53 protein-coding genes and 1 tRNA gene (1 of these 54 cut by a window edge) are annotated in these 56,391 nt (G+C 73.8%); 16 read left to right on the forward strand and 38 right to left on the reverse strand.

Annotation, left to right across the window (positions count from 1 at the left end):
* Positions 1-10: 10 nt before the first annotated feature.
* The gene (locus ABD234_RS01275) at positions 11-829 is read right to left on the reverse strand and encodes a TrmH family RNA methyltransferase (RefSeq protein ID WP_038370210.1); all 819 of its coding nucleotides are present in this window, start codon (positions 827-829) and stop codon (positions 11-13) included.
* A 7-nt stretch (positions 830-836) separates the two neighbouring features.
* A complete protein-coding gene (locus ABD234_RS01280; RefSeq protein ID WP_038370209.1) occupies positions 837-1,631 on the reverse strand; it encodes an ABC transporter ATP-binding protein in 795 nt (264 codons plus the stop codon).
* Between the two features lie 96 nt (positions 1,632-1,727).
* On the opposite strand from ABD234_RS01280, the gene ABD234_RS01285 reads away from it, so the two are divergent.
* Both ABD234_RS01285 and ABD234_RS01290 read left to right on the forward strand, forming a co-directional pair.
* Complete coding sequence (locus tag ABD234_RS01285; RefSeq protein WP_051486393.1) at positions 1,728-3,200, forward strand: ribonuclease catalytic domain-containing protein; 1,473 nt, start codon at positions 1,728-1,730, stop codon at positions 3,198-3,200.
* Entirely contained in the window at positions 3,197-3,994 is a 798-nt protein-coding gene (locus ABD234_RS01290; RefSeq protein ID WP_344353491.1) for a hypothetical protein, read from the forward strand. Before ABD234_RS01285 ends, ABD234_RS01290 begins: the two co-directional genes overlap by 4 nt.
* A gap of 233 nt (positions 3,995-4,227) precedes the next feature.
* Here the strand turns inward: ABD234_RS01290 and glgA are convergent, their stop codons facing one another.
* On the reverse strand, positions 4,228-5,415 hold the full coding sequence (gene glgA, locus ABD234_RS01295; protein WP_344353494.1) for a glycogen synthase: 1,188 nt from the start codon (positions 5,413-5,415) through the stop codon (positions 4,228-4,230).
* A 114-nt stretch (positions 5,416-5,529) separates the two neighbouring features.
* On the opposite strand from glgA, the gene glgC reads away from it, so the two are divergent.
* Positions 5,530-6,771: a glucose-1-phosphate adenylyltransferase gene (gene glgC / locus ABD234_RS01300; protein WP_038370207.1), complete on the forward strand. Its 1,242-nt coding sequence runs from the start codon at positions 5,530-5,532 to the stop codon at positions 6,769-6,771.
* The gene (gene serB, locus ABD234_RS01305; RefSeq protein WP_344353499.1) at positions 6,768-7,481 is read left to right on the forward strand and encodes a phosphoserine phosphatase SerB; all 714 of its coding nucleotides are present in this window, start codon (positions 6,768-6,770) and stop codon (positions 7,479-7,481) included. Before glgC ends, serB begins: the two co-directional genes overlap by 4 nt.
* A 111-nt stretch (positions 7,482-7,592) precedes the next feature.
* On the opposite strand, the gene ABD234_RS01310 is transcribed toward serB, so the two are convergent.
* Entirely contained in the window at positions 7,593-8,120 is a 528-nt protein-coding gene (locus tag ABD234_RS01310; protein WP_038370206.1) for a SixA phosphatase family protein, read from the reverse strand.
* A gap of 98 nt (positions 8,121-8,218) precedes the next feature.
* Positions 8,219-8,944 (reverse strand): 3-oxoacyl-ACP reductase FabG, encoded by a 726-nt coding sequence (fabG, locus tag ABD234_RS01315; RefSeq protein ID WP_038370205.1) that lies wholly within the window; start codon positions 8,942-8,944, stop codon positions 8,219-8,221.
* Between the two features lie 144 nt (positions 8,945-9,088).
* On the opposite strand from fabG, the gene ABD234_RS01320 reads away from it, so the two are divergent.
* From ABD234_RS01320 to ABD234_RS01340, 5 genes are all read left to right on the forward strand, one after another.
* The gene (locus ABD234_RS01320) at positions 9,089-11,323 is read left to right on the forward strand and encodes a hypothetical protein (RefSeq protein ID WP_038370204.1); all 2,235 of its coding nucleotides are present in this window, start codon (positions 9,089-9,091) and stop codon (positions 11,321-11,323) included.
* Positions 11,324-11,442: 119 nt separating this feature from the next.
* The gene (locus ABD234_RS01325; RefSeq protein ID WP_232226149.1) at positions 11,443-11,826 is read left to right on the forward strand and encodes a hypothetical protein; all 384 of its coding nucleotides are present in this window, start codon (positions 11,443-11,445) and stop codon (positions 11,824-11,826) included.
* A complete protein-coding gene (locus ABD234_RS01330) occupies positions 11,823-12,806 on the forward strand; it encodes an SURF1 family cytochrome oxidase biogenesis protein (RefSeq protein WP_344353505.1) in 984 nt (327 codons plus the stop codon). Before ABD234_RS01325 ends, ABD234_RS01330 begins: the two co-directional genes overlap by 4 nt.
* Entirely contained in the window at positions 12,778-13,620 is an 843-nt protein-coding gene (locus ABD234_RS01335; protein WP_344353508.1) for a glycerophosphodiester phosphodiesterase family protein, read from the forward strand. The genes ABD234_RS01330 and ABD234_RS01335 overlap by 29 nt, the downstream gene beginning before the upstream one ends.
* A 168-nt stretch (positions 13,621-13,788) precedes the next feature.
* Entirely contained in the window at positions 13,789-14,145 is a 357-nt protein-coding gene (locus ABD234_RS01340) for an RNA polymerase-binding protein RbpA (protein ID WP_038370198.1), read from the forward strand.
* A 75-nt stretch (positions 14,146-14,220) separates the two neighbouring features.
* Here the strand turns inward: ABD234_RS01340 and ABD234_RS01345 are convergent, their stop codons facing one another.
* The 9 genes from ABD234_RS01345 to ABD234_RS01385 form a co-directional block, all read right to left on the reverse strand.
* On the reverse strand, positions 14,221-14,778 hold the full coding sequence (locus ABD234_RS01345; protein WP_344353513.1) for an FxsA family protein: 558 nt from the start codon (positions 14,776-14,778) through the stop codon (positions 14,221-14,223).
* A 47-nt stretch (positions 14,779-14,825) separates the two neighbouring features.
* Positions 14,826-15,569 (reverse strand): polyprenol monophosphomannose synthase, encoded by a 744-nt coding sequence (locus ABD234_RS01350; RefSeq protein ID WP_038370196.1) that lies wholly within the window; start codon positions 15,567-15,569, stop codon positions 14,826-14,828.
* Between the two features lie 49 nt (positions 15,570-15,618).
* On the reverse strand, positions 15,619-17,295 hold the full coding sequence (lnt, locus tag ABD234_RS01355) for an apolipoprotein N-acyltransferase (protein WP_344353516.1): 1,677 nt from the start codon (positions 17,293-17,295) through the stop codon (positions 15,619-15,621).
* Entirely contained in the window at positions 17,292-18,035 is a 744-nt protein-coding gene (locus ABD234_RS01360) for a hypothetical protein (protein WP_344353519.1), read from the reverse strand. Before ABD234_RS01360 ends, lnt begins: the two co-directional genes overlap by 4 nt.
* A 35-nt stretch (positions 18,036-18,070) precedes the next feature.
* A complete protein-coding gene (locus ABD234_RS01365) occupies positions 18,071-21,031 on the reverse strand; it encodes a DEAD/DEAH box helicase (protein ID WP_038370193.1) in 2,961 nt (986 codons plus the stop codon).
* Positions 21,028-21,972: a diacylglycerol/lipid kinase family protein gene (locus ABD234_RS01370; protein ID WP_038370192.1), complete on the reverse strand. Its 945-nt coding sequence runs from the start codon at positions 21,970-21,972 to the stop codon at positions 21,028-21,030. Before ABD234_RS01370 ends, ABD234_RS01365 begins: the two co-directional genes overlap by 4 nt.
* Positions 21,969-22,886, reverse strand: a complete 918-nt coding sequence (tatC, locus tag ABD234_RS01375) for a twin-arginine translocase subunit TatC (protein WP_344353526.1) — start codon at positions 22,884-22,886, stop codon at positions 21,969-21,971. Before tatC ends, ABD234_RS01370 begins: the two co-directional genes overlap by 4 nt.
* 79 nt (positions 22,887-22,965) lie before the next feature.
* The gene (tatA, locus tag ABD234_RS01380; RefSeq protein ID WP_038370190.1) at positions 22,966-23,268 is read right to left on the reverse strand and encodes a Sec-independent protein translocase subunit TatA; all 303 of its coding nucleotides are present in this window, start codon (positions 23,266-23,268) and stop codon (positions 22,966-22,968) included.
* A gap of 128 nt (positions 23,269-23,396) precedes the next feature.
* Positions 23,397-25,466 carry a helix-turn-helix transcriptional regulator gene (locus ABD234_RS01385; protein ID WP_344353529.1) on the reverse strand — a complete coding sequence of 690 codons (2,070 nt, stop codon included), beginning with the start codon at positions 25,464-25,466 and terminating at the stop codon, positions 23,397-23,399.
* 82 nt (positions 25,467-25,548) lie between these two features.
* Here ABD234_RS01385 and ABD234_RS01390 point away from each other — a divergent pair, with 82 nt between their 5' ends.
* The gene (locus ABD234_RS01390; RefSeq protein ID WP_344353532.1) at positions 25,549-26,667 is read left to right on the forward strand and encodes a DUF3866 family protein; all 1,119 of its coding nucleotides are present in this window, start codon (positions 25,549-25,551) and stop codon (positions 26,665-26,667) included.
* An 81-nt stretch (positions 26,668-26,748) separates the two neighbouring features.
* Here ABD234_RS01390 and ABD234_RS01395 read toward each other — a convergent pair whose 3' ends face one another.
* The 16 genes from ABD234_RS01395 to ABD234_RS01470 form a co-directional block, all read right to left on the reverse strand.
* Entirely contained in the window at positions 26,749-27,222 is a 474-nt protein-coding gene (locus ABD234_RS01395; protein ID WP_038370187.1) for a PH domain-containing protein, read from the reverse strand.
* Between the two features lie 4 nt (positions 27,223-27,226).
* Positions 27,227-28,084, reverse strand: coding sequence for an ATP phosphoribosyltransferase (hisG, locus tag ABD234_RS01400; protein WP_038370186.1), 858 nt, complete (start codon positions 28,082-28,084; stop codon positions 27,227-27,229).
* Between the two features lie 129 nt (positions 28,085-28,213).
* Positions 28,214-28,477 carry a phosphoribosyl-ATP diphosphatase gene (locus ABD234_RS01405; protein ID WP_038370185.1) on the reverse strand — a complete coding sequence of 88 codons (264 nt, stop codon included), beginning with the start codon at positions 28,475-28,477 and terminating at the stop codon, positions 28,214-28,216.
* Positions 28,478-28,578: 101 nt separating this feature from the next.
* Positions 28,579-29,280 (reverse strand): nicotinamide riboside transporter PnuC, encoded by a 702-nt coding sequence (gene pnuC / locus ABD234_RS01410; protein WP_038370514.1) that lies wholly within the window; start codon positions 29,278-29,280, stop codon positions 28,579-28,581.
* 16 nt (positions 29,281-29,296) lie between these two features.
* Positions 29,297-29,974: a ribulose-phosphate 3-epimerase gene (gene rpe / locus ABD234_RS01415; protein WP_038370184.1), complete on the reverse strand. Its 678-nt coding sequence runs from the start codon at positions 29,972-29,974 to the stop codon at positions 29,297-29,299.
* A gap of 20 nt (positions 29,975-29,994) precedes the next feature.
* Complete coding sequence (locus tag ABD234_RS01420; protein ID WP_344353540.1) at positions 29,995-31,737, reverse strand: RsmB/NOP family class I SAM-dependent RNA methyltransferase; 1,743 nt, start codon at positions 31,735-31,737, stop codon at positions 29,995-29,997.
* Positions 31,734-32,696, reverse strand: coding sequence for a methionyl-tRNA formyltransferase (gene fmt, locus ABD234_RS01425; RefSeq protein WP_344353542.1), 963 nt, complete (start codon positions 32,694-32,696; stop codon positions 31,734-31,736). Before fmt ends, ABD234_RS01420 begins: the two co-directional genes overlap by 4 nt.
* A 185-nt stretch (positions 32,697-32,881) precedes the next feature.
* On the reverse strand, positions 32,882-35,044 hold the full coding sequence (locus ABD234_RS01430; RefSeq protein ID WP_198025319.1) for a primosomal protein N' family DNA-binding protein: 2,163 nt from the start codon (positions 35,042-35,044) through the stop codon (positions 32,882-32,884).
* A 2-nt stretch (positions 35,045-35,046) separates the two neighbouring features.
* The gene (locus tag ABD234_RS01435) at positions 35,047-35,424 is read right to left on the reverse strand and encodes an FKBP-type peptidyl-prolyl cis-trans isomerase (protein ID WP_038370182.1); all 378 of its coding nucleotides are present in this window, start codon (positions 35,422-35,424) and stop codon (positions 35,047-35,049) included.
* A 38-nt stretch (positions 35,425-35,462) separates the two neighbouring features.
* Positions 35,463-36,413, reverse strand: coding sequence for an FKBP-type peptidyl-prolyl cis-trans isomerase (locus tag ABD234_RS01440; RefSeq protein WP_038370181.1), 951 nt, complete (start codon positions 36,411-36,413; stop codon positions 35,463-35,465).
* Between the two features lie 115 nt (positions 36,414-36,528).
* Positions 36,529-37,911 (reverse strand): Pup--protein ligase, encoded by a 1,383-nt coding sequence (gene pafA / locus ABD234_RS01445; RefSeq protein WP_038370180.1) that lies wholly within the window; start codon positions 37,909-37,911, stop codon positions 36,529-36,531.
* Positions 37,912-37,942: 31 nt separating this feature from the next.
* Positions 37,943-38,131 carry a ubiquitin-like protein Pup gene (locus tag ABD234_RS01450; protein ID WP_038370179.1) on the reverse strand — a complete coding sequence of 63 codons (189 nt, stop codon included), beginning with the start codon at positions 38,129-38,131 and terminating at the stop codon, positions 37,943-37,945.
* Positions 38,128-39,846 carry a depupylase/deamidase Dop gene (gene dop / locus ABD234_RS01455; protein WP_038370178.1) on the reverse strand — a complete coding sequence of 573 codons (1,719 nt, stop codon included), beginning with the start codon at positions 39,844-39,846 and terminating at the stop codon, positions 38,128-38,130. Before dop ends, ABD234_RS01450 begins: the two co-directional genes overlap by 4 nt.
* Positions 39,839-41,401, reverse strand: coding sequence for a proteasome ATPase (gene arc, locus ABD234_RS01460; RefSeq protein WP_038370177.1), 1,563 nt, complete (start codon positions 41,399-41,401; stop codon positions 39,839-39,841). Before arc ends, dop begins: the two co-directional genes overlap by 8 nt.
* A 45-nt stretch (positions 41,402-41,446) precedes the next feature.
* Positions 41,447-42,508, reverse strand: coding sequence for a tRNA (adenine-N1)-methyltransferase (locus ABD234_RS01465; protein WP_038370176.1), 1,062 nt, complete (start codon positions 42,506-42,508; stop codon positions 41,447-41,449).
* A gap of 98 nt (positions 42,509-42,606) precedes the next feature.
* On the reverse strand, positions 42,607-43,710 hold the full coding sequence (locus tag ABD234_RS01470; protein WP_038370175.1) for a M50 family metallopeptidase: 1,104 nt from the start codon (positions 43,708-43,710) through the stop codon (positions 42,607-42,609).
* A 101-nt stretch (positions 43,711-43,811) separates the two neighbouring features.
* On the opposite strand from ABD234_RS01470, the gene ABD234_RS01475 reads away from it, so the two are divergent.
* Entirely contained in the window at positions 43,812-44,615 is an 804-nt protein-coding gene (locus ABD234_RS01475) for a PAC2 family protein (protein WP_038370173.1), read from the forward strand.
* 25 nt (positions 44,616-44,640) lie between these two features.
* Here ABD234_RS01475 and mshC read toward each other — a convergent pair whose 3' ends face one another.
* The 3 genes from mshC to ABD234_RS01490 all read right to left on the reverse strand — a co-directional run bounded on the left by mshC (position 44,641) and on the right by ABD234_RS01490 (position 47,349).
* Entirely contained in the window at positions 44,641-45,900 is a 1,260-nt protein-coding gene (gene mshC / locus ABD234_RS01480) for a cysteine--1-D-myo-inosityl 2-amino-2-deoxy-alpha-D-glucopyranoside ligase (protein WP_038370171.1), read from the reverse strand.
* 42 nt (positions 45,901-45,942) lie between these two features.
* Positions 45,943-46,818 (reverse strand): undecaprenyl-diphosphate phosphatase, encoded by an 876-nt coding sequence (locus ABD234_RS01485; RefSeq protein ID WP_038370169.1) that lies wholly within the window; start codon positions 46,816-46,818, stop codon positions 45,943-45,945.
* 210 nt (positions 46,819-47,028) lie between these two features.
* Positions 47,029-47,349 (reverse strand): hypothetical protein, encoded by a 321-nt coding sequence (locus tag ABD234_RS01490; protein WP_038370167.1) that lies wholly within the window; start codon positions 47,347-47,349, stop codon positions 47,029-47,031.
* 125 nt (positions 47,350-47,474) lie between these two features.
* Here ABD234_RS01490 and ABD234_RS01495 point away from each other — a divergent pair, with 125 nt between their 5' ends.
* The 4 genes from ABD234_RS01495 (at position 47,475) to ABD234_RS01510 (ending at position 50,214) form a co-directional block, all read left to right on the forward strand.
* Positions 47,475-47,759: a DUF5703 family protein gene (locus ABD234_RS01495; RefSeq protein ID WP_415749458.1), complete on the forward strand. Its 285-nt coding sequence runs from the start codon at positions 47,475-47,477 to the stop codon at positions 47,757-47,759.
* 87 nt (positions 47,760-47,846) lie between these two features.
* A complete protein-coding gene (locus ABD234_RS01500) occupies positions 47,847-48,356 on the forward strand; it encodes a prepilin peptidase (protein ID WP_038370166.1) in 510 nt (169 codons plus the stop codon).
* A gap of 55 nt (positions 48,357-48,411) precedes the next feature.
* On the forward strand, positions 48,412-49,389 hold the full coding sequence (locus tag ABD234_RS01505; protein WP_038370165.1) for a hypothetical protein: 978 nt from the start codon (positions 48,412-48,414) through the stop codon (positions 49,387-49,389).
* Positions 49,390-49,578: 189 nt separating this feature from the next.
* Positions 49,579-50,214, forward strand: a complete 636-nt coding sequence (locus ABD234_RS01510; protein ID WP_051486389.1) for a hypothetical protein — start codon at positions 49,579-49,581, stop codon at positions 50,212-50,214.
* Between the two features lie 154 nt (positions 50,215-50,368).
* Here ABD234_RS01510 and ABD234_RS01515 read toward each other — a convergent pair.
* A tRNA-Leu gene (locus ABD234_RS01515) sits at positions 50,369-50,454 on the reverse strand.
* 173 nt (positions 50,455-50,627) lie between these two features.
* Here ABD234_RS01515 and ABD234_RS01520 point away from each other — a divergent pair.
* Positions 50,628-51,110, forward strand: a complete 483-nt coding sequence (locus tag ABD234_RS01520; RefSeq protein ID WP_038370164.1) for a tRNA (cytidine(34)-2'-O)-methyltransferase — start codon at positions 50,628-50,630, stop codon at positions 51,108-51,110.
* A gap of 51 nt (positions 51,111-51,161) precedes the next feature.
* Here ABD234_RS01520 and ABD234_RS01525 read toward each other — a convergent pair whose 3' ends face one another.
* The 4 genes in view from ABD234_RS01525 to alaS are tightly spaced (each overlapping or abutting the next) and all read right to left on the reverse strand, a layout consistent with a single transcriptional unit that may run on beyond the window.
* Positions 51,162-52,037 carry a shikimate dehydrogenase gene (locus ABD234_RS01525; RefSeq protein WP_038370162.1) on the reverse strand — a complete coding sequence of 292 codons (876 nt, stop codon included), beginning with the start codon at positions 52,035-52,037 and terminating at the stop codon, positions 51,162-51,164.
* Entirely contained in the window at positions 52,030-53,220 is a 1,191-nt protein-coding gene (gene mltG / locus ABD234_RS01530) for an endolytic transglycosylase MltG (protein ID WP_084148168.1), read from the reverse strand. Before mltG ends, ABD234_RS01525 begins: the two co-directional genes overlap by 8 nt.
* Positions 53,220-53,768 (reverse strand): Holliday junction resolvase RuvX, encoded by a 549-nt coding sequence (gene ruvX / locus ABD234_RS01535; RefSeq protein ID WP_038370161.1) that lies wholly within the window; start codon positions 53,766-53,768, stop codon positions 53,220-53,222. Before ruvX ends, mltG begins: the two co-directional genes overlap by 1 nt.
* Positions 53,765-56,391, reverse strand: the 3' portion of a protein-coding gene (gene alaS / locus ABD234_RS01540) for an alanine--tRNA ligase (protein WP_038370159.1). 82 nt of this gene lie beyond the right edge of the window; only the last 2,627 of its 2,709 coding nucleotides appear in the window; the start codon falls outside the window, past its right edge — the gene reads right to left on this strand; the stop codon is at positions 53,765-53,767. The genes ruvX and alaS overlap by 4 nt, the downstream gene beginning before the upstream one ends.

Consider the following 56,391-nt stretch of genomic DNA (forward strand, 5'->3'; position numbering starts at 1 on the left):
GCCGACGCCGTCAGGTCCGGGGCTGCGCTCGCGTGGCGTAGAACGCGACGGCCGAGCTCGCGGCGACGTTCAGGGAGTCGACGCCGTGCATCATCGGGATCGTCACCCGCCGGTCCAGCAGGCGGTCCGCCGCCGGGGTGAGGCCGTGCCCCTCCGTCCCGAAGACGAGGGCGAGCTTCTCGGGGCACTCCGCGACGAGCTCGTCCAGGGCGATCGAGCCCTCGCCGAGGGTCATCCCGGCGACCACGTACCCGGCCTCCTGGAGCGCGGCGATCCCGCCCGGCCACGGGTCGATCCGCGTCCACGGCACCTGGAACACCGTGCCCATCGACACGCGGATCGCGCGACGGTACAGCGGATCGGCGCAGCGCGGCGTCACCAGCACCGCATCGACGCCGAGCGCCGCCGCGGAGCGGAAGATCGCGCCCACGTTGGTGTGGTCCACGATGTCCTCGATGATCGCCACCCGCGACCGCTCCCGGCTCGCCAGCAGCTCCGGCACCGTCCGCAGCACCGGCCGCTGCATGGCCGCCAGCGCTCCGCGGTGCAGGTGGAAGCCGGTGAGCTGCTCCAGCAGCGCCGCCTCGCCCACGAACACGGGGACGTCCGGCCACGGCTCGAACAGCGGCGCGAAGCGCGGCAGCCACTTCTCGCTCATGAGGAAGGACCGCGGGGCGTGGCCGGCGTCCAGCGCCCGCGAGATGACCTCGTAGCTCTCGGCCATGAACAGGCCGCGCTCCGGCTCGATCCGGGACCGCAGGCGCACATCGGTCATGCGCAGGTAGTCGTCCAGCCGCGGGTCCTCGGCGGAGTCGATCCGCTCGATCATCGGCCGCTCAGCCGAGCTGGACGGCGCGCGCGGAGAACCGCTCGCCGTGGTTCTGGACCACCAGCGGCAGCCCGAAGGTGCGGGTGAGGTTCTGCGAGGTGAGGGTCCCCTCGATCGGCCCGGCGGCGACCACGCCGCCCGCGCGCAGCAGCAGGGCATGGGTGTACCCCGGCGGGATCTCCTCGACATGGTGGGTGACCAGCACCGTCACCGGGGTCTGCGGATCCTTCGCCAGGCGTCCCAGGTTGCGCACGAGCTCCTCGCGTCCGCCCAGGTCCAGGCCGGAGGCCGGCTCGTCCAGCAGCAGCAGCTCGGGGTCGGTCATCAGGGCGCGGGCGGACAGCACGCGCTTGCGCTCGCCGGTGGACAGGGTGCCGAACATCCGGTCGGCCAGCTCCGCCACGCCGAAGGCGCCCAGCAGGCCGCGGGCGCGGTCGAGGTCCTCCTCGTCGTACTGCTCCCGCCACCGGCCCACGATCGAGTAGCCGGCGGTGACCACGACGTCCAGCGCCGTCTCCTCCACCGGGACGGTCTCGGCGAGCTCCTGGGAGGCCAGGCCGATCAGCGGGCGGATCTCGAAGATGTCGGTGCGGCCCAGCCGCTCCCCGAACAGGTCGACGGTGCCGGAGGTGGGGTGCAGGCGCGCGGCGAGCAGGCGCACCAGGGTGGACTTGCCGGCGCCGTTGGGCCCCAGCACCACCCAGCGCTGCCCCTCGTCGATGCGCAGGGACACGGAGTCCAGGAGGTGGCGTCCGCCGCGACGGACGACGACATCGGTGAGTTCAGCTGCAGCATCGGGCATGGTCCAGAGCCTATCGGCTCCGCGCCCGCCTCCCTGCCGTGCGACGCGCCCGCACCTAGACTGTGCCCAGTCCCCCAGCCGACCCCAGGAGGTCCCGTGGCGCACCGAGCCGTCTCGCTCCATGTCCCGCGCGGATCGGTCGCGCGGGCCGCCCTCGAGGAGGGCATCGACGCCCTGGTCGCCGAGGCCGGGAAGGACCTGCCGCGGGAGTTCCCGCCGGAGGTCCTCGCCGCCGCCCGGGCCGCCGCCGACTGGTCCTCCCGGGCCGGGGACCGGACGGATCTGCGGGAGGTCCCCTTCGTCACCCTCGACCCGGCCTCCTCCACCGACCTCGACCAGGCCATGCATCTGTCCCGCGACGGGGACGGATTCCACGTCCTCTACGCCATCGCGGACGTGCCGCTGTTCGTCGAGCTCGACGGGGTGATCGACGCGGAGGCCCGCCGCCGCGGCGCCACCGTCTACCTCCCGGACCGGCGCATCCCGCTGCATCCCGAGGTGATCTCCGAGGGCGCCGCCTCCCTGCTGCCCGGGCAGGACGCCCCGGCCTTCGTGTGGGACATGCATCTGGACGGACGCGGGGAGCTGGAGACCGTCGCCCTCGAGCGGGCCGTGGTCCGCTCCCGGGAGAAGCTCGGCTACGACGCCGTGCAGGACGAGCTGGACGCCGGCCGCGGCCACCCGATGATGCGGCTGCTGCTCGAGATCGGCGCGCTGCGCGCCGGGATCGAGGCCGAGCGCGGCGGGGCCAGCCTGAACGTCCCCGAGCAGGAGGTCGAGGAGGACGGAGAGCTGCTGCGCATCTCCTGGCGGCGCCCGCGGGAGATCGAGGACGCCAACGCGCAGATCTCCCTGCTCACCGGTATGGCCGCGGCACGGCTCATGATCGACGGCGGCAGCGGGATCCTGCGGACGATGCCGCCGGCCGAGCCCCGCGCGATCGAGCGCTTCCGCCTGCAGGGCGAGGCGCTCGGGGTGACCTGGCCGGAGGGGATGCCCTATGGCGAGTTCCTGCGCACCCTGGACTGGCGCGAGGGACGCCACCTGGCGCTGCTGAACCAGGCGTCCTCCCTGTTCCGCGGCGCCTCCTACGCGGCGTTCCGCAGCGCGGAGGAGCTGCCCGAGGATCCGGTGCAGTCCGCGATCGCCGCTCCCTACGCGCATGCGACGGCGCCGCTGCGCCGGCTGGTGGACCGCTTCGTGCTGCTGATGTGCCTGGCCCACTCGCGCGGCGAGGAGCCGGATGCGGCGCTGCTCGCCGCGCTCCCGCAGATCCCGGAGGCGATGCAGGCCACGGCGGCGCGCGCCGGGGCGCTGGAGCGTGCCGCGATCGATCTGGTCGAGGCGGAGGCCCTGCGCGCCCATGTCGGCGAGGAGCTCGAGGCGACCGTCATCGACCGGCGCGAGGCCGGGGAGTCCTCGCCGCTGCGCGTGGAGGTGCAGCTCTCGCAGCCGCCGGTGACGGGATGGGTCGAGGCCGATGCGCAGCTCGGCGAGGTGCTGCGCGTGCGTCCCGAGGCCGCCGACGCCTCTGCCGCGCCCCGCCTGGTGGCGGTGGGTCGCCCGTGAGCGAGGCCTTCCCCGACCTCTCCCCGCAGATCCCCCGCGACCTGGTCCCGCTGCCGCGGGCGGCGTCCCTGCTGCTGTGGGCCGGGGCGTACCTCCGCGGCGACGTCGGCCCGGACGACGCGGTCTCGATCGCCCACGGCGCCGGGCACCGCCAGCGCACTGCCGACGGCGAGGACCTGTTCGACTGGATGACGCAGCTGCGCCGCCTGCCCCTGGCCCAGGCCCGCCTGGTGCTGCCCCAGCCCGGCCGGATCGCCGGGCTCATCGGCCCTCCGGCCGCGATCACCCGCGCGGTGATGGCCGAGCAGGCGATCGTCGTCACCGCGGCGGGGCTGGGAGAGCACACCCTGGTGCCGGAGGTCGACGAGCTCGGCGCCGACGGCGCCCGCGGTGTCGAGGTGACCTGGAGCCGGATCCCCGGCACCGCCGCCCAGGTGGTGCCGCCGGCGAACTCCTCGGGGGCGCGGGAGGAGCTGCTGCGGGCGCTGCGCCGGGCGGCCGACGGCTCCGCCCACCTGGATCTCGTCCCGGAGGAGCCGATCCCCCAGGCCGCCCTGCCCGCCGGATGGACGGCGGCGGGCCTGCCCCGCCACGTCCCCGGGCCCGCCCGGCATCTGCTGACCCTCGCGGCCCGGACCCTGCTTCTGACCCGCACCGAGCTCGCCGCGGAAACCGCCGCCCCGTCCCTGTCCGGGGCGAGCCGGCGCGAGCAGATCCTGCGCGAGCTGGCCGATGCCTCCCGGGAGGCCCTGGTGGACCAGGTCACCGCCGTGGTCGCCGCCGAGATGCCCTGACCCGGTCGCCGTGCCCGCGCACCACCCCGCCGGAGGTCATTCTGCGTCGCTTGAACGGGTGTTCAAGCGACGCAGAATGACTTCTGGCGGGCATCGTGACGCCTGACGGGCACCGCAGGCACCGAGCCCGCGGGAAGCGCCGTGACGTGCCGGGGCCCGGCGGTGCGGCGACCGCCGTGACGTGCCGGGGCCCGGCGGTGCGGCGACCGCCGGGCCCCGGGGCCACGGGACGCTCAGGCGTCGAGCACCGTGCGGTAGACCTCCAGGGTGCGCTGCGCGATCGAGGTCCAGGAGAAATGGTCGGCCGCTCGGCGCCGCGAGGCCTCGCCCATCTCCCGGGCGCGCTCGGAGTCGGAGACGGCGCGGGTGAGCGCCGCGGCGAGGTCGGCCACGAAGGTCTCCGGCTCGAGGGGGGTGCCGGTGCCGTCGTCGGCCTGGGCCAGGGGCACCAGGTACCCGGTCTCCCCGTCGACGACCACCTCGGGGATGCCGCCGGTCGCGGAGCCGACCACGGGGGTGCCGCAGGCCATGGCCTCGAGGTTCACGATGCCCAGGGGCTCGTAGATGCTCGGGCACACGAAGGTGGTGGCGTGGGTGAGGATCTGGGTGAGCTGGTCCCGCGGGAGCATGTCGGAGATGAGGTGGACGCCCTGGCGGCTGCGCTGCAGCTCCGCGACGAGCGTCTCGACCTCGTGCGCGATCTCCGGGGTGTCGGGGGCTCCGGCGCAGAGCACGACCTGCACGCCCTCGGGCAGCTCGCGCACGGCGCGCAGGAAGTACGGGAGGCCCTTCTGGCGGGTGATCCGGCCGACGAACACGATGGTGGGGGCCTCGGGGTCGATGCCCCGGGAGGTGAGCACGTCGGTGGCGCGGTTGGGCGACCACTCCTCGATGTCGATGCCGTTGTGGACCACGTGCACCCGCGCCGGGTCCACCGCCGGGTAGGAGCGCAGGATGTCCTCGCGCATGCCTCCGGAGACGGCGATGATGCCGGCCGCGGCCTCGTAGGCAGTCCGCTCGGCGAAGGAGCTCAGCGCGTATCCGCCGCCCAGCTGCTCGGCCTTCCAGGGGCGCAGCGGCTCGAGCGAGTGCGCCGAGAGCACGTGGGGGGCGCCGTGGAGGAGCTGCGCGAGGTGGCCGGCGAAGTTCGCGTACCAGGTGTGGGAGTGCACCAGGTCCGCGCCCGCGCAGTCCGAGGCCATCGGCAGGTCGGTCCCCAGGGTCACCAGGGCGGAGTTCGCCCCCGCGAGCTCGACGGGCGCCCGGTAGGCGGTGACGCCCTGCTCGTGGCGGTCCGCGCCGAAGCATCGGACCCTCACGTCGATCAGGGGGCGCAGCACCCGGGTGAGCTCGGCGACATGGACGCCGGCGCCTCCGTACACCTCGGGCGGGTACTCCTTCGTGAGCAGATCGACGCGCATGTTTCCTCCCAGGACGTGGTCGTATGCAGGCACGGACCGCTCCCCGGGACGGGCCCGCGGTCCGGATGTGGGACCGTGACGTGATCCGGCCCACAGAGGCATTATCCTTCAGCCATGTCGAAAAAGGTCCTCGCCATCGTCCTCGCCGGCGGAGAGGGGAAGCGGCTCATGCCCCTGACCCTCGACCGGGCGAAGCCTGCCGTCCCGTTCGGCGGCATCTACCGCTTGATCGACTTCGCGCTGTCGAACATCGTGAACTCCGGGTTCCTCCGGATCGTGGTGCTCACCCAGTACAAGTCGCACTCCCTGGACAAGCACATCGCCCAGACGTGGCGCATGAGCTCGCTCCTGGGCAACTACGTCGCCCCGGTGCCCGCGCAGCAGCGCATGGGCAAGCACTGGTACCGCGGCAGCGCCGATGCCATCTACCAATCCCTCAACCTCATCCGCGACGAGAAGCCGGACTACGTCGTCGTGGTCGGTGCGGACAACATCTACCGCATGGACTTCTCGCAGATGGTCGATGCCCACGTCGAATCCGGCAAGTCCTGCACCGTCGCAGCGATCCGCCAGCCCATCGAGGAGTCCGACCAGTTCGGCGTCATCGAGACCGTCGAGAACGACCCCACCAGCATCGCCCGCTTCGTCGAGAAGCCCAAGGAGACGCAGGGCCTGGCCGATGACCCCAGCCAGATCCTCGCCTCGATGGGCAACTACGTCTTCGACGCGGACGCCCTCGTCGAGGCCGTCACGCGGGACGGCGCGAACGACGACTCGGCGCACGACATGGGCGGCGACATCGTCCCCTACTTCGTCGAGCGGGGCGACGCGGCGGTGTACGACTTCATCCGCAACGACGTCCCCGGCTCCACCGACCGCGACCGCGACTACTGGAGGGACGTCGGCACCATCGACGCCTTCTACGAGGCCCATATGGACCTCATCTCCATCCATCCGGTCTTCAACCTCTACAACGAGCAGTGGCCGACCTTCGCCGGGGTGCGCAACGTGCCGCCCGCGAAGTTCGTCCATGCCGGTCCCGGCCGTGTCGGCTCGGCGGTCGACTCGATCGTCTCTCCCGGCGTGGTCGTCTCCGGCGCGCAGGTGTCCAACTCCGTGCTCTCGCCGGGCACGCGCTGCCATTCGTGGTCGCACGTGTCCGACTCCGTGGTGATGGACAATGTGACGGTGGGACGACACAGCCAGATCCATCGCGCCATCATCGACAAGGACGTGGTGATCCCTCCGCGCACCCAGATCGGCCTGGACGCGGAGAAGGACCGCGCCCGGGGCTTCGTGGTGACGCCCTCGGGGATCACCGTGATCGGCAAGGGAACGGTCATCACCCCCGGATGAGCAGCGCACCCCTTCCCCGCATCGATTCCGATCACGGGACGGGAGCGGCCCCGGCGACCGCTCCCGTCACCGGGATCCTCGTCTCCGACGTCGACTCGACCTTCCTCACCCAGGAGGTCATCGAGCTCGTCGCCGACCATGCCGGCACCCGCGAGCAGGTCGAGGAGGTCACCACCCGTGCCATGCGCGGGGAGCTGGACTTCGCGGACTCGCTGCATGCGCGCGTGGCGACCCTGGCCGGCCTGTCCGAGGAGGCCCTGGCGCAGGTCCGCTCCTCCCTCGTCCCGACCCCGGGGGCTGTCGAGCTCTTCGCGGCGGCGCGGTCGCGGGGCTGGGTGACGGCGCTGGTCTCCGGCGGCTTCCACGAGGCGATCGACGAGCTCGCCGCCGCGGCGGGCGTCGACCTGGTCGTCGCCAACCGCTTCGAGGTCGCCGACGGCCGCCTGACCGGCCGGGTGTCCGGCCCGGTGGTGACCGCCGAGCGCAAGGAGCAGGTCCTGCGGGAGCTCGCCGCGCGCCACGGGGTCCCGCTCTCCCGGACGGTCGCCATCGGCGACGGCGCCAACGACGCGCTGATGGTCCGCGCGGCCGGGACCGGCATCGCCTTCTGCGGCAAGCCGGCCCTGCGGGAGGTGGCCGATGTCGAGCTCGAGGGGCCCAGCCTGCTCGATGCCCTGCCCTACCTGGAGGAGGCGGCCGCGCGCGGCTGATCCTCCCTGCACAGCAGTCGGCGCCCGCCCCGGATCCGGGGCGGGCGCCGACTGCAGGAGGCGCGCGGTGCGTCGTGCGGCGGGGCCGCGGGCGATGCCCGCCGGCGGCGGTCAGCTGCGCACGATGGTGTGCAGCGTCATCGAGGCCTCCCGGACCTCGGACCAGTCGTCCTGCCGGCCCGTCAGCACGCTCATCGCGCCGGTGGGCAGGCCGATCCGGGCCTGCGCGACCGAGGACGGATCCGAGGAGTCGTCATCGGCCAGGAAGCTGCTGAGCGTGGACATGGTGGGCTCGTGACCGATCACCATCACCACGTGGTGCTTGGGCTTGCGACCGCCGATGAGGGCGAGGACCTCCGCCGGGCCGCCATGGTAGATGTCCTCGTGGAAGGTGACGCGGCCGTCGAAGCCGGGCATCGTCTCCAGGACGCTCTGCCAGGTCTCCCGGGTGCGCAGCGCATCGGAGACCAGCACCCGGGAGGGGCGCACGCCCTGCGACTCGAGGTACTCCCCGATCATGCGCGCCTGGGCGCGGCCCTTGTCGTGGAGCGGGCGATCATGATCGCTGTCCGCGGCGGCGTCGGCCTTCCCGTGGCGCATGAGCAGCAGGAGGCGACTGTCAGGGTCGGAGGATGCCATGCGGCGAGATCACACCTTCATCGTGGTCCGGGACACGGGGGCGGTCCGGGACCGGTTCGCGCGGGGCGCCGCCGGGATCGGCGGCGCGGAGTCGGGCATCAGTGTCCCATGCCGAGGCCGCCGTCGACGGGGATCACGGCGCCCGAGATGTAGGACGCATCGTCCCCGGCGAGGAAGGCCACGACGCGGGCCACCTCGGAGGGATCGGCGAAGCGCGCGGCGGGGATCGCCTTGAGGTACTGGGACTTCAGCTCCTCGGGCAGGCCGTCGGTCATCTCCGTGGCGATGTAGCCGGGGGCCACGACGTTCGCGGTGATGCCGCGGCTGCCCAGCTCCCGGGTCAGCGAGCGGGCGATGCCGACCAGGCCGGACTTCGAGGCGGCGTAGTTGACCTGCCCGGGCGAGCCGTACAGGCCCACCACCGAGCTGATCAGGATGATGCGCCCCTTCTTCTTGCGCATCATGCCCTTGATGGAGCGCTTGACGGTCCGGAAGGAGCCGGTGAGGTTCGTGTCGACGACGGACTCGAAGGAGGCGTCGTCCATGCGCAGCAGCAGCTGGTCGTCGGTGATGCCGGCGTTGGCGACGAGCACCTCGACCGGTCCGTGCGCCGCCTCGATCTCCGCGAAGGCGGCGTCCAGCGAGGCGCCGTCGGTGATGTCCGCGGCCACGGTGAGCGCGCCCTCGGGGCCTCCCTGGCCCGAGCGGCTGGTGACGGCGACCTTGTCTCCGCGACGGACGAACTCCTCCGCGATCGCGCGTCCGATGCCGCGATTGCCGCCGGTGATCAGCACGCTGCGGGGCTCGGGGGCGGTCGTGTCCATGAAGGGCTCCTCGGGGTCGGATGGCGGGTCCCGCGCGGGCGACGGGACGTGTGCTCTACGATACGGGGCGAGTGCTGTGCCGCTGGGTCGCCTCCTGGGCGACCGCGGCGCCGCCCCGTTCAGACGATGGAAGGTAGCAGGCACATGGCCTACCGCTTCAACCCGCCGCCCAACTGGCCGATCGACGATCCGGCCTGGACGCCGCCGCCGGGATGGCAGCCCGATCCGTCGTGGGGACCCGCGCCGCAGGGATGGAACTTCTGGGTGGAGGGTTCCGAGGCCCCGGCCGTCGACGACGACGCGACCCGGCTCTCCACCACGGAGCCGACCGGTGCGACCCCGGAGCCGACCGCCGCGGCGCCGCAGCAGACGGCACCGGCGGAGCATGCTCCGGACGCCGCCGCTCCCGCAGGGTCCGCGGCGGACGCCTCCGCGCAGCAGGATGGCTCGGTGCAGCACGATGCCTTCGCGCAGCACGATGGCTCGGTGCAGCACGATGGCTCGGCGCAGCACGATGCGGACGCGACGCACGTCGCCGATGCCCCCGCTCCCCAGGACCCCGACGCGACCCATGTGGCCGGCGCTCCGGCCGCGGCGTCGGCCGCCGCCCCCGCGGTCGCAGCCGAGGCCGCGACGGAGGCTCCGGTCGTCGCCGGGACCCCTGGCGCTCCGGGCTCCGACCCCCTCGCCGCCGGCACCGAGGCCGACGCGCCCGCCGCGGACCAGGGCCTCCCCGCCGCTGCCGAGGCGGCGCCCGCGACCGGCGCTCCTGCCGCCCACGGCGCGCAGGCGCCGGCGGCATCCTTCGGAGCGGACGCCCCCGAGGCTCCCGCGAGCACCGAGGAGCCGTTCGGGGACGATGCCCCGGCCGCCTCCAGCGACGCCGAGCAGATCCTCGAGGGCCAGGGCGGCTCCGCCGAGGCCGCCCAGGCGGCCCCGGCGCAGGACGCCGCTGCCGCCCCCTCCGAGGCGCCGGCCTCCGCTCCGGCGCCGGCACCGGGACAGGACTCCTCGGCGGGCGCCGGCCCGTCGGCCGGGGCGGACCACGAGCTCCCTCCGACGGCTCCCCATGACCCGCAGGCCGACTCGGCGGAGACCGCCGAGTACGACGGCCCGAACCTCGAGGCGGACCTCCAGCAGGCCACGCCCTACGAGGACGCGGAGCCCGCAGCCGATCAGGCCGCCGGATCCGACTCCTCGGGCGCTCCGGTCGCCGGCGCAGCGGCCATCGGCGGGGTCGGCGCGGCGGCCGCCTATGGAGCCACCAGCTCGGAGCAGGCCCCCTCGGCCCCGCAGTACGGCCAGGATCAGCAGTACGGCCAGGACGCCCAGCAGCCGTCCGCAGAGCCTGCGGCTGCGGCCGCGTCGGGCCAGGCCGCCTACGGAGAGGCCTCCTCGGCCGCCGCCCCCGGACAGGATCCGTCGGCGGCCGGCTACGGGCAGGACCCCGCGGCGGCGTACGGGCAGGCCTCCCCCGCCTCCGGCTACGGCCAGGGCTCCTCGGCCGCCGGCTACGGCCAGGCATCCCCCTCGGCGGGATATGGGCAGGGCTCCCCCGCCGCCGGCTACGGCCAGGCATCCCCCTCGGCCGGCTACGGCCAGGCATCTCCGGCCGCCGGCTACGGCTCCCCCGCGGCCTTCGGCTCGGCCTCGGATCCCGCCACGGGCGGTTCCGGTGCGCAGTGGGCCACCGCCGAGGGCGCGGGCCAGGGCCCGAAGAAGGGGCTGTTCGCCCGCTTCTGGTGGGTCGGATGCATCGTCCTGGTGCTCGTCTTCGGGCTGATCGCGCTGCTCATCGGCGGCATCGTCCTGTTCAACCGCAGCGGCGGCGGCGACCCGACCTCCGCCCCCACCACCTCCCAGAGCACGGAGGAGACGACCGAGGCCACCGAGCCCAGCGAGGATCCGACGGAGGAGGAGACCTTCGAGGAGCCCACCGCGGTCACCCCCTCGGTGCTGCCCACCGTGGATCCCGCCGCCACCCCGGTCGACGTCATCTCCTCCGACGGCAAGGGACAGGTCACCGTGTCCATGGAGTGGCTGCCGGCGGACAAGCTCCCCAGCACCTACGGCGGCACCGTCACGCCCGGGCAGTTCCCCGAGTTCCTCGTGGTCACGGCCAAGGTGACGGTCACCGACGGCACGATGGACTTCCGCGGCTACATGTTCTCCGTGGTGACGCCCTACGGCGGCACGGTGAACGAGGCGCTCAGCACCTACGAGCTGGCCGATGCGGGAACCGACATCGACGCCCCGGACACGTTCTCCGCCGGGGACGAGTACACCATCAAGACGATCTTCGACGTCTCCCGCAGCGGCGGCCTGAAGCTCGTCTACGACAACTACAGCGACCAGTACACCTGGGACGTGCCTGCGTGACGAAGGTCTTCAATCCGCCGCCCGCCTGGCCGGAGCCCCCGCATGACGGATGGGCTCCGCCGGCCGGGTGGCGGCCTGAGCTGCAGTGGGGTCCCGTCCCTGCCGGGTGGCGGACCTGGGTGCCCGCCGAGCAGGTCCACGACGTCGGCGGGCCGCTGCTGGAGTCCGAGGACGTCCCCGCCAGCGGCGCCCGACCGCGGCCCAGGGTCCAGGACTACCCTGTCACGGTGCTCAACCCAGGAATGTGGTCCCAGAACCATCTCGAGGCCGAGGACTTCGGCTTCGGACCGGAGAAGGAGCGCCGCGAGCGCCCGCGGCTGCGGCTGGCGGTGACGATCACCGTGACCGCCCTCGGATTCCTGCTGGCCGCCGCGACGGCGGTCCTGTTCGTCCGCCTGGCGGACTTCGCGGTCCATGACCTGCCCAGCCGCTCCAGCGCCGATGCGGCCTTCAGCGCACCGGCAGCGCCCGTCCCGGCGATCGACGCCGTGCACGGAGCATGACGCCCCGGGACGACTCCCCGCGCAGTCCGCTCCGTGATGCGATCCTCGCGGTCACCGCGATCCTCGTGGCGGTCGCGCTGTGCATCGGCCTCGGGGTGTGGCAGTGGCATCGCTTCGAGAGCAAGCGCGAGGTCGCCGCGACGATCCGCGCCAACTACGACGCCCCGCCGGCGCAGCTGCGCGATCTGCTCCCCGCGCCCGACTCCCAGCTCACCGCGGCCCAGGACTGGACTCCCGTCGAGCTGGCCGGCCATTACTGCACCGAACCGGGCTGCGTGCTCTACGTCCGCAACCGCCCTCTGGGCGCCGCCGTGGGCTTCTGGCAGCTGGTGCCCTTCGAGACGGCCGACGGCACGGTGCTGATCGTGCGCGGGTGGGTGGACTCCGACGAGGTCGAGTCCGCCCCGGCCGAGGAGCCCGAGATTCCCGAGGGCGAGATCACCGTGGTCGCCCACCTGCGCCCCGAGGAGCCCGTGCTGGGCGATCGCACCAACCCGGCCGGCCAGGTGCAGTCCGTCAACCCCGCCCAGTTCGCCGACCAGCTGCCCGTGGACGGCCCCGTCCACACCGGGGCCTACGGCGATCTCGTCTCGGAGTCGCCCACCGACATCGCCCGGCCCCGGCCGCTGGAGAAGCCCGAGACGAGCTTGGGCCCGCACCTGTCCTATGCATTCCAGTGGTGGATCTTCGCGCTGTTCTTCCCGGCGGCCCTCGTCGTCCGGGCCCGTCGGGCGCGACGGGACCGCCTCGAGGCGGAGGCCGCGGAGCGTGCGGCGACCGCGACCGTCGCAGCCGATGGGGAGGATCCGGCCGACGGGCCGCCGCACGGCCCCCGGGATCCCGGCGCACCCGGCGCGCCGCCGGCCGGCAGCCGCATCCGGAGGTCGCGCGGGGGCCGGCCGGCCCCGGCGCGCCGGTCCCGCGCCCGCACCCGAGACGAGGAGGAAGAGGATGCGCTCCTGGACGAGCACGACCGCTGACCCGCCGGCGCACGCCGGCGCACCGGGGACCGCCTCGCGGTTCCTGCCGGGCGCGAGGCCGCGACTGATCGCCCATCGGGGCCTGGCCCGGGACGGGGCCGAGAACACGATGCGCGCCTTCCATGACGCGATCGCCGCCGGCGCCACCATGCTGGAGACCGACACCCGCGCCACGGCCGACGGCGTCGCCCTCGCGGTCCACGACGCGACGCTCGAGCGCGTCGCCGGGGACCATCGGCACGTGGACACCCTGCGCATCACCGACCTGCCGGGGATCCGGGTGGCCGGGATCGAGCCGATCGCCCTGCTGGAGGACGTCCTGGGGTCCTTCGGCGACGTGCCCGTGAACATCGACGTCAAGGACCGTCGCGGCATCGTCCCCGCGGTCGGCGCCGTCGCCCGCACCCGCTCCGCGGACCGGATCTGCGTGACGAGCTTCGACGCCTCGATCGCGCGCCGCACCGTCGCAGGGATCCGGGCGACCACCGGACGCGCCCCGGCCCGCAGCCCCTCCCGCTCGGGCATCGCGGCCTTCCTCGCCGCCAGCGCCCTGGAGGCGCCGCGCGGAGCGGTGCGCCGGGTCCTGTCGCCCTACGGGGCGATCCAGGTCCCGCCGACCTACCGGGGAGTGCCCGTCGTCACCGCGCGCACCGTCGCCGCCGCCCACGGTGCCGGCTGCGAGGTGCACGTGTGGACCATCGACGACCGCCGGACGATGCGCGACCTGCTGCGCCTCGGCGTGGATGGTATTATCACCAATCGCGTCGATGTGCTCGCCGAGCTCCTGGAATCCGCGCCCCCGCCCCGCTCATGATCCGTCCCGGATCCGGTGGTGCATGCCGTCGGCACGACCGGCGGACGAGGGCCGCGCCACCCCCGGGAACAGGGCTGGAGCACAGGGCGTTGTGAAGGAGCGTGCGCTCCCCCGCTGCTCGGCGGGGTGCGGTGCACGGATCCTACCGTCGGGAGGAAGCGAGAGAGCATGAACAGCCGAAGCCTGCGAGGTACCCGCCTGGGGTCGCTCAGCATGGAGACCGATGACGGCGTGCTGGCCGCGCCCCGTCAGGAGGCCAACTACGACTGCCCGAACGGGCACACCATCGTGCTGCCGTTCTCCGTCGAGGCGGACGTGCCGCCGGTGTGGGAGTGCCGCTGCGGCGCGACCGCCGTGCTGCGCGACCACGAGAAGCCCGAGGAGAAGCCGGGCAAGCCGCAGCGCACGCACTGGGACATGCTCCTGGAGCGTCGCAGCGAGGAGGAGCTGCAGGTGCTCCTGGACCAGCGTCTGGCGCTGCTGCGCTCGGGCAAGCTGCACCAGAGCTCCAGCCGCACGCTCTGACGGCCCGGGTTCCTGCCCTGGATGCGTGAGCGCCCCGACCGATCCGGTCGGGGCGCTTCGTCGTCCGGGGCGTCCTCACCCCTGGGTGATGGTGGGCGGTGCGTCCTCGCCGGGCCGAGACGGGGACTGCGGCGAGGAGTCCTGGGCGTCGATGATGATCTCGCCCTGGATGACGCCGCTGCTGGTGCGCCGGTACAGGACCTTGCGGGCCGCATCGGATCCGCTGCCCAGGCCCACGGCGCGCACGGCCCGCCGCTGCACGGGGGTCAGCAGCAGCACCAGGGCGATCAGGTCCGTGATCAGGCCCGGGAAGAAGAACAGCATCGCCGCCAGCAGCGTGAAGGCGGGCCGGCTGAGATGGTCCTTGACGTCCCCGCTGCCGCGGACGGCGCGCACCAGCGACCTGAGGCGGACGAAGGACTGCTGGCCTGCGGCGACGAGCAGGGCGACGCCGACCACCCAGCCGACCACGATCACGAGCACCGACCACCACAGGGAGGTGTTCACGCCGATCGCCACGAGGATCGCGATCTCGGCCAGGCCCAGCACCAGGATGGCGATCGGCACGAGGATGCCGCGCACGGAACGGCGCGCACGGGGGTCCTGCGAGGTTCCGTTCTGCTGCGAGGTCATGGGCTCACTCTCCTGCCGGTGCCGCGGCGCCGACGCCGCGGCGGGTGTCACCGTCCACGGTAGCCGAGCACCCTGGAGAGCTGCCGTGCCCGGCGCTGCACGCCCCACTGGGTGACCCGCAGCAGCGCCTCGCCCACGATCGAGGAGTCCATCTTGCTGGTCCCCTCGCGCCGTTCGTCGAAGTCGATGGGCACCTCCCGGATCACCGCTCCCGCCTCGCGGCTGCGGCGCGTCATGTCGACCTGGAAGCAGTAGCCGTGGCTGGCCACATCGGCCTCCAGCAGCTCCCGCAGGAGATCGGCGCGGTAGGCCCGGAAGCCGGCGGTGGCGTCGTGCACGCCCAGGCCCAGCAGCACCCGCGCATACATGTTGGCGCCCCGCGAGAGGACCTCGCGGTGGCGGGCCCAGTCGTGCACGGCGCCGCCGCGCACCCAGCGGGACCCGATGGCGAGATCGGCGCCGCGGCGCACCGCCTCCAGCAGCCCGGGCAGCTGCTCGGGCCGATGGGAGGCATCGGCGTCCATCTCCACGAGGACGTCGTAGCCGTGCTCGAAGCCCCAGCGGAACCCGGCGATGTAGGCGGGGCCCAGGCCTTCCTTGCCGGCACGGTGCAGCACGTGCACGTGCGGGTCCTGCGCGGCGAGGGCGTCGGCCAGCTCGCCGGTGCCGTCCGGGGAGGCGTCGTCGGCGATGAGGACGTGCGCCTCGGGGACGGCGGCTCGCAGCCGTGCGAGGGTCCCCGGCAGGGCCTCGATCTCGTTGTAGGTGGGGATGATGACGAGCGTGCTCAGGGGTCTCTCCTCGGATGCGGCCGATGGGCTCGGCGCAGGGCGGGCGGGATCAGCGACGCCCGGGCGGGGCGATCGCGCGGTCCTTCCGGGTCAGGGCGGCCGCGACGCCGGCCAGGCCCAGGGCGCTGATGATCAGCGAGGTCCACCAGCCGGCGGCGACGGCGGGGGTGATGCCGGTGCGCAGGGGGACGTCCGCGACCACGGCGCCCTGCTCCCAGTGGCCGGTGCGGGCGAGCTCGCGGCCCTCGGGACCGTAGATCGCCGACTCCCCCACCGTGGAGACGTGCACGACGCTGCGCCCGCTGACGACGGCCAGCACCTTGGCCTCGGCGACCTGCTGGACCGCCTCGTGGGACTCGCCGAACAGGGCGTTGTTGGACTGGACGACGATCATCTGGGCGCCGTCGTCGACGACGTCGCGTACGAGGTTGTCGTAGGCGATCTCGAAGCAGATCAGCACGCCGATCGGCGGGCCGACGACGTCGGTCACCCCGACCTCCTCGCCGGCGATCATGTCCGAGGAGACCATGTCGACCTTGTCGGTGATCGCCCGGAAGAAGCTCCGCGCGGGGATGTACTCGCCGAAGGGCACCGGGTGGCGCTTGGCGTACTGGTAGACGACCTGGCCGTCGGGGGCGTACACCAGCGAGTAGTTGTAGCGGCGGCCGTCCTCGGTGGGGGTCTGGGTGCCGATCATGACGGGGGCGTCGGCCTGCCCGGAGAGGTCCACGATGGCCTGCTCGCGGTAGGGGTCGTCGCGCGGGTCCCAGCTGGTGGAGTCCTCGGGCCAGACGACGAGGTCGAGTTCCGTCCCCTCGCTCCGCAGGACCTCGTGGCTCATCGCGAGATGGTTCTCGAACACGCCCTCGGGCATGGTCAGGGCCACCGGATCGATGGGGTCCATGTTCCCCTGGATGCCGGCCACGCGCAGGGTGCTCTGCTGCGCCGGGGCCGGGTTCGGCGGGTACGGGACCAGCAGGCAGGCGGCGACGACCGTGATCGAGACGGCGATCGGCAGCAGGCCCGCGATCCCGCCGAGCCCGCGGCGGCTGCGGCCGGTCAGGGCGAGCACTCCCCGCAGGACCCCGAGGCCCAGCAGGGCGCACAGCAGGGCCAGGCCCGCGGTGCCGATCCACGGGCCGAGGTTCAGCAGCGGCGAGTCGGCCAGGGCGAAGGCGGAGGCGCCCCAGGGCAGCCCTCCCCAGGGGGCGTGGGACCGCAGCGTCTCCACGGCCACCCACAGCGCCGCGACGACCAGCGCGCTGCCCGGGCCGAGGCCCCGGCGCACGAGCACCGCCCGCGCCGGCACGGCGAACAGGACGGCGAACAGCGCCTGGAAGATGCCGAGGGCCAGCCACGGCATCGCGCCCGCATAGGTCGCCGCCCAGTGGGTCAGCGGCACGAAGAACCCCAGGCCCCAGGCGAAGGAGGCGAGCACGGTCGCGGTCGCGGTGCGGGTCAGGGCCGTCGCGCTCAGGGCCCCGATCGCCAGCGGCAGCAGGAACCAGAGGTCGTACGGCGGGAAGGCGGCGACGGCGGCGAGCCCGCCGGCCGCGCCGACCAGCACGGCCACGGACCCGGGGACGGGGCGCAGCGCCTCCTCCCGATGGGGCGGGCGGGATCCGCGCGCCCCGGCGGCCGAGCGGCCGCGCGAGCGGGCAGCGGCGCCGGAGCCGCGCGAGCGGGTGCTCGTCGCGCCGGACCGCCCGGTGCCGCCGCTGCTCATGCGGGCTCCGGCAGGCGGTCGTGGACGACGCGGCCGGAGACCACGGTGCGCAGGGCCTGCGGGAAGCCGTCGGTGAGGTCCGGGAGCATGGGGGTGCGGGAGCGCGGGTCCGTGGACCAGGTCTGGATGCGCTCGTCCTGCCCGCGCACGGTGAGGTCCCACGGCTCCCAGACCACGAAGGTCGCCTCCGTGCCGGGGTTCAGGGACCCGGGGTGGGGGGCGCCGGCCAGGCGCCGGCCGCCGCGGGTCGCGGCGAGGAAGGCGGCGCGGTCGCTGATGCGCTGCTCGAGCGGCCCCTCATGGGCGAGGGCGCGCACCCAGGTCCAGGGGTCGGCGGCGTCGGCACGGCCCCCTGAGCCGAGGGCGAGGGCGGTCCCCTCTCGGGTCAGGTCGAGGTAGGGGGCGCTCTGCACCGCGGGGGCCAGCACCGTGACGCCGTCGCGGGGGCCCAGGGGGCCGGGGACCGCCGCGGTGATGCCGCGTGCGAGCGCCTGCTCGAGCCAGCCGGCCTCGGGCTCGGAGCCATCGGCCGTGGGGGCGGCGTCGACGAAGGACGGGGTCACCAGGCAGCCCTCGGCGCGGATGCGCCGGGCCTGCGGGTGCAGCACGAGGGCGGAGTCCTCCGGACCGATCCACGCGACGGTGCCGTCCGCGACCAGCATCGCCGAGGCCTCCGGGTCCTGCGTGCTGTACAGCACGATCCCGGTGTAGAGGACGGGGAGGGAGGCGGTCTCGGTCATGATGCGGGGGTGTCCTTCACGAGGTGGGGCGGTGCTCATCTGTCGAACTCCTGGGCGACCAGGCCGCGGCGCACCGCCCGCACCGACTCGCGGGCCGTCGCCGCGACGCCGTCGACGGCGGCGAGCTGCTCGAGCATGTCGACGACCTGACGGCAGTGCCGCACGAAGTCCCCGGCGGTCATCCCGGAGTCGGCGATGGCGGCCGCGAAGTGCCGGCCCTGCGCCCAGCGGTGCACGATCGCGCTGGCTGCGGCATCGGGCGGAGTGGTGAGGTCGACGTCGTGGCGGGCCTGGGCCGCCCGCAACCGGTCGCCGATCGCCTCGGTCCGGGCCAGGACGTGCGCGAAACGGCTCGAGGCCGGCAGCTCCGGGGACCCGGCGTCGTCGCGCCGGGAGTCGTGGACCGCGGCGGAGACGATCGCGGCCAGCTCCGCGGGATCGAGATCCGCCCAGGCGCCCTGGTCGAGGCATTCGGCGATGAGCAGGTCGCGGTCGCTGAACAGGTGGCGCAGCCGCAGCCCTCGCGGCGTCGGCACCGGCGAGGCCTGCCGGTCCGCGGCGCCCGCCGGGTCCGGCTCCGGGTCCTCGATCAGCTCGAGATAGCCGAGCTCGAGGAGGAGATCCACGAGGTGGTCGAACTGCCGGGCGAGGGACGAGGTGCGCCCCTGGATGCGGCGCTCGTCCCGCTCGAGCTGGGCGGAGGCCTTGCGCCAGCGACCGGCCCAGCGCAGATGCGCCTCGATCTCCGGGCAGTCATGGCAGGGATGCTCGCGCAGCTGCTCGCGCAGCCGCAGCAGGGCATCGTCCTGGGCGGCGGTCGACGGGGTGCGCGGGGCGCGGGAGCGGACCTCGCGGCGGGGGTCGGGATCGTGCCCGGACAGCAGCTGGCGCAGGGCGCTGGCGGTGTCACGGCGCACCTTGGCGCTGCCCAGCCGCTCGGGCCGCGGCAGCTTCAGGGAGTCGATGACGGCCGGGGCCGAGGGCAGGTCGCCGGGATGCACGGCCCGCACCCGGGCGTCGGGGGTCAGCACCTCGACGCGGATGCCCTCGAGCACCTGCCGGTCCACGTCCAGCACCACGCCGTACCCGTTGCGCTTCCCGCCGGGCATGGCGACCACGTCCCCGCGCCGCAGGGAGCGCAGGGTGGAGCGGGTGCGGTCGCGGTCGGCGGCGGAGCGCTGCTGGGCGAGAGCCTTCTCGCGGGCGGCGATCTGCTCGGTCAGCTGCACGTACTCCAGCACGTCCCCGCGCTCGCAGTGCAGGGCCTCGCGGTAGGAGCGGACGGTGTCCTCGGTCTCGCGGGCCTTGCGGGCCAGCCCCACCACGGAGCGGTCCGCCTGGAACTGGGCGAAGCTCATCTCGAGCGTCTCCCGTGCCCGCTGCAGGTCGAAGCGGTCCAGCAGGTTCACCGCCATGTTGGGGGTGGGCCGGAACGCGGAGCGCAGCGGGTAGGTGCGGCGCGAGGCGAGGGAGGCGACCGCGTCCGCGTCGAAGCGCGGTCCGGCCACGACCACGGCATGGCCCTCGGTGTCGATGCCGCGGCGGCCCGCACGGCCGGTCAGCTGCGTGTACTCCCCCGGGGTCAGGTCGGCGTGCTCGGTGCCGTTGAACTTCACGAGCTTCTCGAGGACCACCGAGCGGGCCGGCATGTTGATGCCCAGCGCCAGGGTCTCGGTGGCGAACACGGCCTTGATCAGCCCCTGGGAGAACAGCTCCTCGACGAGGACCTTGAGCAGCGGGAGCATCCCCGCGTGGTGGGAGGCGACGCCGTTGATCGCGGCGCGTCGGAAGGCCGGCAGGTCCAGGATCTGCTCGTCCTCGTGGCCGATGACCGCGAGGCGCTCGGCGAGCACCGCGCGGATGCGGCGCTGCTCCTCCGGGGTCGTGAGCGTCAGGTGCGCCTGGGCGCACTGCCGGACGGCGGCGTCGCAGCCGGCGCGCGAGAAGATGAAGAAGATGCCGGGGAGCAGGGCGTGCTGGTCCAGGAGGGCGACGACGTCGGGGCGGCGCATCGGCCGCGAGCCCAGGCGAGGACCGCGACCGGCCCCGTGCTCGCCCGGGTCGGGCCGGCGATCGGAGCCGCCCCGGTGATCGGGCGGGCCGCTGCGGGAGCCGCGCAGCCGGTGGCGCCCCTGGGTGCCGTGACCGCGCCCTCGGCCGCGCCCGCCGTGCCGGCCGCGTCCGCCGCGACCGCCCCGGCCCTCGTCCTCGTCGCGGATCCGGGAGGTGCTCGTGCTTCCGGTCTGCGCGAGCGCCGGGTTGACGGTGCGCTCCCGGGCGGCGCCCGGACCGTGCGAGACCACGGGGCTGCCGGAGTCGTCGACGAAGAGGTCCAGCAGATCGTCCCCGGCGATGACGTGCTGCCACAGCGGCACGGGACGGGTCTCGGAGACGATCACGCGCACGGTCCCGCGGACCTCGTCGATCCAGGCGCCGAACTCCTCCGCGTTGGAGACGGTCGCGGACAGCGCGACCAGGCGCACGCTCTCGTCGAGGTGGATGATCACCTCCTCCCAGACCGGGCCGCGCAGGCGGTCGGCGAGGTAGTGCACCTCGTCCATCACGACGAAGCCCAGCCCGTCCAGGAGGGACGAGCCGGCGTACAGCATGTTGCGCAGGACCTCGGTGGTCATGACGACCACATCGGCATCGGGCCGCACGGAGGTATCCCCGGTGAGCAGTCCCACCCGGTCGTGGCCCAGCCACGCCGAGAGCTCCTCGTGCTTCTGGTTGGACAGGGCCTTGATGGGGGCGGTGTAGAAGACCTTGCGCCCCGTCTCCAGGGCCAGGTGCACCGCGAACTCGCCCACGACCGTCTTGCCGGCGCCGGTGGGCGCGGCCACCAGCACGGACTCGCCCTCCTGCAGGGCCTCGCAGCCGCGGATCTGGAAGGGGTCCAGGTCGAAGGGATAGCGCGCCTGGAAGCTGCCCAGAGGGGTGCGGCTGCGGCGGCGCTCCGCATCGAACTGGGCATAGCGCTCGGAGGGGGAGCTCACGCCGGTTCTCCTCGCAGTCGGTCGAGATCGGCCAGGATCCGCACGGCCCCCGGAGCGATGCGGACGGTCACCGGCAGCAGGCCGCGCGCCTCGCCGTCGGCGTAGGCGCGCACGTCGCGCCCGTGGCGCAGGCCGACGGTCACCTCCCGCACCCGCCGGGTGGAGAAGGCGGGATGGCAGACGTGGGTGCCCCGGTGCAGGCGCGGCATCATGCGCAGCAGGTCGCGGCGACCGGCGCCGGCCACGGTCGCCAGCTCCAGCAGGCCGTCGTCGACGATGCTGTCCGGGACGAAGCGGATGCCCCCGCCGAAGACTCCGGTGTTGGCGACCGTCAGCAGCGTGGCGTCGACCTCGTAGCGCTCCTCGCCGTCGACCTCCACCCAGTACGGCAGCGGGGAGAAGGCGGGCAGCTCGCGCAGCAGGGCGACGGAGTACCGCGACCCGAGGCCCCGCCCGGCGCTGTTGGCGCGGGCGTTGACCAGGGCGTCGAAGCCGAGGGAGACGTTCCCGAGCGCCAGGGAGCGGTGCGAGGGCAGGTTCTGGCTGCTGCTGACCTCCATCGCGTCGATCGCGGTGACGGGCCGGGACAGCGCATGCAGCAGCAGGCGCACGGACTCCTCCGGGGAGCCGACGGGCAGCTCCAGGGCGCGGGCGAAGTCGTTGCCGCTGCCGGCGGGGACGACGCCCAGGCGCACCGGGGTGTGGGCCACCAGGGAGGCGCCCAGGGATACCGTGCCGTCACCGCCGACGACGACGAGGGCGGTGAGGGTGTCGATGACCTCCTCGGCACGGGCCCGTGCGACGCGGGCGCTGGGGCCGGAGACGTCCACCACGGACAGACCGGCCAGGCGCAGCAGGTGCGCGACCTGGCGCCCCGTCCGGTGCGCCGCCCCCCGGGCCGCCGTCGGGTTCGACAGCAGCCCCACGCGCAGTCGGCTCACGAACGCCTCGTGCGGCGCGGTGCGTCCTCGTCGTCGTCGAGCGACGAGGGACCGTCGACGTCCTCGGGGGCGTCGTCGATGACGCTCGCCTCGTCGTCGGCGAGGCCGTCGTCCTCGGTCTCCTTCCTCCGCTTGTCGCGGATGATGCCGATGAGCACCGCGGCGAAGTACAGGCCGACCATCGGCAGCGCCATGAAGATCATGGTGAAGGGATCCGGGGTGGGGACCATGACGGCGGTGAAGCAGAAGCACAGGAAGGTGACCCAGCGCCATGCCTTGAGCATGGTCTTCCCCGGCAGGATGCCCAGGAAGTTCAGCAGGACCAGCACGACCGGCATGACGAACGCGATGCCGAAGGCGAGCATCGTCTTCACGAACAGTTTGAGATACGTCGGGAAGCTGATGTTCTGGACGATCTGCACGTCGTCGCCGCTGGGGGCGAAGCCCAGGAGGATCGGGACAGCCTTGTCCACCACCCAGTACCCGGCGAAACAGCCGATGAAGAACAGCGGAATGGCCGAACCGAAGAAGCCCAGCGCATAGCGGCGCTCGTTCTGGTGCAGACCCGGCATCACGAACGCCCAGGACTGGTACAGGAACATCGGGGCGGCGAGGATCAGACCGATGTACGCCGACACCTGCAGCTTGATGTTGAGGGGCGAGCCCGTCGTATCCAGGTTGAGGAAGGCATCGACGCCTTGAGCTCTCGCACGCTGGAAAGGCGCATCGAGGAGGTCGAAAACCCAGTCGTACAGGAACCAGCCGACGACTGCGGTGACGAGCACCGTCCCGGCGCACCAGAACAGACGGTTGCGCAGCTCCAAGAGGTGCTCCCCCAGGGCCATGCGGCCCTCGGGGTCCCTCTTCCGGCGCTTGGTCTTCGCCGAGTCCTTCGGTTGCGATGAGCTCGCCACGTGCGGTCTTCCTTCGTCCGCGAGAGGTCCGGGCGACTGCACCCGGACCTCTCAAGGTCAGATGATGTGCCCGGAGGGCTCAGTCGCGACGGTAGTCGTCGTCGCGCCGGGGATCGACGGGCTGGCCCTCGGCGCGGGGCTCCTCGCGGGGATCGAACTCGCGCGCCGGGCGGGTGTCGCGGTCCTCGACGCGGCGACGGGGACGATCGTCCTCATCGTCCTCGTCCGGCTTGTCGTCCCCTCGCAGCTCCTCGACCTCCGTCTTGAAGATGCGCATGGACTTGCCCAGGTTGCGCGCGAGGCTCGGGAGCTTGCCCGCGCCGAACAGCAGCAGCACGAGAAGCACGAGAACGACGATGTGCCAGGGCTTGAGTGCACCCATGGAGATGGTCCTTTCGACAGGGCCGGGAAGTCACGGCCTCAGCATGGTCCCACAGCGACCTGGAAGGCGGCCGACGGCACGCGATGCGGACACCGGTGCCGCGCCCGCCCGGGCGCGGGAGGCGGGGATCAGCCTATCGCCTCGACGCCGGTGTGACGCGCACCGGCCTGCTCGGCTGTGGTCACGATCAGGTCTCTCAGCGATGCCGGGGCGAGCACCTCGGCGGCGCCGGCCGCCTCCATCACCGCGTCCACGAGAGCGCCCAGCACCGGCGTCGCGAGACGGGCGAGGGTCCCGCCGCCCGGGGCATCGCGCAGCTCGGCGGCCGCGAACGCCTCGGCGATCCACATGGCCGGTCCCTCCAGCCGCACCCAGGCGTCCTCCTCGAGGCGCCCGCCGCTGCCCCGGGCCTCGGATCCGGGCCGGCTCCCGGGGCCGGGATCCGCGTCGGCGGCGGCGCCGTCGTCCCGATGCTGGGGCGTCCCCTCCGGCAGGATCTCGGCGATCCGGTCCAGGCGGAACAGCCGCTCGTCCTGCGCGAGGGCGCAGTCCGCCCTGAGGTACGAGCGCCCGGCGGAGGACTCCACCTGCCGCGGCGCGACGCTGCGGACGGAGGTTCCCGAACGATCCGGCGGCGAGTAGCGGATGACGACCGGGCGGTCCTCCCGGATCGCCCGGTGCAGCGCGTCGAGGATCTGCTCGCTGCGGGAGAGCTCGACCTTCGGGGCGCCGTCGGAGGCGCCGTCGGCCGCCGGATCCGTGACGGGGGACGCGGCGGCATCGGTCGGCGGCTCCGCCTCGTCCTCCCCCGGGGCCGCGGTGCCCAGTCGCGCGAGGAGCTTGGCGCGGGCCGAGGCGACCAGCTCCGCCTCCTCCCCGGCGACCGGTTCGAGGGCCGCGAGCCCGGCCAGCAGGGCCGTGGCCTCCGCGGCGGTGAGGCTGAGCGCGCGACGCAGGGCGTCGGCGTTGCGGACCCGCACGAAGCCGTCCTCCCAGGTGACCTCGATGAGGTCCTGCTCCCAGCCGGTCGCGAAGTCCCCGCAGACGAACAGGATCTGCAGGTCGGCGATGAGCTCCTTCTGCGAGATGCCGAAATCCTCCGCGAGCTGGGAGACCTCGACCTCCCCGCGCGAGAGCACGTAGGAGGCGAGGCTGACCAGGCGCGAGAGGTGGTCGGCGCCGCTGGTGGAGCGACGGATCGCGGCGGGCCTGCGCACGGGCGCGTCCTCGATCCTCGCGAGGTCGGCCTGCCCGGTGTGCAGCCGGGCGATCTCCGCATAGGCGGAGGCCAGCGCGTCCCGCCAGGCAGGAGGGTCGACCAGGGTGATCCAGCGGGCGTTGGCGCGCACCTGCCGCAGCGCCGCGGAGCGCGGCATGGCCGGCAGCTCGACCTCGCGGGCCCGCAGCGAGGCGCCGGCGGCATCGCGCAGGGCCAGCGCCTTGTACGGCTCGATCCGCAGGCGGGCTCGAGCCCGGTCCTCGTGCGCGGTCATGCCGGCCAGCGCCGTCTCCAGCGTCATCCCCTCCTCGCGGGGATGGCTGATCGGCCCGCCGATCCGCGGGAACGACTCGATGCGCGAGGCCTTGAACACGCGGGTCCCCTCGCGGGCCAGGTCGTGGCCCAGCACGTACCAGTGCCCCTCGTGCACGCCGACGACCCACGGCTCGACCGTGCGATCGGTGCGCTCTCCGCGGGCGGAGCGGTACGCGAAGGAGACGCGGCTGCCGGTGCTGACCGCCTCCAGCAGCGGGGTGAGCACGGGCAGGGACTCGACGGAGCCGCGGGGCGTGCGCCGCAGCAGGTCCGTGTCGGCGTCCAGGCCCTGGCTCAGGAGCTTCGCGCGCACCCGGCGGGCCGCTCCCCCGGCGGCCGCATCGTCCCAGGCGCGGCTGGCGGCGAGCAGCACCGTGTACTCGCCCTCGCTGAGGTGCAGGTCGTCGCCGCCGGCATCCGTGTCCAGCCGGTAGTGGACGATGTTCTCGTCCCACAGATCGTGCCGCTCGGTGCGCAGCGGCAGCCCGAGCTCGCGGATCGCGGTCTTGTCGCGCTCGAACATCTTCTCCGCGGCGTCCTGGGTCGCGGCGGCCGCGTACTCCGGGATCGCCTCGAAGAGGGTCGCGCGGTCGATCCCGCGCCGGGGGCGCGAGCCGATGGTCATGATGACGTTGAGCAGTCGTTCGACATTGCGAGAGGCCACCGCCTCAGCTTAGCCACGCGGAGGGCCGCCGGGCGTCGCGACCTGCAGACCGGGCCTCAGGGAGGTGGCCTACTCTGACGGCATGCTGCGCTGGGAGAGTGGACGTGTGATCGCCCATCGGAGGGGCTGGCCCGGAGTGGCCTCCCTCCAGGTCGAGGTGACGGGGGCCGATGGCGCCCCGGAGACCCTGCGCGCCCTGGCGTACACCGAGCTGGTGGGGACCCCGCAGGTCGGCGAGACGGTCGACCTGAACACCAACGCGCTGCGGCGCGGGCTGGGCACCGGCGGCGACGCGATCGTCGTCTCCCGCCGGGACGACTCCCCCGACGCCGCGGAGATCGCCGGCCACATGATGAAGCTGCGCTACACGCCGATGCAGACGATGGTCGACGCCCTGGACGATCCGGCGAGCCCGCACTATGCCCGGATCTCCCATGCCCGCGACGTCGAGGGCATGCCGGTGGTGGTCGCGGATCTGCACTCCTCGCTCGCCCCGATCGTCGCGGGGATCCGTGCGGAGGCGCCCTCGGCCCGGATCGTCTACGTGATGACCGACGGCGCGGCGCTGCCGGCGGCCTACTCGCGCACCCTCGCCGCACTGCGCGAGCGCGGCCTAATCACGGCTTCCGTCACCGCCGGGCAGGCCTTCGGCGGGGATCTCGAGGCGGTGACCGTGCACTCGGCGCTGCTGGGGGCCCGGCATGTGCTCGAGGCCGATGTCGCCGTGGTCATCCAGGGCCCGGGCAATCTGGGCACCGGCACCGGCTGGGGCTTCTCCGGCGTCCAGGCCGGGGACGTGCTCAACGCCGCCGGCGTCCTGGGCGGGGCGCCGATCGGCGCCCTGCGGGTCTCCGAGGCCGATGAGCGGGCCCGGCACCGCGGCCTGTCCCACCACAGTGCGACGGCCTACGGGCGGATGACCCTGGTCCCCGCGCGGTTCCCCGTGCTCGCGCCGCGCCGTGCCGGGGACTGGGTCTTCCACGCCCAGGTGACGGCGCAGGTCGAGCAGCTCATCATCGAGCAGGCCGCGCGCCGGGGCCTCGTCCACGAGCTGGTGGAGGTCCCCGACGACGGGCTGCTGGCGGCGCTGCAGGCCCTGCCGGTGCGCCTGTCCACGATGGGGCGCGGGCTCGAGGAGGATCCGGCCTCGTTCGTGTACGGCGCGCTGGCCGGTCGCGCGGCGGCATCGCTCATCGTCTGAGGAGTCCCGCTCCCGGGCCCCGCGCAACCTCGGCGCCCGACGAGCCCCCGGCGGCCTGCGGCCTGCCGAGGCCCATCGGCCTCAGAGCGCCGGCGGCTCCTGCGAGGGGTGGGCCTCGCCGCGCTCGCGCACCAGCCGGGCCAGCAGCCGGGCATCGGCCAGGGCGCGCTCCCCGTCCGAGCGCTGGATCGCCATCGTCGCCAGGGTGTCGCCGTCGGCGAGGTCGAGATGCGCCCAGGGGTCGCCGGCCGGGAAGCTGACGCCGATCACCTCGGCCCATTCCAGGGTGCGCACGCTGAGCAGGTTCCGCACCACCAGCCGGTCGGGCTCGGCGACGACCTTCACGATCGCCTCGCGCCAGCAGAACCAGAACACCGCCAGCCCGAAGGCGACGAACATGATCCGGTTGGGCAGGTCGAAGCTCCCCACCAGCAGCGCGCTGCCGACGCTGACGGCGAGCACCAGGCCGCCGATCGCGAAGCCGGCGATGCGGGCCAGCCGGGGGCGCAGCACGATCGTGCCCTCGGGTCCGACCTCCGGCGCGGCCTGCGTCATCGGCTCAGACCCGGCAGGCCTGGATGGCCGTGACGAGGATGGCGCGCGCCCCGGCGTCGTAGAGGTCGTCCAGCACGCGGTTGACCTGCTTGCGCTCGACCATGGAGCGCACGGCGGACCAGGATCCGTTGTGCAGCGGGGAGACCGTCGGCGCCTGGAAGCCGGGGGTGATCGCGACGGCGGCCTCCAGCTTCTCCTGCGGGATGTCGTAGTCGATGAGCACGTACTCGCGGGCCACCAGCACGCTGCGCACGCGGCGGATCAGCACGTCCAGGGTGCGGCGGGCGTCGTCCTCGAGCTCCATGCCGGGGCGGGAGAACAGCACCGCCTGGCTGGTCATGATCGGGTCCCCGAAGGTCTCCAGCCCGGCCTGGCGCAGGGTGGTGCCGGTCTCCACGACGTCGGCGATGACCTCGGCCACGCCGAGGCGGATGCTCGACTCGACGGCGCCGTCCAGGTGCACGACCTCGGCGTCGATGCCCTTCTGGGCGAGGTGGTCCTCGACGAGGTTCTCGTAGCTGGTGGCGATGCGGGCGCCGGCCAGGGAGGCCAGGTCGCGCTGCTGGCCGGAGGGGGCGGCGAAGCGGAAGGTCGAGCGGGCGAAGCCCAGCTCGAGCAGCTCGTCGGCCGGGGTGCGGGAGTCCAGCAGCATGTCCTGGCCGGTGATGCCGACGTCCACGGTGCCCGAGCCGACGTACACGGCGATGTCGCGCGGGCGCAGGAAGAACAGCTCGACGCCGTTGTCCTCGTCCACCAGCACGAGCTCCTTGAGATGGCCGCGGCGACGGTACCCGGCCTCGTACAGGAGGTCCGATGCGGGCTCGGAGAGGGCGCCCTTGTTGGGCACGGCGATACGCAGCACAGCTGCTCCTTCGGGAGTTGCCGGACGGTCAGGTCGCGGGCGGGGGTCCGATGCTGAGGGGCCGGGTCGGGGCCGATGCGGAGGAGTCCGGGACGGGGGGCGGACGCGGTGGCGGTGAGCGGGCGGCGCTCAGAGCTTGCGGTAGACGTCCTCGAGGGAGATGCCCTTGGCGACCATCATCACCTGCGTGTGGTACAGCAGCTGGGAGATCTCCAGCGCGGCGTCGTCATGGGTCTCGTGCTCGCAGGCCATCCAGACCTCGGCAGCCTCCTCGACGATCTTCTTGCCGATGCCGTGCACCCCGGAGTCCAGCTCGGCGACCGTCCCGGATCCCTCCGGTCGGGTGCGGGCCTTCTCGGTGAGCTCGGCGTACAGCGTCTCGAAATCCTTCACCCGGTCAGCCTAGCGGTCCGCGAGGGGCCGTGCCGCATCGGACCGGCCCGTGAGCGGCGCATCCCTCTCCCGGCGCGCGAGCCCGTGATCGCGGCGGGCGGTCAGTCCCGCCGGACGGTGGGGTCCAGGTGCGCCGTCTCGACGCGCACCCTCTCGCCCTCCTGCCGGGCCCGCACCCGCCACCACACGAAGAAGCCCGTCAGGGTGAAGATCCCGTAGAACACGTACATGAACGCGCTCGCGTAGTAGCCGGCGCTCAGCAGCAGCGGCACCCCGACGATGTCCACGGCCACCCAGATCAGCCAGAACTCGACCCAGCCCTTGGCCATGCCGAAGGTCGCCAGCAGCGAGCCCATGAAGATCCAGGCGTCCGACCACACCGGCTCGTAGGAGCCCAGCGCCCGGAAGATCGGGGTCAGCAGCGCGGTGCCGCCGACCAGCGCCACCAGCAGCAGCACGCGCGTGCTCCAGGACGCCCAGTGCGGCTCGACCGCCGTCCCGCCCTCGGTCCTCGCCTGGCGCCAGCGCACCCACCCGTACACGGAGGTGGCGATGAACATGATCTGGCGGCCGGCCTGGCCGTACAGGTCGATGGCGTTGGGGGTGCCGAAGACCGTGCCCAGGAACACCGTCAGCAGCAGCACGTTCCCCACGATGCCGATGGGCCACGCCCACACCTTGCGCCGCATCCCGCCCAGGGCGCTGAGCAGCCCGAAGACGTTGCCCAGCACCTCGCGCCAGAGGATGAACTGGCCGCCGGAGAACTCCAGACGGGCATCGAAGAGCCACTGCAGGGCGTCCAGGATCACGAGGGTGCCCTCAGTGGCGGTGCGCGGCGGCGAGATCGCGCAGCACCGCGATCTCCTCGACGCTGTCGGGGGCCTTGTAGATCGCCGAGCCGGCCACGAACACGTTCGCGCCGGCATCGGCCGCCCGCTCGATCGTCTCGCGGCTGACCCCGCCGTCGACCTGGATCGAGACCTCGAGGTTCGCCTCGCTGATCGCGGCGCGGGCGCGGCGGATCTTGGGCAGCATGCCCTCGAGGAAGCTCTGCCCGCCGAAGCCGGGCTCCACGGTCATGATCAGCAGCATGTCGAACTCGCCGATCACGTCCAGCAGCGGCTCGATCGGGGTGGCGGGGCGCAGCGCGACGCCCACGGCGACGTTCTTGCGCCGCAGCTCCCGGGCCAGGCGCACGGGGGCCTTGGCCGCCTCGAGGTGGAAGGTCACCGAATCGGCCCCGGCCTCCGCGAAGACGGGGGCATGACGGTCGGCCTCCTCGATCATGAGGTGCGCGTCCACCGGGATCGGGCTGCGCGAGACGATCTGCTCGACCATGTCGGCGCCGAAGGTGAGGTTGGGGACGAAATGGTTGTCCATGACGTCGACGTGGGCGGCATCGGCCGTGCCGATGCGGTCCAGCTCCTCGCCGATGCGCATGAAGTCGGCGTTGAGGATGCTGGGGTGGATGAAGTCACGGTCCGTCGAGTACGGCATGGCGGGGGATCCTCCGGTTCTCAGGGGGCGGGGGTGCGGCGCAGGAGCGCGATGAACATGGCGTCGGTGCCGTGGACGTGCGGCCACAGCTGGACGCCGGGGCCGGCGCCGAGCTCGACGTCCTGGGCCGCGGGCAGCAGCCCGGCGCGCACCGCGGGACGGGCGTCGAGCTGCTCGACGTCGTCACGGCGTCGCACCACGTCCTGGACGATGAGGAGGGTCTCGGCCAGGTGGGGCGAGCAGGTGACGTAGGCGACCACTCCCCCGGGCGCGGTGGCGTCCAGGGCGCTGCGCAGCAGGTCCCGCTGGATCCCGCCGAGCTGGCCCACATCGGCCGCGGTGCGCCGCCAGCGGGACTCGGGGCGCCGGCGCAGCGCTCCCAGGCCCGAGCAGGGGACGTCGGCGAGGACGCGGGAGAACGTCGCCGGCATCTCGGCTCCGATGTCGCGGCCGTCGGCGGTGCGCGTGGTGACCTCGGCGCCGGCCTCGACGAGCGTCGCCACGGCCCGGTCGACCAGGCGGGTGCGGTGCTCCTGCAGCTCGACGGCCAGCAGCTCGGCGTCATGGTCGACGGTCAGCCCCGCCAGCAGGGCGGTCTTCCCGCCCGGGCCGGCGCACAGGTCCAGCCAGCGGCCGTTCTCCTCGAGCACGAGGTCGTCCGCCCCGAGGGCGAGGGCCAGGGCCATCAGCTGGCTGCCCTCGTCCTGCACGGCGGCGCGGCCCTCGCGCACCGGGTCGGTGCCGCCGGGATCCCCGGACGGCCACGACGCCGCGAACAGCGACAGGCGGCCGGCGCTCGCCCCGTTGTCGATGAGCTCGTCCAGGTCCGTCAGCCCGGGCCGCATCACCAGGGACACGGCCGGGGCCGCGTTCTGGGCGGCCAGCAGCGCGTCGATCTCGGAGCGGTCCCGGCCGTGGGCGGCCAGCGCGTCCGAGAGCGCCCGCACGATCCACTCGGGATGCGAGTGGGCGATGGCCAGGTGCCCGACCTCGTCCTCCTCGCGGGCCGGGGCGACCTCCTGGATCCAGGAGTCGAGGTCGCGCTCGCCGACCCGGCGCAGCACCGCGTTGACGAAGCCTCCCGCCCCGTGCCCGGCGACCTCGCGGGCCAGCGCCACCGTCTCCGAGGTCGCCGCATGCGGGGCGACGCTCATGTCCAGCAGCTGGTAGGCGCCCAGGCGCAGCACGTCGAGCACGTCGCCCTCGATGTCGTCGAGCCCGCGGTCCACGCAGGCCGCGATGATCGCGTCCAGGCGGCCCTGGGCGCGCAGCGAGCCGTAGAACAGCTCGGTGGCGAAGGCGGCGTCCCGACCGGAGACGCGCGAGCGGCGCAGCAGACCGGGCAGGACCAGGTTGGCGTAGGCGTCGTCCTCCCGCACCGTGCGCAGCGCCTCGAAGGCGACGCTGCGCGAGGAGGTCGATCGGCGGGAGCGCTCCGAGGGACGGCTCTCGGACCAGCCGCGTCGCGGCCCGCCCTGGCCGCGGGAGCCGGAGCGCTCGCGTCCCTTGGCGTCGCGGCCGCCCCGACGTTCGCCGGTGCCGCGGCGCTCGTCCCGGTCGTCCCTCCGCGGGCCGCGGTCCTCTCCGCGGGGGCCCCGGTCGTCGCGACGGGGGCGATCGCCGTCGCCGCGACGGGGTCCGCGCCGGTCCTCGCGCCCGGCGCGATCATCCCGGCGGGGTCCGCGCCGGTCCTCGCGTCCGCGGTCCTCGCGCCGGCGGTCGTCGCGCCCGCGGCCGTCGCCGCTGCGGTGTCCCTCGCTCATCGTGCCTCCTCGGCATCCTGGATCCGGACCGTGTCGAAGGCGGTCCCCTCGGTCAGAGCGGCGCCGCGCGCCCAGTCCGCGGCGCGCATCGCCTTCTTCCCCGCCGCGGCGACGGTGCCCAGGGCGAGGGGCCGGGTGGCCGTGCCGGCGAAGACGCTGCGGCGGGTGGCGTGCAGCTGCCCGGGCGCGAGCACGAGATCCTCCGGGGCCTGCGCCGCCTCGACGCCGAGGACCTTGAAGCGCTCCCCCCGCAGCTGCGTCCAGGCGCCCGGGTCGGGGCTCATGCCGCGGATGTGGGCGCTCACCGCCTCCGCCGGGGCGTTCCAGTCGATCTGCGCCTCCTGAGAGGTGAGCTTCGCGGCGTGCGTCGCCTCGCCCTCCTGCGGCGTGGCCACGGCGGTGCCGGCGGCCAGCTCGTCCAGGGTCTGCACCAGCAGCTGCGCACCCTCGACCGCGAGACGATCCAACAGCTCCCCGGAGGTCTCCAGCGGGCCGATCCGGGCGCCGCGCATCCCGAGCACGTCCCCGGTGTCCAGCCCGGCGTCGATGCGGAAGGTCGACATGCCGGTCTCGGTCTCGCCCGCGAGCACGGCCCGCTGCACCGGGGCGGCGCCCCGCCAGGCCGGCAGCAGGGAGAAATGCAGGTTGATCCACCCGTGGCGCGGGATGTCCAGCGCCGCCGGGGGGATGAGGTTCCCGTAGGCGACCACGGGTGCGGCCTCGGGCGCGAGCTCCCGCAGCTGCGCCTGCACCTCGGCGTCGCGCAGGGTGCGCGGGGTCAGGACCGGCACGCCCGCCTCGTCGGCGACGGCGCGCACGGGAGAGGGCCGCAGCGTGCGGCCGCGCCCGGTGGGGGCGTCGGGCCGGGTGAGGACGGCGACCACCTCGTGGTCGCTGCCGAGCAGGGCCTGCAGGGAAGGGACGGCGGCGGCGGGTGTGCCCGCGAAGAGGACTCGCATGATGTGCGCCATTGTAGGGCGGCAGGGGCGCCCGCACCCGGCCCGCCGTGCCTGCGCCGTGACCCCTCTCGCGCTCCTGCGTGCGGACGGCCTCATGCGGGTCGTCCGGGGCGGGGCCGGTGACAGGTCCCCCGGTCGCGGTGATCGCTCCGGCACCCGGGGCCGGCGCCGGGGGCGTCCGCCGATCAGAAGACGTCGGGCGGGTCCAGGCGCACGCGCAGGCTGCCGGGGCGCTTGCGGGCGCTGCGGGCGGCGACGCCGGCGCGCAGCGCCTCGGTGAGCTCGCGGGAGCGCTGCGGCTCCAGGCGCAGCACGGCGCGGGCGCCGCGGGCATCGGCCCCCTCCTCGAGATCGACGGGGCCGAACACGCTGGTGCCGTCGGGCAGGTCGGTCTCCTCGAGGAAGGTACGCACGGCCGCGCGGTCCCCGGTGACCTCGGCGATCCTGCGGAACGGCGGCAGGTCCAGCTGGCGGCGGTCCTCGAGCACCCGGTCCAGGAACACGCGGGAGCGGTGGGCCACCAGGTCGCGGATCGCCGGGAGGGTCGCCGTGCCGACCACGAGGACCTCTCCCCCGTCCCGGGCCGTGCGCACCAGGGCGATGGCGTTGGTCCAGCGGCGCACGGCCTCGACATCGGCGTCGAAGGAGGCGCGCGCCAGCATGGCGTCGCAGTCCAGCAGCACGGCGGCGGCGTAGTCGCCCTCGGGGGCGGGCTCCGCCCCCGGGGTCGCCACCACGATGGCGCCCTCGGGCACGGCATCGTCGGGGACGGGGCCGTGCGCCCCGCCGGCGACCACCAGCGGAGCCTCGGGGAAGGCGCGGCGCAGCTCCTCGGCGGTGCGGGTGGAGCCGATCACGACGGCGCGCACGCCGGTGCGGTGGCATTCCGGGCAGCGGTAGCCGTCCTCGACCCGGCCGCAGACCGTGCACTGGAGGCCGTGGTCGCGGCTGCGCAGGGTCAGCGGGGCGGAGCAGGTGGGGCACAGGCAGCGGGTGCCGCAGAAGGTGCAGGCGATCGCGGGGACGTAGCCGCTGCGGGGCACCTGCACCAGCACGCTCCCCCGGCCCAGGCCCTCCCGGATCACGCGCATGGCGGCCTGCGGCAGGCGGGAGCGGCCGCTGGGGCCCTCCCGCTCGCGCAGGTGATCGTCCATGGCGACGATCCGGGGCCGCACGGCGTTCAGAGGCGCCCCGGCGGGCTCGAGCAGGCGCAGGTACCCCTGTCCGGCGAGCATCGCCTCGGTGGTGGAGCACGAGGTCGACAGCAGCAGCAGGGCGGCGCGCTCCTCGTGGGAGCGGCACTGGAGGACGGTGCGGGTGTGCGGGTAGGGGGCGCGGGGTTCGACGAGCAGGTCGTCGGCCGCGTCCCAGCAGACGATGAGCGCGAGGTCGCGCACGGGGGCGAAGGCGGCGGACCGGGAGCCGATCACGATCCGGCTGGCCCCGCGCAGGATCCGCCGGAAGGCGCGGTAGCGCTTCTCGGGCCCGTCGGCGCTGCCGAGGACCTCGTGGGGGATGCCGCGGGCCTCCAGGACCCGGTGCAGCCGGTCCACGTCGCGCATGTCGGGGGCGACGACGAGGGCTCCCCGGCCCGGGGCCAGGCGGGAGATCGCGGCGGCGGTGACCTGGGTCCAGGCATCCGCGGGCTCCAGCACGATGCCCGCGCGCGGGACGGGGCCCTCCGCGGAGCCGGCGCGATCGACCAGGGCCTGCAGGCCGATGTACCGGCCGATGATCCGGGCATCGTCCTCTCCGGCCTCGCCGGCGCCCTCGACCCCCTCGGCCGTCCCGCCCTCGTCGGACTCCTCGGGCCCGTCGGCCTCATCGGCTGCGGGGACGTCCTCCTGCTCGGCCTGCTCCGCGGTCCGGTCGGCCTTCTCGGCGCGGGCGTGGCGCGGCGGGATCGCCAGGCGCAGCACGTCGCCGAGGGTGCCGGCGCAGCGTTCGGCGACCTCGGCGCACACGCGCAGCATCGTCGGGGAGATCACCACGTCCTCGGAGACGAGGCGGGCGATGGGCCCCAGCGGGCGGTCGGTCGCGGGGGTGTCCGTGCGCTCCAGGACGATGCCGTCCATCTCGCGCCCGGCCAGGCGCACCTTGACGCGCATTCCGGGGCCCGCGGCGGCGGCATCGGCCGGGACGGCGTAGTCGAAGGGCCGGTCCAGGTGCGGCAGGGCACCGATCAGCTGGACGCGGGCGACGGGCTCGTGCTCGGCGAGGTCGAAACCGGCGGTGGTGCGCAGGCGGCCGGGCCGGGTCGCGGCGCGGTCCGGCTCCGGAACGGGAGCGGCGGGGGCAGGGGGCTCGAAGAGCCCGTCCTGCGTCCCCGCCGCGATCGGCTCGGGCATGCTCAGCGCTGGTGGACGGCCACCAGGTCGCACACGAACACGAGGGCCTCGTTCGGGGCGATCACGGGCGGAGCGCCGCGGTCGCCGTAGGCGAGGCGGGAGGGGATCTCGAGGCGGCGGCGGCCGCCGACCTTCATGCCCTGGACGCCCTGGTCCCAGCCGCTGATGACCTGGCCGACGCCGAGCTGGAAGCGCAGCGGCTCGCCGCGGTTCCAGGAGGCGTCGAACTCCTCGCCGGTGGAGTGGGACACGCCCACGTAGTGCACGTCGACGACGTCGCCGCGGCCGGCCTCGGGGCCCTCGCCCTCGAGCTCGTCGATGATGACGAGGTCGGTGGGGGCGTCGCCCTCGGGACGGTCGATCTCGGGCTTGCTGCTCATGGTGCTCCTCGGGGTGGGGTGTTGCGGATGGATGGTTCTCAGGCGCTGCGGGGGCCGCGGGCGAGGACGTCCACGACGAAGATGAGGGTCTTCCCGGCGAGCTCGTGCTGGGACTCGCCCTCCTGGCCGTAGGCCTCGGCCGGCGGGATGACCAGCATGACCTGGCTCCCCACCGGCAGGCCCAGCAGGTTCTCGTCCCAGCCGGTGATGACCCGGCCCTCGCCCTGGACGAAGCCGAAGGGGGCGCCGCGCTCCCAGGACGAGTCGAACTGGGAGCCGTCCTCCCAGTTCCAGCCGGTGTACTGCATGACGAGGTAGTCGCCCTCGGCGGTCGCCTCGCCGGTGCCGGTGATGAGCACCTCGCGGACGGTCGCGCTGGGCGGCTCCCCCTCGCCCGGGCCGGAGATGGCGGGGGCGCCGTCGTCCCCGAGGGTGACGGCCGGGTAGGTGCCCGAGGGCGCCTCGGCGGTGCCCTCGGCGCGCAGGGGGCTGACCACGGAGTCGATGTCGGCGACCTGGACCAGGGAGACCATCTGTCCGTTGGAGTCCTTCTGCCAGCCGGACATGGCCACGCGGCTGCCGACGGTGACGGTGGTGAGGAACTGCGCGGCCGCCTCGCCGATGCCGTCGCTGCTCACGGTGACGCCCCCGGCGGGAGCGCCCTGCCACCAGGACTGCAGCGTCTCCCCGCTGGCCCCGGCGACGTACAGGGAGCGCCACAGCAGGGTGTCGCCCTCGGCGATCGCGGCGCCGTCCCCGGGGACGACGACGATCGAGTCGGCCCGGTCCACCGACAGCGGCGGGGTGAACTCGACGACGGGCTCGGCCGCGAGGTCCTCGCTGATGCTCACCGCGGAGAGCACCTCGCCGCCTCCGTCCGAGGCACCGCCGGTGGCCTCCGGGTCCCCGGAGTCGTCGGTGCAGGCTGCCAGGCCGATGGCGGCGGTGGCGGCGATGGCGGAGCCCAGGAGGGCGCGGCGTCGGATCACGAGGTGACCTTTCACGTTCGGGTGCTGCGGGCGGGGTGCGGCCCGGTCGGAGCCAGGGTACGGGCTCCGCCTGGGGGACGGCGGGGCGATGGGGACGGCGCCGGCGACGGGGGTCTCAGACGGGGTCGGGCCGCGCGGTCCCGGCGGCGCGGATCTGCGCGAGCAGGGCGTCGACCTCGTCGGACTGCGTGGCGAAGGGGTCCAGGACGGTGACGGGCATCGCCCCGGGACGCACCAGGCGCATCGTGGTCCAGTCCACGACGTGGTCGACGCCGTGGGCGATGGCCTCGGTGACGACCTGTCCGCGCAGGTGGGCGCGGGTGGTGGTGGGAGCCGTGGTGCGCGCCGCCTCGATCCGCGCATCCTCGAGCACGCGCGGGGCGCGCCCGGCCTGCTGGAGGCGGGAGAACAGACCGCGCTCGGGGTCGATGTCGTGGTAGGCGAGGTCCAGCCGCTCGATCTGGGGACTGTCCAGGCCGATGCCGCGCCGGGCGCCGACCTCCTCGAACAGGGCCTCCTTGATGGCCCAGTCCAGGCGGGTGCGCGCCCAGGAGCGGTCCCCGGTGCGCACGGCGTCCAGGGACCGCTGCCAGGTCTCCAGGACGATCTGCTCGCTCTCGTCGGCCAGCGGGGCCACCAGGTCGAGGTAGCGCTGCTGGATCTCCAGGGAGCTCATCGCCGCCCCGGACTCGAGCTCGACGGGCTGGGATCCGCGCAGGTCGCGGGCCACGGCGCGGATCGCGGCGATGTCGTCGGCCAGCTTCAGCTCCGGCAGCACCTGCCCGCTCTCGATGAGGCGCAGCACCAGGTCGGTGGTGGCGAAGCGCAGCCAGGTCGAGGTCTCCGACATGGTCGAGTCGCCGACGATCACGTGCAGGCGCCGGTAGCGGGTGGCGTCCCCGTGGGGCTCGTCGCGGGTGTTGATGATGGGCCGGGTGCGGGTGGTCGCGGAGGACACCGACTCCCACATGTGGTCGCTGCGGCGGGAGAAGACGAAGCGGGCGCCGCCGTCGGCCTCGCGCACCACGCCGCCGGCACCGGTCATGATCTGGCGGGTGACCAGGAACGGCAGCAGCGCACCGGGCAGGCGGGTGAACTCGCCGCGTCGGTCCACGAGGAAGTTCTCGTGGCTGCCGAAGGCGTTGCCGGCGGAGTCGACGTTGTTCTTGAGCAGGTGGATGCGGGCGTCCTCGCCCTGCTCGGCCAGGCGCGCGTTCGCGGTGGAGACGAGGTCCGCGAGGATCCTCTCCCCCGCCCGGTCCTGGGCGACCAGGTCCCACCAGTCGTCGCATTCGGCGGTGGCGATCTCCGGGTGGGAGCCCACGTCGAGGTAGAGCCGTGCGGCGTTGCCGAGGAACACGTTCGAGGAGCGGCCGAGCGCGACGACGGGCCGGAACAGCTCGCGGGCGGCGGCCTCCGGCTCGAGGGCGCGGGTGCCGTCGGCGCGCACGCACACCAGCCCGTACTCGGTCTCGAGACCTCCGACGCGGCGCTTCATCGGTGCGCCCGATCGCGCGTCGGCACGGCGGTCACTGGCCGCCCTTCTGCACGAAGGAGCGCACGAAGGTCTCGGCGTTGGACTCGAGGACCTCGTCGATCTCGTCGAGCAGCGAGTCGGCGGCCTGGGCGGAGGCGAAGGTCTGGCCGCCGACGGCGGTCTCCTCGCCCTGCTCGTCGTCGCCGGCGCCGCCGCTGCTGCTGAAGGTCTGCTGGCTCATGGCGTGGTTCCTCCGGTGTGCTGGGCCCCGGTCCGGGGCGGGGGTGTGTCGGTCAGCGCGCGCAGGGCGGCGAGGATCTCGTCGATGTCGGCCGTGGGGTCGATGCCGTGCGCGTCCTGCCATGATCGCGCACCGAGGCGCGGATCGGCGCAGCGCAGGGTCAGCCCGCCGTCCGCGTCGCCGGCCAGGGTGATCACGTCCCAGCCGGCGCTCGTGACGTGGCGCGGATGCTCGCGGATCAGGCGCCCGCGCAGATGGGCGCGGGTCGAGGCAGGAGGCTCGACCGCGGCGCGGGCCGCCTCCTCCTCGGTGACCAGCGTCCGCACCCTCCCGGCGGCGCGCAGCTTCCCGTACAGGCTGCGGGCGGGACGCAGGTCCGCGAACTGCAGGTCGATCATGCGCAGGCGCGGATCGCCCCAGGCGAGCCCGTGCCGAGCCCGGTAGCCCTCGAGCAGCTGCAGCTTGGCGACCCACTCGATGCGGTCGGCGGCGGCCTCGCGGTCCTCCGCCAGCAGCGTGAGCAGCTCGCCCCACTGGGCATGGACGTCCGCGCTCTCGGCATCGGACGCATCCAGCACGGAGCCGACGGCGGACCAGCAGGCGCGCTGGATCTCGAGCGCCGTGGTGGTCCCGCCGTCCGCCAGCGGCAGCGGCGCGGTGAGGGACAGGTCGTGGCTGATGGTGCGGACCGCGGCGACCGGGTCCGCGAGGGAGATCCGCGGCAGGATCCGCTCCCCCGTGGCATGCTCGCGCTCGAGCGCGGCGAGCACCAGCGAGGTCATGCCGAGCTTGAGGTAGGTCGGTGTCTCCAGCAGGTTCGCGTCCCCGATGATCACGTGCAGGCGCCGGAAGCGCGAGGCATCGGCGTGGGGCTCGTCGCGGGTGTTGACGATGGGACGGTTCAGCGTCGTCTCCAGGCCGACCTCCGCCTCGAAGAAGTCCGCGCGCGAGGAGATCTGGAAGCCCTCGTCCTGGCCGCGGGTGCCGATGCCCACGCGGCCCGCGCCCACCACGATCGCCCGGCTGGCCAGGAACGGCACCAGCGCGGCGACGACCCGGTCGAAGGGCACCGCCCGGTCCAGCAGGAAGTTCTCGTGGGTGCCGTAGGACGCGCCCTTGCCGTCGGTGTTGTTCTTGTACAGGGCGACGTCCGGGACGCCCTCGGCGGCGGCGAGGATCTCCATGGTGCGCTGGGCGACGACCTCCCCGGCGCGATCCACGAGCACCCCCTCCCGGGCCCGCAGGACCTCGGGCGAGGAGTACTCGGGGTGGGCGTGGTCGACGTACCAGCGGGCGCCGCCGGTGAGGACGGCGTTGCTGATCGAGCGGCGCAGGGCCCAGTCCAGGATCTCGGCGTCCTCGCCCTCGGGGGCGACCTCGGCGGCGGCCAGGGGGACGTCCATGTCGATGCTCGGCACGTGCGCGTCGCGCACGGCGTCGGTGAGCTGGGTGGGGTGGGCGGCGGCGCGCTGGATCTCGAAGCCGCGCGCGTCCCGCAGCGGGGACTCGTCGCCGTAGTCCCAGCGCACCCGGTGGCCGCGCGGGCCCTGCTCGGGGGCCAGCAGCGCATAGGCCCCGACCACGAGATGGGAGAGCATGATCGAGCTGGAGGCGCCGACGTCCCCGCGCTCGGCGGGGTCGGCGTGGGCGATCCCGAACTCGGTCTCGATGCCCATCGGCCGCTCGGTGGTGATCCCGGGGGCGGTCTCAGGCATCATCGGCCTCCTCCAGGACGATGTCGCGGCGCAGCGGGACCACCCGGTCGACCCGGCGGCCGCGGCGGCCGGAGATGCGGGCCCAGTCCTCGGCGTGCGCGCCGGCGGGCAGGTCCTCGTTCTCGGAGAACTCGGCGTCCACGGCGAGCTCGATGTGCTCGAGCGACAGCCCGGCCGCGCCGAAGGCCATGTGGTCCTTGACGGCGTACTTCTTGGCGCGGTCGACGATGTTGCGCAGCACCGCGCCGGAGACGAAGTCCCGCAGGTGCAGGGTCTCCTCGCCGCCGTCGGAGTAGACCAGGCGCACGAACTCGGTGGCCGGCCCCTCGGCGTAGATCAGCTCGACGGCCCGCTCCAGCAGGTGCTCGCGCACGGCGCGCACCGGGACGGAGGAGTCGAGGTAGATGCCGAGGATCTCGCGAGCGGCCTCGGCGTCGGGACGGCGCACCCGGATCTTCACGTCCAGGCGGCCGGGGCGCAGGATGGCCGGGTCGATCATGTCCTCGCGGTTGGAGGCGCCGATGACGATCACGTTCTCGAGGGACTCGACGCCGTCGATCTCCGCCAGCAGCTGCGGCACGATGGTGGTCTCCACGTCGCTGGACACGCCGGTGCCGCGGGTGCGGAACAGCGACTCCATCTCGTCGAAGAAGACCACCACGGGGTGGCCGGAGCTGGCGCGCTCCCGGGCCCGCTCGAAGACCAGGCGGATCGACCGCTCCGTCTCGCCGACGTACTTGTTCAGCAGCTCGGGGCCCTTGACGTTGAGGAAGGAGGACTGCGCGAGCGCCTCCTCGATGCTCACCCCGGCGGCCTCCGCGGAGCGCAGCGCCAGCTCGTGGGCGACGGCCCGGGCGATCATCGTCTTGCCGCAGCCGGGGGGCCCGTACAGCAGCACGCCCTTGGGCGGGCGCAGGCCGTACTCGCGGAACAGGTCCTGCTGGAGGAAGGGCAGCTCGACGGCGTCGCGGATCGTCTCGATCTGGTCGCGCAGCCCGCCGATCTGCTCGAAGGAGGTGTCCGGGACCTGCTCCAGCACGAGGTCGGTGATCTCGGCGCGGTCGATCCGTTCGCGCACCAGCGCCGCCTTCAGGTCGACCAGCACGTGGTCGCCGGGGTGGAGGATCTCCTCCTCCAGCCCGCCGGCGCGCCCCAGGACCCGGGAGTCGTCCTGGGTGACCTGGACGATCACGCGGCCGTCGGCCAGGGCCTCCTGGACCACCACGAGGCTGCCGCTGTCCTCGGCGTCGGCGACGTGCTCGACCGCGGCCAGCGCCTCGTTCAGCCGCAGCAGCGCCCCGGGGCGCAGGGCCTCGAGATCCAGGCTCGCGCTCGTGGCCACGCGCAGCCGCCGCCCGTTGTGCAGCACGTCGACGGTGGTGCCCTCGGTGCGGCGCAGGAAGGTGGCATAGGCGTTGGGCGGGTCCCCGACGCGCTCGAGGTCCGTCTTGAGCTGGACGATCTGCGCGCGGGCGGCCCGCAGGCCGGCCTCGAGCCGGTCGTTGCGGGTGGCGAGCTGCTCGAGCTCGGTGCTCATCTCCTGGTACGTCTTCATCCCCACCGGGGTGTCCTCCTCACGGATGGCGCACGGGGCGCCGGGTCAGCGGTCGCGGCCCTGACGGATGTCCCGCAGCGCCCGCTTGATCTTGCGCGGGGCGACGCCGCGCTCCCCGAGGTCCTGGGCGGACCAGTCGGCATCGCTGCCGCCGAATCCCTCGTTGTCGGGGTGGGTGAGCTCCTCGATGTCCTGCGAGCCGGGAGCGGGGCGACGCGCACGGCTCAGCGCCTGCGTGCCGTGGGCGGTGCGCCGCGCGGTGAGCAGGAACCCCGTGTGGGCGTTCATGCGGTGCTCCGGGCGCACGGCCAGGCCCTCGAGGTGCCAGGGCCGCACGAAGCTCTCCCAGGCGTAGGGCTCGGTGAACTCGCCGTGGGCGCGCAGCGCCTCCGCGGTGCGGGAGAGCTGGGTGACCGTCGCGACGTAGGCGAGGAACACGCCCCCGGAGACCAGCGCACCGGCCGCGGCCTCGATGCACTCCCAGGGGGCGAGCATGTCCAGCACCACGCGGTCCACCACGGGCCCCTCGGAGGACAGCTGCACGGCGACGTCCTGGAAATCGCCGACGGTGAGCTGCCAGGCGGGGTGCGGGCCGCCGAAATAGGTCTCCACGTTCTCGGTGGCGACCTCCGCGAAGTCCTCGCGGCGCTCGATCGAGTGGACCGAGCCCTCCGGGCCGACGGCGCGCAGCAGCGCGGTGGTCAGCCCGCCGGAGCCGACGCCCGCCTCGAGCACCCGCGCCCCGGGGAAGATGTCGCCCCACATGAGGATCTGCGCGGAGTCCTTGGGATAGATGATCGCGGCGCCGCGGGGCATGGAGAGCATGTAGTCGGCATACAGCGGGCGCAGCGCCTGGTAGGCGGTGCCGTTCGAGTCCTGCACGACCACGCCGTCCTCCGCGCCGATCAGCGTGTCGTGACGCAGCACGCCGCGGTGGCTGTGGAACTCGCCGCCCTCCTTGAGGGTGATCGTGTTCATGCGGTTCTTGGCGTCGGCGAGCTGGACCTTGTCGCCCGCCTCGAAGGGGCCGGTGCGGTCCAGGCGCCGGCGCGGGGCGCGCGGCGCCGGGGCGGCGGCGGTCCGGGCGGTCTCGGGCGATTCATCCATGCTCGTCAGTCTAGGTGCGCCCGGCCCGCACGGGACCCGGCGTCCGCCCGCAGGCGGGCCGCTCCGGCCGATGTCACAGCGCCGGGCGGCCCCCGGGCTCAGGCCGCCGGCGCCGATCGGCCGCGCAGATGGGCGTTGACGTCCCTCGAGGCGACGGTCCCGATCGGCTCGCCGGCGGCCGAGCGCACCAGGTACACCGGGTAGGGGCGCGCGAGCATCGCGGTGATCAGCGCGGAGCCCTCCAGGGGCAGGCGCAGCTCCGCCTGCGGCGGCAGCGGGGTCGACACCGCCCGCACCGGGGTGCTCCCCTGGGCGCCGACGGGCACGGCGGCCAGGGCCCGCGGGTCGATCAGGGCGAATCCGATCGTCTCGTCCCCCACCAGCAGGGTCGAGGGGTCGAGCCCGGCCAGCCCGGACACCGGGGCGTCGGCGTCGATCCGGCGGGCGGGGCGCACGAAGCGGGCGAGGTCGGCCCGGGCGACGGCCTCGTCCAGGCGCGCGGTGCGCAGCGCGGAGCTCGCGCCCTGCCACAGCATGGAGGCGATGAGCACGGCCCACAGCATGACCAGCAGCCCCGATCCGTCCATCGACCCGACCGTGCGCCACAGCGCGTAGGCCACCACCAGCACGGCGATGCCGCGGCCGATCCAGGCGGTGATCTGCGTGGCCAGCGCCTGGCGCCGGGTGAGCACGGCGAGCAGGCCCTCGAGGGCGCGGCCGCCGTCCATCGGCAGTCCGGGCAGCAGGTTGAAGACCGCCAGGGCGTAGTTGAGCGTCGAGGCGAAGAAGAGGAAGGCCGCGGCGGCGGAGCCGTCGGGCACGAGCGGATCGGCCAGCGCCGCGCCCGCCCCGAGGACCGCGTTGCTCAGCGGACCCACCACGGAGATGACGATCGAGTGCCAGGAGCGCAGGCGCCCGCCGCTGTACTGGGTGTGGCCGCCCCACAGGGTCAGCGCGATGTGATCGACCTTCGCCCCGAAGGCGAGGGCGGCGACGGTGTGCGCGAGCTCGTGGACGGCGACCGAGAGGATCATGAACAGGCCGATGCCGACGGCGACCGCCAGCGCCGTCCCGGGCGAGATCCCCTCGACCCGGGCCACCGCGGGGTGCACCAGCAGCGCCAGCACGGCGACGGTGACGAGCGTCCCCAGCGAGATCCGGATGGGCGGCAGCGCTCCCAGGCGCAGTTCGGGCTGCTTCACTCTCGTGGTCTCCTCCGTCGTCCGGGCCCCGGCACCCGCGGTCCGCCCACCGAGCATATCGGCGCGCCCCCGAGGGGCTCCTGGAGACCTATGATCGGACGATGACCCGCATCGCTGTGACCGCCTTCGGCGGCTGGAACGATGCCGGGGAGGCCGCGACCGGCGTGATCGAGCACCTGCTCTCCGTGTGGCCCTCCCGGCGGCTCGCGCTCATCGACGCGGAGGACTACACCGACTTCCAGGTCAGCCGGCCCTCGATCCGCACCTCCGAGGAGGGGCTGCGGGAGATCGAGTGGCCGGACACGGCCGTCGACCTCGTCACCCCGCAGCGCGGCGGCGAGCTGGTGCTCGTCCACGGTCCGGAGCCGTCGCTGCGCTGGAAGTCCTACTGCGCCGAGGTGCTCGCGCAGATCGACGCCGCCGGCGCGACCGCCCTCGTCTCCCTGGGGGCGCTGCTGGCCGATGCCCCGCACACCCGGCCGCTGCCGGTGAGCTCCCGGGTCGAGCCCGGCACCCACGAGCGCGCCGCGGAGGACGCCTACGAGGGACCGATCGGGATCCCCGGCGTGCTGGGCCGCCTGGCGGTGGCCCGCGGTCTGCGCACCACCTCGCTGTGGGTGCAGGTGCCGCACTACGTGGCCCAGAATCCGGCCCCGAAGGCCGTGCTGAGCCTCATCTCGGAGCTCCAGTCCGTGGTCACCGCCCCGATCCCGCTGGGCGACCTCGAGGAGGACGCCGCCGCCTGGGTGCGCGGCGTCGACGAGCTGTGCCGCACCGACCCGGAGGTCGCCGACTACGTGCAGCGCCTGGAGCGGGCGCAGGACGCCACGGACCTGCCCGAGGCCAGCGGCGATGCGATCGCCCGCGAGTTCGAGCAGTTCCTGCGCCGCCGCGAGGAGGAGTAGCGGGCGGCGCAGCGCCCGCCCCGTCTCACAGGGCGATGCCGAGCAGGGCGTCCAGGGCGGCCGGAACATCCGCGGGGCGCTGCGCGCCGGGGACCGCCGCCGGCGCCGCGTCGCGGCCCGGGGAGGCGCCGCCGGCCCACCGGTCCAGCACGCGCAGGGCGCGCTCGGTGTCGAGGTCCTCGCGCAGCGCGTCGCGCAGGGCGGCGACCACGTCGGAGTCGTCGGCCCCCTCGCGGGCGGCGGCGCGGTAGGCGGCCAGACGCTGCTGCGCCCGGGCGAGCTCGGCGTCGGTCCACTCCCAGTCGCTGCGGTAGTGGTGGGCCATGAGGACCAGGCGGATCGCCGCCGGGTCCACGCCCTGGCGCACCAGCTCGGAGACGAACACGAGGTTGCCCAGGGACTTGCTCATCTTCTCGCCCTGGTAGGCGACCATCCCCACGTGCGGGTACACGGACGCGAAGCCCTCGCCCAGCGCCGCCGCGTGGGAGGCGCTCATGTCGTGGTGGGGGAAGATGAGGTCCCTTCCGCCGGTCTGCACGTCGAAGGGCAGGCCCAGGCCGCCCTCCGCGATCGCGACGCACTCCACGTGCCAGCCGGGGCGGCCCCGGCCCAGGCTCCCGGCGTCCCAGGCGGGCTCGCCGGGGCGCTCGGCGCGCCACAGCAGAGGATCGAAGGTCCCCCGCTTGCCCGCGCGGTCCGGGTCCCCGCCGCGCTCGGCGAAGACCTCGAGCATCTGGGCGGCGTCCCAGCCGCTGACGCCGCCGAGGGCGCCGTCCTGCGCGAGGTCCAGGTACCAGTCCTCGCCGTCGGAGTCGGGGGTGGGCACCTGATAGGCGCGGCCGGCCGCGACCAGCCGCTGGACCAGGGCGATGATCTCGTCCATCGCCTCGCTCACGGAGAGGTAGGTCTGCGGGGGGATGATCCGCAGGGCCTCCATGTCGCCGGAGAAGCGGTCGGTCTCGCGCTGGGCCAGCTCGCGCCAGTCCATGCCGTCGCGGTCGGCGCGCTCCAGGAGCGGGTCGTCGACGTCGGTGACGTTCTGGGCGACCTCGACCTCGAAGCCGGCGTCGAGCAGGGCGCGGCGCATGAGGTCGGCGGCGTGGTACGTCGCGGCATGGCCGAGGTGGGTCGAGTCGTACGGGGTGATCCCGCAGACGTACAGCCGGGCCCTGCCGGGCTGGGCGGGCCGGACCTCCTGGATCAGACCGCTGCGCGTGTCATGCAGCCGCGGTGCCTCACCGCTCGCGGGAAGGGGCGTGATCTGCGGTGTTCTCCAGGCTCGCACCCGTCGATCATACGCACGCGGGCCTGGGCGACGGCTCCGGGATCAGGCCCCGCCGGCCAGGGGATGGATCACACCGGTGCCCAGCAGGAGCAGCAGGACGACGCCCGCGCCGACGCGGTAGAGGACGAAGGGCAGGTAGCTGCGGTTCTCGATGAGCCGCATGAACCACACGATCACCACGTACCCGACGGCGAAGGAGACGACGGTCGCGATGAGGATCGCCAGCAGGCTGGGCTCCCCCGCGGCCATGGCCGCCGCCCGCCCGTCGGCGCTCAGCAGCGGGGGGACCTCCTTGGCGGCCTTGTACAGGCCGGAGGCGAACACCGCGGGGACGGCCAGGAGGAAGGCGTAGCGCGCGGCGGCCTGGCGGGTGTAGCCCATCAGCAGGCCCGCCGTGATGGTTCCGCCGGAGCGCGAGACCCCGGGGATCAGCGCCAGCGCCTGGGCGCCGCCGTAGATCAGGCCGTCCTTGATGGTGAGGTCCTTGAGCTCCTTGCGCTGCGGGGCGATGCGGTCCGCGACGCCGAGGAAGAGGCCGAAGCCGATGAGCATCGCGGCGGTGATGTAGAGGTTCCGCAGGGAGTGGTCGATCTGGTCCTCGAACAGCAGGCCCAGCACGCCGATCGGGATCGAGCCGATGATCACCAGCCAGCCCATGCGCACGTCCGGATCGGACTGGGGCACCTTCCCGGCGAGGGCGCGGAACCAGCGGCCGATGATCCGCGTGATGTCCTTCCAGAAGTAGAGCAGCACGGCCGTCTCGGTGCCCAGCTGGATGATCGCGGTGAAGGCGGCGCCGGGCTCGCGGCCGGGCATGAGGAACTCGCCGACGACACGGAGATGGGCGCTCGAGGACACGGGGAGGAACTCGGTCAGCCCCTGCACGATGCCCAGGATGATCGCATCGATGAAGCTCACGGACTCTCCTGGAGGGAACGGGGGCGCGCAGGAAGCGGCCCGATGACGGTGAGGAGGGCACGGCCGCCTCCGCGGCATCCGGCCGCGGGGCGGCGCCGGCGGACTGCGCCCGCCGGGGCCCCGTGACACAGTACGCGGCGCCCGGTGCAGGACCGGGCGCCGCGCAGCGGATCAGCGGTGAAGATTCCGTGCAGGAGCGGAAGGAGGCGCTCAGCGCTCCTGGTCGTCCTCGCCGTCCTCCTCGTAGTCGTCATCCTCGTCCTCGTCGTCGTCCTCGTCGTCGTCGAGGTCGTCGAAGTCATCGAAGTCGTCGTCATCGTCCTCGTCGTCGCCGTCGAAGACGATCAGCGGGGTGGCGATGTCGTAAGCCTCGAAGAGGGCGTCGTCGTAGGCGTCGAAGGCGGTGGTCAGACCGTCGGTGGCGGCATCCAGGGCGGGGTCGTCGTCGCCGTGCGAGGCTGCCGCCGCCTCGTAGTGGCGCTCCAGGGCTGCGATGAGAGCGGCGAGTGCTGCACGCGGATCCGTGTTCATGGTTGGACCGTACCGTGTTCAGCGGCACAATGGACAGTCCTGTTCCCCACCTCGTCCCGACCGCTCCCCGTCCTCTCCCCTCGGGTCCGGAGCCCGGACCCGCCCCGCGTGAAACGGAGGTCCCTGTGGCCCGCAGAACGGCGCGCAGCACGCATCCCTCGATCCGCATCCAGCCCACCGGCTCGGCCGGCGACCTGCCCCTGGAACCGGGACGGAGACCCGAGGACTACGAGTTCCAGATCGTCACCATCCCGCGCGGGGTGTCGATCTCGGCGGCGCGCTCCTCGGTCACCGAGGAGGCGGAGTACGGCCGCTGGGAGCTCGCCCGCACCCGGATGTACATCGGCGGGGCGCAGAAGGTGTGGATGCGCCGGCGCATCCTCAGGGTGCGCTCGACCCTGCAGCGCTGAGGGCGGCTCCGGCCCCCGCACGGCAGCGCTCGGCGCCGTCGTCCACAGCCCCGCCCGGGCCCGGCCGGGTTCTGCTGGAATAGGCCCATGCCCTCCCCCGAGCTCCCTGCGCTGTGCGTGCTGCTGCTGGTGTTCTGTCCGCAGGCGGTCGCGCTCGCCTGGATCGACGGGCGCGAGCATCGCCTGCCCAACCGGCGGGTGGCCCTCCTCACCGGCTCCACGGCGGCGGCGCTCGGCCTGCTCGCCGTGCTCCGGCCGGACCTGAGGTCACCGCTGGGCACCGCTGCCGTGCTCGCGCTGGTCTGCGCCGTCGCCGGCATCGGCGTGGCGCTGCTGGCCCCGCAGCTGATCGGGATGGGCGACGCCAAGACCGCGCCGGTCGTCGTGCTCATGTCCGCGACCCTCGGCCCGTACGTGCTGGTCGCGGCCGTGCTGGGGGTCCTCCTGCTGGCGGGAGCGGCCGGCGCCGCGGCCTGGGCGGTGACCCGCAGGGCCGATGCCCGCTTCGCCGTCGGCCCGGTGCTGCTGGCGGGCCCGTTCCTGGGTCTGCTCGCGAGCCCGCTGGTGGCGGTCGCCCTGGGCTCCTCCGCGGCATGACCCGCACGCCCGCCCCCTGACCTCGGATCCGCCCTCCGACGAGAGGACCCCGCCCATGCGCATCACCACCCTGACCGATCCCGCCGCCCCGGATCGCACCAATGAGGACGCGGTCGCGCTGGGGCCCGATCTCGCGGTCGTCGTGGACGGCGCCGGCCTGGACAAGGCGATGCGCCGCGGCTGCTCGCACTCGGTCTCCTGGTACTCCCGCACCCTCGCCCACGAGTTCGCGCTGCGCCTCGCGGAAGGGCCGGAGGAGCACGATGAGGACGCGCCCGCGGCCTCCCCGGGCGCGGTGCCGGCGGCCGGAGGGGGCGCGGTGCCGGCGGCCGTCGAGGTCGGGGTCCCGGCGGCTGCCGAGGGCGGGGGCCCGGAGGCTGCCGGTCGTCGGCTGGGCATGCGGGAGGCCCTGGGCGGGGCGATCGCGGCCGTGCGGGATCGGCACGCGAGGACCTGCGACCTCGCCGCCGGTAGCCCGAGCGGCACGGTGGCCGCCTGGCGGGTGCGCGATAGGACCCTCGAGACCCTCGTGCTCTGCGACGCGGCCATCATCGTGGCGCGCACCGACGCCGAGGGGTCGGTGGCCCGCGCCGATCTCACCACCGATCTGCGCGTCCACGATGCCGTCGCGGCGAAGCGCCGCGAGCTCGCGGCCCGGGAGGAGGCGGCGCCGGTGGGCTCTGCGGCGCGCGAGGAGATCCCTCTGCGCTTCCGTGCGCTGGACGCGGCACGCAACGTGGAGGACGGGTTCTGGTGCGCGCACCACGATCCCGCGGCGGCCGAGCACGCGATCGTCCAGCAGCTCCCGTGGTCCGACGAGCTGTGCGTCATCGCCGCGAGCGACGGCGCGGTCCGCGCGATCCTGGAGCTCGGCACGCATACCGTCGAAGAATTCGCCGATGCCTGCGCGCACGGCGGCGAGGACGTGCTCGCCTCGGACATCCGCGCGGAGGAAGACCGTCAGCTCGACCGGTACCGAGCCCGGGGCGCGAAGGTCCACGACGATCTGACCCTGGCGATCGGGCGTCCTTGACCAGCACCGATGATCCTGGAAGCGCGATCGGCCGTGGCGCCACGGGAACAATGGATCCGCCGTGATCGTCCTGTGATAGCACTTCGCCTCACGAAGGAAGCGGCTTACCGATTCACAAGAATTCCAGAAGCCATGATCACGAACAGATGACGACGAAATCCCCCTGTGTCTTGCGCCACATGTCGGCGTGTGCTTAGGGTCGAGCCCGGGCACGAGCTCGACGGCAGAGATCCATCACGACCAGAGGACCTGATCACCATAACCGAGACCAACGGCAGCGGACAGTTCGGCAGCGACGACGAGACGCAGGGCCGGTTCCAGGGCTCCTCCGACGAGCACGGCTACGGCAACGACGAGAGCTCGGAGCAGGACGGCTACGGCCAGTCGGAGGGACAGTCCTCCCAGGGCGGCTACGGCCAGTCGGAGGGACAGTCCTCCCAGGGCGGCTACGGCCAGTCGGAGGGACAGTCCTCCGCGGGCGGCTACAGCAGCGGCGGGGAGTCCTCCGAGGGCGGCTACAGCAGCGGCGGGGAGTCCTCCGAGGGCGACGGCTACGGCCGGTCTTCCGAAGACTCGTTCTCCCAGGGCGGCTACGGCGGCGGCGACTCCGCCGTGGTCGGCGATGACGACCAGCTCTCCGGAGGCGGCTCCTCCCAGGGCGGCTACGACGGCGGCGACACCTCGGAGGGCGGCGGCCTCGGCCGGTCCTCCCAGGGCGAGACGTCCGAGAGCGGGTACGGCGGCGGCTCCTCCGAGGGCGGCTACAGCGGCGGGGAGACCTCCGAAGGAGACTCCTCCGAGGGCGGCTTCGGCGAGGACCGCTGAGCCACGATCCGGAGCCCCCGCCCAGGGCGGCGGGCTCGCACCGGTCCGGACGGCAGGACGCCGAGGTCGCCTGAGACGCCGACGCCCCCCGGATACGCGAAGGGCCCCGACGCATCTGCGTCGGGGCCCTTCCGATGTCCTGCGACATCGTCGGTGTCCGAGGGGGGACTTGAACCCCCACGCCCTAATACGGGCACTAGCACCTCAAGCTAGCGCGTCTGCCAATTCCGCCACCCGGACAGGTGATCTTCCGCGGCTCCCACCGCGAAGGCAACGAGTAAACAGTAGCACGAGCCGAGGGGCGTCCATGACGCTGTGACCACCACAGACGCTGTTCGTGAAGACAATCACGCTCGGGCGGCGCCCGTGCCCGTGCCTTCTGCCGGCCGGAGGCGACGTGGGAGGATCCCGGCATGGTCCACGTCATCTTCCACGAGCCCCGCATCGCCGGGAACACCGGCAATGCGATCCGCCTGGCCGCCGTCACCGGAGCGCGCCTGCATCTCGTCGAGCCGCTCGGCTTCGACTTCGAGGACGCCAAGCTGCGCCGCGCGGGACTGGACTACCACGATCTCGCCGAGGTGCGGATCCACCCCGACATCGACACGGCGCTCGCGACGCTGCCCGGATCGCGGGTCTTCGCGTTCACTGCACGGACCGAGACGTCCTTCGCGGACGTCGAGTACCGCCGGGACGACGTCCTGCTGTTCGGCGCCGAGCCGACGGGCCTGCCCGAGCACGTGCTCGCGCACCCGCGGGTGACGGCGCATCTGCGGATCCCGATGCTCCCGGCGCGCCGCAGCCTCAATCTCGCCAACTCGGCATCGATCGCGGTGTACGAGGCGTGGCGGCAACTCGGGTACGAGGGATCCGCCGCTCCGGGCGAGAGCGCCTGAGAGCTCCCCCGAGCGGCACGGCCCGGCTCCGATCCGGCAGGACGCGGTGCCTCAGGCCTCGTCGGCGCGGCGGGCCAGCTCCTCGAGAGCCGCCTGCATCATCGGCGCGACGGGCCCCTCGTCCACGCCGAGCATGGACTCGACCTGCCGGGCGGCCTGGTGCACGAGCATCTCGAGACCGCTGGCGACCGCTCCCCCGCGCTCGGCGAGGAGCTCGGTGAGCGGACTGGGCCACGGATCGTAGAGGACGTCGAGGAAGACCGCCGGGACGGGGAGGCTCCCGGCGGACTCCCATGCGGTGCGCAGCGGCGGGGAGCCGGGGGCCGCGATCGCGCTGACCACGGCGTCGGCGGAGAGCACGGTGCGGCTCTCGGACCAGTCCACCACGCGACCGGCGGCACCGCGCTCGGCGGCGTGGGCGAGCAGCGGCGCGAGCTTCTCGGGCGCGCGGGCGCTGAACAGGATCTCCTGCGCACCCATCTCGGCCAGCGCATCGGTCGCGGACAGGGCCGTCGCGCCGGAGCCCAGCACCCCGCCCCGGGTGATCCCCCGCAGCCCGTGGTCGGCGAAGGTGGCGACGATCCCGTGGACGTCGTGGTTCTCGGCCCGCCAGCTGCCATCGTCCGCGCGCACGAGCGTGTTCGAGATGCGCAGGCGCGCGCTCACCGCATCGTGGTGCGCCGCGAGCGCGAACGCCTCGGGCTTGCCGGGCATCGTCACGCTCAGCCCGCGCAGGTCGCGCCCCGGCCCGTCGGCGAGGAACTGCCGCAGCCGGCCGGCCGGCACCTCGAAGGCGTCGTACGTGGGGCCGTCCAGCCCCAGCGCCCGGTAGGCGGCGCGGTGCAGCACCGGGGACAGGGAATGGCCGATGGGGCTGCCGACCACGGCGAAGCGTCCGTTCGACGTCGCGTGCCCGGGCTCAGCCATCCTTGGCCGCCGCCCATTCCTGCCATTCGCGGACGTTGGCGTCATGCTCCGCCTTGGTGGTCGCGAACTTGGTCTCGCCCGTGTCGGTGTTGACGGTCACCCAGTACAGCCAGTCGCCCTCCGGCGGGTCGAGCACGGCGTCGATGGTCGCCGCGCCGGGGTTGGCGATCGGGCCGACGGGGAGGCCGGCGCGCATATAGGTGTTGTACGGGCTGTCCACGGCCCGCTCCTCCGGGGTGGTGGAGACGGCCTTGCGGCCCGAGACGTAGGCGACGGTGGAGTCCAGCTGCAGCTTCATCGGCCGGCCGCCGGCCTCGCCGACTCCCGCCAGGCGGTTGTCGATGGTCCGGGCCACCTTGCCGTAGTCCTCGGGGGTGCGCGCCTCCTTCTCGGCGATCGAGGCGATGGTGAGCGTGGAGTGCCACTGGTCCGGCGGGATCTCGCGCGCCTCGAGCTCGGACTTCATGCGCTCCCACATCATCGTGAGCACCTGCTGGGCGGTGGCGTCCTCGGGGATGTCGTAGCGGCCGGGCCACAGGTACCCCTCGATGCTCCCGGCGGGGTTCTCCGGGACCCCGATGGCGGCCGGATCGCCGGTGAGCGCCTCGAAGTCCTCGACGGGGATGCCCGTCGCCTCCGAGAGCCGCGGGTAGATGTCGCTCAGGCGCAGTCCCTCCGGGATCGTCACCCGGAATCCGGCCAGGCTCGCCGGGTCCAGCAGCATCGTGAGCGCCGCGGAGGAGGACATCTGCGTCCTGAGCCGGTAGGTGCCCGGCGTGATCGAGGCGGCCTCCGGCGTGTTGGCGAACAGGGAGATGAACGGGCCGGTGGAGAGGATGACGTCGTTCTCGACGAGCGTCTTGGCGATGTCGGTTCCGGTGTCGCCCTGCTTGACCTCGATCACGACCTCGCCGGTGCCGGGCCCCTCGTAGTCGGTCGGCTCGGCCTGGCCGATGTTCACCGCGCCGGTGAGCCACTGGTACCCGTACACGCCGCCGACGCCGAGGCCGCCGATCGCGAGGAGGACGACGAGCACGGGCAGCACTCGGCGCAGCGGGCTGCGGCGCGGAGCACGTCGACGGCCGGTGAGCGGCTTCTTGACCACGGCGCCGCCCTCCGCCTCGGACGAGGGCTCGCCGCTCTGGGAGTCGGCGATCTCGTCGAAGGAGCTGCGCTTGTTCATCAGGGTTCCTTCCGCGCCGGTGAGGAGGGCGGGACCTCGCCGTCGGGCGGGGTCCCGTCGGGGAGGGCGGGCTCGACCAGCTCGCCGGCCCGCGCTCCCGTGCTGCGCTCCGTCTCCAGGGCGCTCTGCAGGATCATCACGGCCGCGACCTGGTCCACCACGGTGCGGTGCTTGCGTCCCTTGCGGCCCGCGGAGTGCAGGGCCTTGTGGGCATCGACCGTGGTGAGCCGTTCGTCGACCAGTCTGACCTCGACGTCCTGGCCCGCCGCGAGGAGGGCGGCCGTGAGCTCCGCGCAGAAGTCGCGGGCCTTCCGGGCCGCCGGGCCCTCGCTGCCGTCCAGTCGTCGGGGCAGCCCGACCATGATGGCACGCGGCTCCATCTCCCGGACATGATCCAGCACCGTCGCGGCGGCGGTGTCGCGGGCCAGCGTGTCGATCGGGGTCGCGATCAGGCCGTCCAGGTCGCTGCGGGCCAGTCCGACGCGGACGTCGCCGACGTCCACGCCGAACCGGATGCCGCGCGGAACGCCGCCGCCCTGCCCGGTCATGCGGACGCGGCGACCGTGACCGCGGCGGCGACCGCGTCCAGCGCCTGGGCGGTCCGGGCGCTGTCGCCGCCGCCTCCCTGCGCAAGGTCGTCCTTGCCGCCTCCGCGCCCGCCCATGGCCTCCGCCCCGGCGCGCAGCAGCGCCCCGGCCCGGAGCCCCTTCTCCCGGGCGCTCGCATTGGTCGCGACGACCAGGGCGGCCTTCCCGTCGACCGAGCCGGTGACCGCGACGACGCTCGGAGCGTCCTCGCCGAGGCGGGAGCGGAGGTCCGTGACCAGCGTGCGCAGGTCTCCCGCGGCGACGCCCTCCCCCGCATCGTGCACGAGCAGGCGCACCCCACCCGCGTCGCGGGCGCTGCCGGCGAGCTCCCCGGCCTGGGCCTGCAGCTGGGCGCCGCGCAGGGCGGCGAGCTGCTTCTCCATGTCCTTCACCCGCTGGGCGAGGCCGCGGACCCGCTCCGGGAGATCCTCGGCGGAGCCGACCTTCAGCAGCTCGGTGAGCTGGGAGACGAGCGCGTGCTCCTTGGCCTGGAAGCGGTATGCCGACAGGCCCACCAGCGCGTCGACGCGGCGCACCCCGGACCCGATCGAGGACTCGCCCATGAGCTGGACGGTGCCGATCGCTCCGGTGGTGGCGACGTGCGTCCCGGCGCACAGCTCCTTGGACCAGTCCCCGCCGATGGAGACGACCCGGACGATCTCCGGGTACTTCTCGCCGAACAGGGCCATCGCGCCGGCGGCGCGGGCCTCCTCCAGGGGCATCTGCTGGTCGGTGACCAGCAGCTCCTGCTGCAGCTGCGTGTTGACCCGCCCCTCGATCTGCTCCAGGGAGCTCCTGGGCACCCCCTGGCCGTACCGGAAGTCGAAGCGCATGCGGCCCGGGGAGTTCTCCGAGCCCGCCTGGGTGGCGCCGTCGCCGAGCTCCTCGCGCAGCGCCTGGTGGACCATGTGGGTCGCGGTGTGGGCGCGCGCGATCGCGCCGCGGCGCTCGAGGTCGATCTCGGCGATCGCGCCGACGCCGGCCGCCGCCGTGCCCTCGACCAGGCGTCCGCGATGCACGATGAGGCCCTTCACCGGGGACTGCACGTCGTCGACCTCGACGATGCCGCCGTTGTTCAGCGCGATGCGGCCCTGATCGGCCAGCTGACCGCCCATCTCCGCGTAGAACGGGGTGGCGGCGAGGACGATCTCGACCTCGGCCGGGGCGTCGACCGCGTCGACGAGGGCGCCGTCCACGAGCACGGACTCGACGGTGGTGGAGACGGTGTGGTCGGTGTAGCCGAGGAACGGCACGGCCTCGCCGCGCTCGCCCAGGAGGCGGTTGTAGACGGCCGTGTCCGCATGGCCGCCCTTCTTCGCGGCCGCATCCGCCCGCGCCCGCTCGCGTTGCTCCTGCATGGCGGAGCGGAAGCCGCCCTCGTCCACGGACAGCCCGACCTCCTGGGCCATCTCCAGGGTCAGGTCGATCGGGAAGCCGTAGGTGTCATGCAGCCGGAACGCGTCGGCGCCGGAGACGCTGCGGCCGCCCGAGGCCCGCACCTCCTCGGCGACCTGGTCGAAGATCGCGCTCCCGGTGACCAGGGTGCGGCGGAAGGCGTCCTCCTCCGCGTAGATGACCTCGCGGATGCGCTCGGCGTCGGCCTCGAGGGAGGGGTAGGCCTCCTGCATCGCTGTCAGCGACACGGGAAGCAGCTCCGGCATCGCGGGCCGGTCGTAGCCGAGCAGGCGCACGGAGCGTACCGCACGGCGGATCAGGCGCCGCATGACGTAGCCGCGGCCCTCGTTGCCGGGGCGCACGCCGTCCGAGGCGAGCATCATCGCGCTGCGGACGTGGTCGGCGACCACGCGCATGCGCACGTCGTCCTCCGCATCGGCGCCGTAGGTGCGGCCCGTGAGCTGCTGGGTGCGCTCGATGACGGGGAAGACCTGGTCGGTCTCGTACATGTTCTGCTTGTCCTGCAGCAGGTAGGCCAGGCGCTCGACGCCGAGCCCGGTGTCGATGGCCTTGTCGTCCAGCTCGCCGAGCAGCTCGTAGTCCTTGCCCGCGCCGGGACCGCGCAGGAACTGGTCGAACACGAGGTTCCAGATCTCGAGGTAGCGGTCCTCGGCGCGCTCGTCGCCGGGCCACTGCGCCTGCCGGCCCGAGGGGGCGTCGGGCCCGTAGTCGGGGCCGCGGTCGTAGTACCACTCGCCGGTGGAGCCGGCGGGGCCGGGCTGGCCGGTGTCCCAGCAGCTCTCCTCCCAGGGCAGCTGCACGATGCGGGCGGGATCCAGGCCGATCACCTCGGTGAGATGGGTGTAGGACTCCTGGTCCTCCTCCCACAGGGTGATCCACAGCCGCTGCGGGTCCAGGCCGAACCCGCCCTCGTCCTGCGAGGAGGTGAGGAGCTCCCAGGAGAAGTCGATCGCCCCGGCCTTGAAGTAGTCGCCGAAGGAGAAGTTCCCGGCCATCTGGAAGAAGGTGCCGTGCCGCGTGGTGCGCCCGACGTTCTCGATGTCGTTGGTGCGGATGCACTTCTGCACGCTCGCGGCGCGCGGCCAGGGCGCCTTCTCGGTCCCCACGATGTACGGGATGAACGGCACCATGCCGGCGATCGTGAAGAGGATCGACGGATCCGAGGAGA

The sequence above is a fragment of the Brachybacterium phenoliresistens genome (genome assembly GCF_039530785.1).
Taxonomy (GTDB): Bacteria; Actinomycetota; Actinomycetes; order Actinomycetales; family Dermabacteraceae; genus Brachybacterium; species Brachybacterium phenoliresistens.

Bases quoted from the DNA above. Each gene is read 5' to 3' on its own strand.
- ABD234_RS01390 (WP_344353532.1), top strand. From the start codon at position 25,549: ATGCTGCGCTGGGAGAGTGGACGTGTGATCGCCCATCGGAGGGGCTGG.
- ruvX (WP_038370161.1), bottom strand. From the start codon at position 53,768: ATGACCGGGCAGGGCGGCGGCGTTCCGCGCGGCATCCGGTTCGGCGTG.
- ABD234_RS01435 (WP_038370182.1), bottom strand. From the start codon at position 35,424: ATGAGCAGCAAGCCCGAGATCGACCGTCCCGAGGGCGACGCCCCCACC.
- ABD234_RS01490 (WP_038370167.1), bottom strand. From the start codon at position 47,349: ATGAACACGGATCCGCGTGCAGCACTCGCCGCTCTCATCGCAGCCCTG.
- glgA (WP_344353494.1), bottom strand. From the start codon at position 5,415: ATGCGCGTCGATCTGCTCACGAAGGAGTACCCGCCCGAGGTGTACGGA.
- ABD234_RS01430 (WP_198025319.1), bottom strand. From the start codon at position 35,044: ATGCCCGAGCCGATCGCGGCGGGGACGCAGGACGGGCTCTTCGAGCCC.
- ABD234_RS01475 (WP_038370173.1), top strand. From the start codon at position 43,812: ATGACCCGCATCGCTGTGACCGCCTTCGGCGGCTGGAACGATGCCGGG.
- ABD234_RS01345 (WP_344353513.1), bottom strand. From the start codon at position 14,778: ATGACCTCGCAGCAGAACGGAACCTCGCAGGACCCCCGTGCGCGCCGT.
- ABD234_RS01360 (WP_344353519.1), bottom strand. From the start codon at position 18,035: ATGACCGAGACCGCCTCCCTCCCCGTCCTCTACACCGGGATCGTGCTG.
- rpe (WP_038370184.1), bottom strand. From the start codon at position 29,974: ATGCCGTACTCGACGGACCGTGACTTCATCCACCCCAGCATCCTCAAC.
- glgC (WP_038370207.1), top strand. From the start codon at position 5,530: ATGTCGAAAAAGGTCCTCGCCATCGTCCTCGCCGGCGGAGAGGGGAAG.
- ABD234_RS01520 (WP_038370164.1), top strand. From the start codon at position 50,628: ATGGTCCACGTCATCTTCCACGAGCCCCGCATCGCCGGGAACACCGGC.
- ABD234_RS01335 (WP_344353508.1), top strand. From the start codon at position 12,778: ATGCGCTCCTGGACGAGCACGACCGCTGACCCGCCGGCGCACGCCGGC.
- pafA (WP_038370180.1), bottom strand. From the start codon at position 37,911: ATGAAGCGCCGCGTCGGAGGTCTCGAGACCGAGTACGGGCTGGTGTGC.
- ABD234_RS01450 (WP_038370179.1), bottom strand. From the start codon at position 38,131: ATGAGCCAGCAGACCTTCAGCAGCAGCGGCGGCGCCGGCGACGACGAG.
- ABD234_RS01500 (WP_038370166.1), top strand. From the start codon at position 47,847: ATGCCCTCCCCCGAGCTCCCTGCGCTGTGCGTGCTGCTGCTGGTGTTC.
- mltG (WP_084148168.1), bottom strand. From the start codon at position 53,220: ATGAACAAGCGCAGCTCCTTCGACGAGATCGCCGACTCCCAGAGCGGC.
- ABD234_RS01310 (WP_038370206.1), bottom strand. From the start codon at position 8,120: ATGGCATCCTCCGACCCTGACAGTCGCCTCCTGCTGCTCATGCGCCAC.
- ABD234_RS01505 (WP_038370165.1), top strand. From the start codon at position 48,412: ATGCGCATCACCACCCTGACCGATCCCGCCGCCCCGGATCGCACCAAT.
- arc (WP_038370177.1), bottom strand. From the start codon at position 41,401: ATGAAGACGTACCAGGAGATGAGCACCGAGCTCGAGCAGCTCGCCACC.
- ABD234_RS01320 (WP_038370204.1), top strand. From the start codon at position 9,089: ATGGCCTACCGCTTCAACCCGCCGCCCAACTGGCCGATCGACGATCCG.
- lnt (WP_344353516.1), bottom strand. From the start codon at position 17,295: ATGAGCAGCGGCGGCACCGGGCGGTCCGGCGCGACGAGCACCCGCTCG.
- fmt (WP_344353542.1), bottom strand. From the start codon at position 32,696: ATGCGAGTCCTCTTCGCGGGCACACCCGCCGCCGCCGTCCCTTCCCTG.
- ABD234_RS01280 (WP_038370209.1), bottom strand. From the start codon at position 1,631: ATGCCCGATGCTGCAGCTGAACTCACCGATGTCGTCGTCCGTCGCGGC.
- tatA (WP_038370190.1), bottom strand. From the start codon at position 23,268: ATGGGTGCACTCAAGCCCTGGCACATCGTCGTTCTCGTGCTTCTCGTG.
- serB (WP_344353499.1), top strand. From the start codon at position 6,768: ATGAGCAGCGCACCCCTTCCCCGCATCGATTCCGATCACGGGACGGGA.
- ABD234_RS01340 (WP_038370198.1), top strand. From the start codon at position 13,789: ATGAACAGCCGAAGCCTGCGAGGTACCCGCCTGGGGTCGCTCAGCATG.
- ABD234_RS01275 (WP_038370210.1), bottom strand. From the start codon at position 829: ATGATCGAGCGGATCGACTCCGCCGAGGACCCGCGGCTGGACGACTAC.
- ABD234_RS01330 (WP_344353505.1), top strand. From the start codon at position 11,823: ATGACGCCCCGGGACGACTCCCCGCGCAGTCCGCTCCGTGATGCGATC.
- dop (WP_038370178.1), bottom strand. From the start codon at position 39,846: ATGCCTGAGACCGCCCCCGGGATCACCACCGAGCGGCCGATGGGCATC.
- ABD234_RS01420 (WP_344353540.1), bottom strand. From the start codon at position 31,737: ATGAGCGAGGGACACCGCAGCGGCGACGGCCGCGGGCGCGACGACCGC.
- ABD234_RS01465 (WP_038370176.1), bottom strand. From the start codon at position 42,508: ATGGATGAATCGCCCGAGACCGCCCGGACCGCCGCCGCCCCGGCGCCG.
- ABD234_RS01395 (WP_038370187.1), bottom strand. From the start codon at position 27,222: ATGACGCAGGCCGCGCCGGAGGTCGGACCCGAGGGCACGATCGTGCTG.
- fabG (WP_038370205.1), bottom strand. From the start codon at position 8,944: ATGGACACGACCGCCCCCGAGCCCCGCAGCGTGCTGATCACCGGCGGC.
- ABD234_RS01525 (WP_038370162.1), bottom strand. From the start codon at position 52,037: ATGGCTGAGCCCGGGCACGCGACGTCGAACGGACGCTTCGCCGTGGTC.